We start from the raw sequence: 54,654 nt of genomic DNA, 5'->3' as shown, positions 1-54,654 counted from the left end.
CGACCACTCCGCCGTACGCCCTGATGAGCCCGCCCGCCCCGAGTTTGACCCCGCCGTAGTACCGGGTGACGACGGCCGCGACGTACCGGACCTCGCGGCGCATCAGCATCTGGAGCATCGGCACCCCCGCGGTGCCGCCCGGCTCCCCGTCGTCGCTGGCCTTCTGCACGGAGGCGTCGGCTCCGACGACGTAGGCGAAGCAGTTGTGCGAGGCGGACGGGTGCTCCCTGCGGATGCGGGCGACGAAGTCCTGGGCCTCCTGCTCGGTCGCCGCGGGGGCGAGGGAGCAGATGAAGCGGGATCGGTTGATCTCGGACTCGTGCACGCCCTCGCGGGCCACCGTCTCGTACTGGTCTGCCGTCACCCGTCCACCCTACGGGGAATCCCGCGCACCCCCCGCGCCGTTGACCTGCGGTGTACGGGCCCCGCGCGGAGCCCGTACGCGTACGCAGGACCAGCGACCCAGCACCAGAACCAGCACCCGGCCAGTGGAGGCGACGCGTGTACGGAGACCCGGCAACCATCCGCAGGATCCTGACGGAGCTCGGCGACACCTGGGCGGTGGTCGGCCTCTCCGCCAACCGCGACCGGGCCGCCTACGGCGTGGCGCAGGTGCTCCAGCGCTACGGGAAGCGGATCGTGCCCGTGCACCCGAAGGCGGAGACCGTCCACGGGGAGAAGGGGTACGCCTCGCTGGCCGACATCCCCTTCGAGGTGGACGTGGTCGACGTGTTCCTCAACAGCCGGCTGGCCGGGCCGGTGGCCGACGAGGCGGCGGCGGCCGGGGCGAAGGCGGTCTGGTTCCAGCTGGGCGTGGTGGACGAGGAGGCCTTCCACCGGACCCGCGGGGCCGGGCTGCACATGGTCATGGACCGCTGCCCCGCCATCGAGATACCGGCGCTCTGACCCCTCCGGCCGGGGGGACGGCCTCAGCCCTGGTCGGCCTCGGCCAGGGCGGCCAGCTCGGTCTCGGCCAGCTCGCCCAGGGCCACGAGCTGCTCCGGGGTGACGTGGTCGGGGATCGGCACCGGGGCGGGGGTGCGCAGCGGGGGCTGCCAGCCGTTCTCGGCGTCCCAGCGGCGGACGATCCGGGCGGGCGCCCCGGCCACCACCGCGTGGTCGGGGACCTCGCCGCGGACCACGGAGCCGGCCGCGACGACCACGTTGCGGCCCAGCCGGGCGCCGGGCAGGACCACGGCGCCGGTGCCGAGCCAGCAGCCCGGACCGATCTCCACGGGGGCGCTGCGCGGCCACTGGCGGCCGACGGGCTCGTGCGGATCGTCGTAGCTGTGGTTCGTGGAGGTGATGTAGACCCCCGGGCCGCAGAAGGTGTTCGAGCCGATCGCCACGCGCGCGTCCGCGATCACGTGGCTGCCGCGGCCGAGCACGACCCCGTCGCCGAGCACGAGGACCGGGTCGGGGCCCAGGTCGAGGTCCGGCATCATCCCGGCCGTCAGGGTGACCTGCTCGCCGATGATGCAGTGGCCGCCCAGGTGGATCCAGCGCTCGCCGAAGACGGTGCCCTGCGGGAACGCCAGCCGGGTGCCCTCGCCGATCGCGCCGAACCGCAGCCGTCCGGGGGTCTGCGCGGTCACGGCCCCGGCGCGCTGGAGCCACTGCCAGGCGGCGTGGGCGGCGCGGGAGGCGACGCGGCTCCGCCAGGGGGCCCGGGGCTCCGCCCGGCCCGAGGATGAGAACGCGTTCTTGTTTTTCGGCACCCGGCCACGGTAGTCCGCGCGGCCCGCGCCGTCCGGCCCGCCGACCTGTGATCTTCACCCCATCGGCAGGACGGCGGGGCCGCGTGGCCTACGGTGCTGGAGGCGCGGCAGGAGTACACCGGCACAGCGAAGTGGGAGAGATCATGACCAGTCAGGCCGAGCGGGCCCTCGTCTCCGGCGTGGGCGGCAAGCGCCCCCAGGTGGACCCGGGCGCCTATCTGGCCCCCACGTCCGTGGTGGTGGGCGACGTGACGCTGGCCGCCGGGGCCAGCGTCTGGTACTCGGCGGTGCTGCGGGCCGACTGCGGTCCGATCGTGCTCGGCGCCGACAGCAACGTGCAGGACAACTGCACCCTGCACGTGGACCCGGGCTTCCCCGTCACCATCGGCGAGCGGGTCTCCATCGGGCACAACGCGGTCGTGCACGGCTGCACGGTCGAGGACGACTGCCTGATCGGCATGGGCGCGACCGTGCTCAACGGGGCCGTGATCGGCGCCGGGTCCCTCGTCGCCGCGCAGGCGCTGGTACCGCAGGGGATGCAGGTGCCGCCCGGCTCGCTGGTCGCGGGCGTGCCGGCCAAGGTGCGGCGGGAGCTGACGGAGGAGGAGCGCGAGGGCATCCGCCTGAACGCCGCCATGTACGGCGAGCTGGCGAAGCAGCACCGCGCGGACGTCACCCCGGGCGCCTGACCGGCGCCCCGACCGCCGGTCGGGCCGGCACGTGTGCGCGGCCCGACCGGCGGTCGGGGGGACCGCGCCGGGGGCGTCAGTCGGTGGTGACGGGTACCGGGGCAGCGGCCGGGGTCTGGGCCGCGACGGGGTCGGCGGCCGCCGCCTTCTTGGCGCGGGAGCGCAGGACCAGCATCGACGTGATCCCGACCAGCACCGCGAGCACCAGTCCGAGCCACGAGAACCGCTTCAGCCAGGCCTCGGCCACCACGCCCACGTAGTAGATGACGGCCGTCGTGCCGCCCGCCCACAGGATCCCGCCGAAGACGTTGGCGATCAGGAACTTCCAGTACGGCATCTGGAGGACGCCCGCCAGCGGCCCCGCGAAGATCCGCAGCAGCGCCACGAACCGCCCGAAGAAGACGGCCCACATGCCCCACTTCTCGAAGGACCGCTCCGCCAGCGCGATGTTCTGCGCGCTGAAGTGCTTCGGGAAGCGCCTGCCGAGCCGCGCCAGCAGCGGCCGCCCGCCCCTGCGCCCGATCGCGTAGCCGATCGAGTCCCCGATGATCGCACCGGCGACGGCGCAGGCCCCCAGGACCACCGGGTCGATCTCCCCGTGCTGGGAGGCCAGCAGCGCGGAGCTGACGAGGATGATCTCGCCGGGCAGCGGGATGCCGAGGCTCTCCAGTCCGATGACCACGCCGACCAGGAGGTAGATGCTGACCGCCGGAACGGTCTCGAGCCATTCCTGGATGTGCACTGGTGCGTCCTTCCGGGTCCCGTGCGCCCCCTGCGGCGCACGGCGCGCAGCCTACCGCTCCGCGCCCGTGCCCAGAGCCGCCTCCCGGGCCCCGGCGGGGGCCCGTACCACCGCCCTGGCCTGCAGCAGGAGGTCCCGCGAGGAGCGGCCCACGTGCACCGTCCGCGGCCCCGTGCCCAGCACCCAGCCGTGCTGTGCGGGGTCCCAGGAGGACAGGGTCCGGGCGTCGATCCGCACCCGGACCCGCTCCGCCCGCCCGGGCTCCAGCGTCAGCCGCCGGTACCCGGCCAGGATGCGTACGGGCTGGTCGAGCCGCAGTTCGGCCGAGGGCCCGAGGTAGACCTGCGCCACCTCGGTCCCGGCCCGCCGCCCGGTGTTGCGCACGGTGAACTCGACCAGCAGCCCGTCCCCGTCGGGGCGCACGGCCACCTTCTCGTACCCGAAGGTGGTGTACGACAGCCCGTGCCCGAACGGGAAGAGCGGGGCCACGTTCTGGGCGTCGTACCAGCGGTGCCCCACGTGCACCCCCTCGGAGTACTCCTGGCGGCCCCCGACGCCCGGATAGCGCAGCGGGTCCCCGCCCACGGGGTGCAGCTTCTCGCCGGTCGGGAAGGTCTGGGTGAGCCGCCCGCCGGGGTCGGCGTCGCCGAAGAGGACCGCGGCGGTCGCGGCGGCCCCCTCCTGCCCGGGGTAGTACATCTGGAGGACCGCGCCGGTCTTCTCCAGCCACGGCATGGTGGTGCTGGACGAGGTGTTGAGGACCACGGTGGTGCGCGGGTTGGCGGCCGCGACGGCCTCGACGAGCTGCTGCTGTCCGCCCGGCAGGCCGAGGCTGGTGCGGTCGCGGCCCTCGGTGGCGTCCTCGTACGCGAAGAGGACCACGCTGTGCGCGGCGCGGGCGGCGCGGACGGCCTCGTCGAGGTCGGCCGCGCGGGTGGCGCGGCTGGTGTGCCGCAGGCGGAAGCGCTGTCCGGAGGCCCCGCCCTCGGCGCTGATCTCGACGGGGTGGGCGCCGGCGGCGAGCCTGACCCCGGCGCGGCGGACGGTCATCCCGTCGGGGGCGGTGCCGAGGAGCCCGCCGGTGAAGTACTCGGCCACGCCCGCGCGGACGGGGAAGAGCTCCTTGCCGTCCACCCGGACCACGGGCCGCTTCCCGGTGTAGTGGACGATCACCGTCCAGTCGTCCTCGGCGGCGAGGGTGAGGGTCCCCTTCCAGTTCAGCGTGGCGCCGGGGGCCACCGCGCGCTCCTCGAACTCCGCGGCGGGGGCGAGCGCGCCGGCGGGGAGCCTCCGGCCGTACAGGTCCTCGCCGGCGGCGTGGGTGACGCGGACGCCCTGCCCGCCGGCCCCGTCCGCGCCCCCGGCACCGGCGCGTTCGCGGATGGCGGTGAGCGGGCTGTCCGCGCGGTCGGGGACGACGTGCGCACTGCCGCCGCCGCTGACGAACGGCACGGCCGCGGTGGCGCCGAGGACGGCGAGGGAGCGGGCGCCGGGCCCGGCCAGCGGCAGGGTGCGGCGCTCGTTGCGCAGCAGCACGGCCCCGGCGAGGGCCACCTTGTGGGCGGTCTCGGCCCCGGCGGCGGCGTCGCGGGCCGGCCGGGGCGGGGCGTCCCCGTCGAGCAGCCCGAAGCGGTCGAGGGTGGACAGGAGGCGGCGGACCGAGCGGTCGAGCACGGCCACGGGCACCTGCCCGCCGGTGACGGCCCTGCGCAGCGACTCGCCGTAGTGCCGGCCGCCGGGCATCTCCATGTCGAGTCCGGCGGAGATGGCGGGGGCGGTGCTGTGGGTGGCGTCCCAGTCGGACATCACCCAGCCGTCGAAGCCCCAGCGGGCCCGCAGCAGGTCCTCCAGCAGGGGCTTGCTCTCGCAGGCGTACACGCCGTTGACCTTGTTGTACGCGCCCATGACCGAGCCCGCGCCCGCGGCCACGGCCGCCTCGAACCCGCGCAGCTCGGTCTCGTGCATGGTGCGCTCGTCGGCGACGGCGTCGACGGTGGTGCGGCCCTCCTCCTGGTTGTTGAGGGCGTAGTGCTTGACGGTGGCGATCAGCCCCTCCTCCTGGATCCCGAGGATGACCTCGGCGACCAGGTCGGCGGTGAGCTTGGGGTCCTCGGAGAAGGTCTCGAAGTTCCTGCCGGCGTACGGGGTGCGGATCAGGTTGACCATCGGCGACAGCAGCACGTCCTGGCCCAGGGCGCGGCCCTCGCGGCCGATGACGCGGCCGAACTCGCGGGCGAGCTCGGGATCGAAGGCCGAGGCGAGCATGACGGGCGCGGGCAGGGCGGTGGCGGGCTTGGCGACGCGCACCCCGGCGGGCCCGTCGGCCAGGCGCAGGGCGGGTACGGACAGCCGCGGCACTCCGGGGACGTAGCCGGCCTGGCCGAGCGGGGCCGGGTCGCGCTCGCCGTGCAGGAGCCGGATCTTCTCCTCGAGGGTGAGCTTCCCGATCAGGGCCTCGACGCGGGCCTCGCTGCCGGGCCGGGCGGCCCTGCGGGCGGCGCGGTCCACCGCGGCGGCCACCGTGCGGACGGCGGGCGCGGGCGCGGCGGCGGGGGCGGCGGCCGGGGCGCACCCGGCGATCCCCGCGGCGACGGAGGCCGCTCCCAGCAGGCGCATGGCGGATCGTCGGGACACGGCCTCGGTCATGGGCGGCACTCCTCGCGGCGCGGCTGCTGGTGCGGGCGGCCGCGCGGTGCGGTCCGCCCGGCCACTGTGCGCCGGTGCCCTCCGGGCGTGCGTCAGACTCCCCCGCGGACGGCCGGGATTCCCCCGGCTGCGCCAATCCCGGGCCCGCCGGGGCGCCCGTACCCGGATCCGGAATCCGGGGATGCGGGGGTGCGGACGCGGCAGGGGCCCGGTCCGGCCGGCCGTGCGGGTCCGGCCGGACCGGGCCCCTCCGGGCGCGCGCGGCGGCTCAGCCGTTGGGGCGCAGGGTCCAGACGACCGTCATCTCGCCGGTCACGGCCTCGTCCTCGCGCTGGATGCTGACGGCCACGGGGAACTCGGGGCGGCCGCCCGCGTCGAGCTCCGCGACGATCTCGGCGGCCGGGCGGCCGAGGGTGGCGGTGGCGGTGACCACGCCCTTGGCGAGCTTCTTGTACGCGATCTCGGCCCGGACGGCGAGCGGCACGGCGCGCGAGAGCTGGTCGCCGAAGGCCGCCAGGACGATGGCGCCGCTGGCGGACTCGGCGAGGGTGAACATGGCTCCGGCGTGCGGGCCGCCGACGTGGTTGTGGTAGTCGGCCTGGTCGGGCAGGCGTACGACGGCCCGCTCCGGGGTGGTCTCCAGGAACTCCAGGTTCAGGGTCCGGGCCATCGGCACGGTGGCGGCGAGCAGTTCGCCCACGTTCATCTGGTCAGCGCTCATGGGCCGGATGTTACCCGTGGGTAGCAGTTCTTGGCCAGACCTGGCCGGGGGCGGCGTAGCCCGCGCGCGGCGTCCCCCTTATCGTTACTGGCCATGTGGCCAGAACAGCAGCCGCCCGGGGGCGAGCAGAACGCGCAGAACGGGCAGCCGAACCCGTACCAGCAGCCGGGTGAGCCGAACCCGTACCAGCAGCCGCAGCAGCCGGCTCCGCAGCCCGGCGGCTACGGCTACCCCCAGCAGACCCCGCCGGCCGAGGGGGGCTACGGCTACCCGCAGCAGCCGCCCGCGCCGCCGGCGAACCCCAACCCCTACGGCGGCGGGTACGGGCCGCAGTTCGGCCAGGACGGCCAGTACGGCTACCAGCAGCCCGCGCCGGGCGGCCAGTTCGGCTACCCGCAGCCCCCGACCGTCGAGTCCTGGGGCTACCAGCAGCCCGAGCCGCCGAAGCGCCGCAACACCACCGCCATGATCGCGATCGGCGCGGCCGTGGCCGTGGTCGTGGCCGCCTCGGTCACCGCCGGCATCGTCATGAACAAGGACGACGGCAAGGACGACCGGGCCGACGCCAAGCCCAGCGCCGCCCCGAGCAGCAGCGCCCCGTCCTCCCCCGCCGCGAACCCGCGGGCCGGCGGCGACACCCCGCCGCAGGTCCCCGGCTGGAAGGTCGTGGTCAACCCCAAGTACGGGGTCGCCTTCGACGTTCCGCCGGAGTGGAAGGTGGACAGCCCGGGCACCTCCCGCGGCTTCTCCGACGCGAAGAAGAACGACGGCATGCCCGTCGTCAGCATGTCGGGGACGGCCACGTGGAAGGAGGAGTGGTGCACCATCGACTCCGACAAGAACGGCTACCCCGAGAAGACCAGCCTCGCCGACGCCGGCACCAAGGGCGGGCAGGGCGCCAAGAACACCGCCGAGGCCGCGCGCAACGAGGCCGGCAACTGGGTCTGGGCGGGCTTCGCCCAGAAGGAGCCCAAGGGCACGGTGAAGGTCTCCAAGGCCCGCCCGTACACCACCGCCTCCGGCCTCACCGGCCATGTCGCGACGGCCAACGCCAACGGCGTGAAGAAGACCGACCGCTGCGACACCGACGGCAAGGGCCTGGCGTTCAGCTTCAAGACGGCCAAGGGCGACTTCGCGAGCTTCGTGCTCTTCGGCCCGAACAACGTCAAGGACGAGATCGCACCCGCCGTCTACAAGAAGATCCTGAGCTCGGTCCGCCTCACCGCGCAGTGACCGCAGCCGCAGGCTGGCGCACGTGAACCGGGCCGGTACCCCCGCGGGGGTACCGGCCCGACCGCGTCCCTCCCGCGCTCCCTGCCTCCCCATTTGGAATCCGGCGCGCGGGCGGGGATAGTCCGTGGGTGAGCTCTCGAACCGCCCTCCGCCGCCCCGCCTGGGCGGGCCGCAACTACACGCTGCTGACCGCCGCCGCGATCGTCACCAACCTGGGCAGCCACGGCGCCCTGATCGCCGCGGCCTTCGCCGTCATGGACGCGGGCGGTTCGAGCGGGGACGTGGGACTGGTCGCCGCGGCCCGCACCCTGCCCCTGGTGCTGTTCCTGCTGGTCGGCGGGGCGCTCGCGGACCGGCTGCCGCGCCACCGCGTGATGGTCGCCGCCAATGCGCTCAACTGCGTCTCCCAGGCCGTCTTCGCCGTACTCGTCCTCGCCGGGGACCCGCAGCTGTGGCAGATGATGCTGCTCACCGCCCTCTGCGGCACCGGCCAGGCCTTCTTCAGCCCCGCCGCCGAGGGGATGCTGATGGCCAGCGTCACGAGCGAGCAGGCCAGCCGGGCCTTCGCGCTCTTCCGGATGGCGATGAGCAGCGCGGGCATCGGCGGCGCGGCCCTCGGCGGGGCCATGGTGGCCGCGATCGGACCGGGCTGGGTGCTCGCCGTGGAGGCCGTCGCCTTCGCCGTGGCCGGTGCGATGCGGGCCTTCCTCGACGTGAAGCACATACCGGAACGGGCGCCCGGCGGCGGCCTGCTCTCCGACCTGAAGGAGGGCTGGCAGGAGTTCCGCTCCCGCACCTGGCTGTGGAGCATCGTGCTCCAGTTCTCCGTGGTGGTCGCCGTCGTGGGGGCGGCGGAGTCCGTCTACGGGCCGATGGTGGCCCGCGACGAACTCGGCGGGCCCGCGCCCTGGGGACTCGCGCTCGGGTTCTTCGGGGCGGGCACCGTAATCGGGGCGCTGGTGATGGTGCGGTGGAAGCCGCAGCGGATGCTGCTGGTCGCCACCCTGTGCGTGCTCCCGCTCTCGCTGCCCTCGGCGGCCCTGGCGGTACCGCTGCCCGTCTGGGGGCTGTGCGCGGCGATGTTCGTCTGCGGCGTGGCCATCGAGGGCTTCGGGGTCTGCTGGATGACGACCATGCACCAGGAGATACCCGAGGAGAAGTTCTCCCGGGTCTCGGCCTACGACTGGTTCGGCTCGGTGTCCATGCTGCCGCTGGCGACCGCGCTCGCCGGGCCCGCCGAATCGGCCTTCGGGCGGACGGAGGCCCTGTGGGGCTGCGCGGCCCTGGTGCTCCTGCCGACGCTGGCGGTGCTGTTCGTACCGGACGTACGCCGCCTCACCCGCCGCCCCGCCGCCCCGGCAGGCCCGCCCGCCCCTCCCGCTCCTCCCGCGGCGGAGCCGGCCCCGGCTGCGGCCGCCTGCCTCACCCGAGACTGAACGCCCCCTCGGGCGGCTGCGGCGAGGGCACGGCGTCCGCGTCCCCGACCGTACGGGCCGTTCCGATGAACCGGGCCAGGGCCGGCCCGTCCTCGACCCGCGCCGGAAAGGCGTCGGCCGCGCACAGCCGGGCCAGCGGGCCGGGGTCGAACTCCCCGTGCCAGGCCAGGACCACGGCGTTCCCGAACCGCCGCCCGCGCAGTACGGAGGGCTCCGCGACCAGCGCCAGCCCGGAGAACGCGGCGGCGAGGTTGGCCAGCTGCGAGCGGAGGAAGCCGAAGGGCGCACCGTCGGCGAGGTTCGCGGCGTAGAGCCCGCCCGGCCGCACGACGCGGGCCGCCTCGCGGGCGTAGGAGAGCGTGGTCAGCTGCGCGGGCACCCGGGAGCCGCCGAACACGTCCCCGACGAGGACGTCGGCACTGGCGTCGGGCGCCTTCTCCAGCCAGGCCCGCGCATCAGCGGCGTACACCTCGACCGCGGCCCCCTCGGGCAGCGGAAGCCGCTCCCGTACGAGCTCCAGCAGGGCCCCGTCGGCGTCCACCACCTGCTGGCACGAGCCGGGCCGGGTGGCGGCCGCGTACCGGGCGAGGGTGCAGCCGCCGCCCCCGAGGTGCACCAGGTCGAGCGGCGCACCGGGCCCGGCGGCGCAGTCCAGCACGTGCCCGAGGCGGCGGACGTACTCGAACTCCAGGTGCAGGGGGTCGTCGAGGTCCACATAGGACTGGGGCGCCCCGTCGACGGTCAGCAGCCAGGCCCGCTCCCGATCCACATCGGGCATCAACTTGGCCACCCCGCCACCCACATCCCGCACCACGGGCCTCACATCATCCACCCACCCATTCTCCCGCCCCCACCCAGGCACCCGCACTCACCCCACCCACCCACACCCACCCCACCCACCGCAGCCAAATCCAGCCCCGCCGGCGCTTGAGGCGCGGGGTCTGGGGCGGAGCCCCAGTTCGGGACCACCCCCAAGGGCCCCCTCACCCGAACCAGACCCCACCCGCCGCCTCCACATACGCCCCCGCCTGCGCCAACCCCGCCCGCGCAGCCCCCGCCCGCCGCCGAGGATCCAGCGCATTGCGCCCGAACACCCTCCGCGCAGCCCGGTCCGGCGTGATGAGCAGCACCCGCGCTCCCGCGGCCCGCAACCGCTCGGCCTGCGCCCGAGCAGACGGAACGACCCCGGCCCCCGCCGCCATCGGCGCGAGGACGACCACCCGCCCGCACCCCGCGGCAAGATCCGCGTTGGTGGAGGACCGCATCCCGCCGTCGATGAACCGCCGCCCCCCGATCGTCACCGGCGGCCACACCCCCGGCACCGCGCAGCTCGCCGCAACCGCGTCGACGAGTCCGGTGCCGTCGCTCCCGTCGAACGCCCGCAGCGACCCGCTCAGCGCGTCGACCGCCGTGACGACCAGCCGCCGCCGGGGCCACTCGTGCGAGACCAGCCGCCCCGCGAGCACCTTGCGGCGGACCTCCTCGTCCCCCGCCCGCGCGGCCAGCGCGAGGGCGCCCATGCGGCGCCCGTGCTCCTCCTGGTCCCGGGAGCGGACCATGCCGAGCACGTAGCGGGCCAGCAGCCCGGGGCCGAGCACGGCCGCGGCCTCCCCGGACGGGTCGGCGAGCTGGCGCTCGTACAGTTCGCCGGGGGTGAGGAGCCCGGAGGTGAGCTGGGCACCGACCACGGAGCCGGCCGAGGTGCCCACGACCAGCCCGGCGTCCCCGAGGTCCACCCCGGCCCGCGCCAGTCCGTAGAGGATGCCGGTCTCCCAGCCGATCCCGGTGAGCCCGCCGCCACCCAGCACCAGCGCCGTACCGCCCGCGCCTCCCCCACCCCTACTGCTGCCGCTACCGCTACCGCTGCCCATGCCGGTCTCCCTCCCCGCCCGCCGCCCGGGCCCGCGCCGGCCCTGGTGACGGCAGTCTGACGCAGCCGGACCGCGCCCACCACGCCGGGGCACCGGCAACCGGAACCCCCGCGGCCGCTCAGCCCCGCGGCCCCTCACCCCGCCAGCACCACCGTCCCCACCCCCACCGTCCGCCCGCCCTCCCGCACCGCGAACCCCAGCCCCGCCTCCAGGGGGACCGCCCGGTCCAGCAGCACGGCCGCCGACACCGTCTCCCCCGGCCTCGCGAACCCGCCCACCCCCAGGTCCACCGTGCCCGGCACGTCCGCGGTACGGAGGTGGAACTGCGGCCGGTAGCCACTGCGCAGCGGGGTCCCGCGGCCCCCCTCCCGCCCGGACAGCACGTACAGCCGCGCCTCGAACCGCCGGCCCGGCGCCAGCGAGCCCGGAGCCGCGAGCACGTGCCCGCGCCGCACCGCCCGCCGCGGCACCCCGTCGAGCAGCAGCGCGACGCCGTCCCCGGCCCCGGCCCGCGCCAGCGGCCGGCCGAAGGTCTCCAGTCCGCCCACGACCGTCTCGACGGGCGGCTGCGGACCCCCGCCGTGCACGGCCACCCGGTCGCCGGGCCGTACGGCGCCCCGCTCGACGGCTCCGGTGACGACCGTGCCGCGGCCGGCGACCGTGAACACGTGCTCCACGGACAGCAGGAAGGGCCCGCCGGTGTCCCGCACGGGCACCGGCACGTACGTGTCCACGGCGTCGAGCAGCGCCTCGACCGAGGCCGTCCAGCGCGGTTCGCCCGCGAGCGCCCCGCGTGCGGAGACCCGTACGACGGGCAGCCGGTCCCCGCCGTACCCGTGGGCGGTGAGCAGCGCGCGGACCTCCCGTTCGACGAGGCCGGCGCGGTCGGAGCCGACGGTTTCGGCCTTGTTGAGGGCGACGACGACGTGGTCCACCCCGACCTGCCGGGCGAGCAGCAGGTGCTCGGCGGTCTGCGGCATGACCCCGTCGCGGGCGGAGACGACGAGGACGGCGCCGTCGAGCCGGGCCGCTGCGGCGGCCATCGCCTTCGCGCGGGCCGCGCTGCCGGGCAGGTCGACGTGCGCGTAGCGGCGGGTGTCGGTCTCGTACTCGGCGTACCCGATGGGTCCGACGCGGGCGGGCGGGGAGGGGGCGGAAGAGACGGAGGGGGCGGAGGCGCCGGTCAGGCGTGCGGCCAGGACCTGGGTGATGGCGGTGGTGAGGGAGGTCTTGCCGTGTCCGGCGTGTCCCATGGTGCCGAGGTTCAGATGGGGTTTGGTGCGCGCGAATGCCGACTCGGGCATGGCTGGGCGGGTTCCTTCCCGGAACTCGAAGCGTGGCGGGGACCCCCGGATCCGGCCGACCCTCCCCCTGCGGGGTCCGCCGGACGGTCCGGGAAGGGTCAGCTTCGTGCGCCGCCCGCGGGCAGCGCCCCTATGGCAGCCTTCGGCGCGTCCGCGACTGCGGACCGTGCGGCGGGGAAGGCGTGCGGGGTCATGCTCCGATCCTGCCCGTCCGGCCGGCCACACGTCGAATGGATTTCCGTACGTACGGGGCTTCTCGGGGTGTTCGGGACGGCCGGGACCGGGGTGCCGGAGGGGGTGCGGAGGGCCGCCGACAGGTGTCCCGGGGGCCCTGCCCTGCCTGCGGGGGGCCGGGCCTTCAGGCCGCCCCCGGCGCCCGGTCCGCCTCCCGCCGGATCCCCTTGAGCGCCTCGCGGACGGACAGCGGGGAGAGCCGGTCCCGGGCCCCCTCGACGAACTCGGCGACGGCCCCGGGATCCGTCTTCGCGTACGCGCGCAGGCTCCAGCCGATCGCCTTGCGGACGAAGAAGTCCTGGTGGCCGGCCTGGCGCAGGCAGTAGCCGAAGAGCCGCCCGGTGTCGGTGGCGTCCTTGTAGCCGAGCTGGTGCAGCAGGGCGGTGCGCACCAGCCACATGTCCGCGTCCCCGCTCCACTCGTCCATGACGGCGGCGAGCTCCGGGTCGGCGGCGACCAGCGGGCCGACGGTGTGCGCGGCGAGCAGGTCCACCGTGTCCCACCAGGGCAGGGTGACCAGCAGCCGGCGCACCACCGGCAGCAGCCCGGAGGAGCAGCGCCCGACGTGCCGGCGCAGGTAGTCGACGGCGAAGTACTGGTACTCGCGGCCGGGCAGCTCCCAGCAGCGCAGGGCGAGGGCCGCGCAGTCGGCCTCGGCGGGCGCGGGCGCCCCGGCGAGCACCCCGCGGTCCAGGGCCCTGCGGGCCGGGGTCGGGATGCCGAGGAAGGGCGCGACGTGCTTCATGTACGCGGCGGCGGCCACCGCCCGCTCCGGGTCCGCGGCCGGCCCGTACGCGGCGCACAGCCGTTCCACGAGCACGTCGGCGAGGGCGCTGGGCGGGGCCGCCGGGACGGCTCCCCGCACGGCGCCGGACGTTCCCTGCCGGTTGGACCGCATGCGGTCCAGATTACGGCGATCACACACCTGTGTCGGTTACTCTCCCCGGATGTCTCTCCTGCTCGCACCGTGGGCCCGGCTCTCGCTGCTCGCCGTACTGCTCGTCTCGGCGGGCGTGAGCGTCCTCCTCTACGAGCCCCAGCGGCTGCTGTCCGAAGGGTGGCCGCCGGAGATCCCGGCCGCCCCCGCCGTCCTGCTCTTCGCCGTCGTGTACGGCCTGTGCACGGCCGCCTTCGTGCCGCGGCCCCTGCTCAACCTGGCCGCGGGCGCGGTCTTCGCCACGCAGCTGGGCCTGCTCGCCGCGGTGGCCGGCACCGTGGCCGGCGCGGCCGTCGCCTTCGGCCTGGGCCGCGGGCTGGGCCAGGAGGCGCTGCGGCCGCTGGTGCGCGGGCGCTGGCTGGAGGCCGCGGACGGGCAGCTCAGCCGGCACGGGTTCCGGTCGATGCTGGCCGTGCGGATCTTCCCCGGCGTACCGTTCGCCGCGGCGAACTACTGTGCGGCCGTCTCACGGATGCGCTGGGCCCCGTTCCTGCTGGCCACGGCCATCGGAACGGTCCCGAACACCGCCGCCTACGTCATCGCCGGAAGTACTGCGTCCACCCCGAGTTCACCCGCATTTCTTGCCTCGTTCGGGTTCATCGCGGTGTCGGGTGTGCTCGCCGCCGTGGTGGCCTGGCGCAAGCGCCACAAGCTGACCGGTAAGCGTTCCCCACAGCAACCCCCCGTGGTCGAGGGCGTCACTTTCGGGCCCTAGCATCGGACCCGACCTGCCCGCCGATCACTAAGGACGAGCACCCCCCGACATGAGCTGGTTCGAATCCCTAATCCTCGGTCTCGTCCAAGGGCTCACGGAGTTCCTGCCGATCTCCTCCAGTGCCCACCTGCGGCTGACCGCGGCGTTCGCGGGCTGGGAGGACCCCGGAGCGGCCTTCACGGCGATCACCCAGATCGGTACCGAGACCGCCGTCCTCATCTACTTCCGCAAGGACATCGCGCGGATCCTGTCCGCCTGGTTCCGCTCGCTGACCGACAAGTCCATGCGCTCCGACCACGATGCGCAGATGGGCTGGCTGGTCATCGTCGGCTCCATCCCGATCGGCGTGCTGGGCGTGACGCTCAAGGACCACATCGAGGGCCCGTTCCGCGATCTGCGCCTGATCGCGACCACCCTCATCGTGATGGGCGTCGTGCTCGGCATCGCCGACCGGCTCGCCGCGCGCGACGAGGTCGGCGGCCGGCACCGTGCCGTCCGCGAGCGCAAGACCCTCAAGGACCTCGGCGTCCGCGACGGCCTCATCTTCGGCATCTGCCAGGCCATGGCCCTGGTGCCCGGAGTCTCCCGGTCCGGGGCGACGATCTCCGGCGGCCTCCTCATGGGGTACACCCGCGAGGCCGCGGCCCGGTACTCCTTCCTGCTGGCCATCCCCGCGGTCCTGGCCTCCGGCGCGTACGAGCTGAAGGACGCGACCGAGGGGCACGTGTCCTGGGGCCCGACGGTCTTCGCCACCTTCGTCGCCTTCTTTGTCGGTTACGCCGTAATTGCCTGGTTCATGAAGTTCATCACCACGAAGAGTTTCATGCCCTTCGTGATCTACCGGATCCTGCTGGGCATCGCCCTGTTCATCCTGGTCGCCACGGGGGTGCTGAGCCCCGACGCGGGCGACCCGGCCCACTGACGGGCCGCTGCGCACCCTTTCGTGCACCGCGGGGCCCGCCCGGGAACGTTCCCGGGCGGGCCCCGCGTCGTTGTCCCCGGAGGAGCACGACGTCCACGACGAGGGGGTGCCCGGTGGGGCGACGAGTGGTGCTGGAGCGGTTTCCGGCCGGGAGCCCGCGCGGCAGCTGGCCCGCGGAGGAGTACGCGGCGGAGCGGCTGCGCGAGGGGGTGGCGGCCGAGGTGGTGATGGACCTGGACTCGGACGCGTTCCTGGTGGTCGTACGGCAGCGGGAGCCGGGTTCCGGCCACTGACCCCGCCCTGCCGGGCCTCCTGCCGGATCGGCTGCCGCACGACCCTTGGCCTGGCGGCCCGGCTGGCCCACACTGACCCGATGACGCAGCGTGTGGACCTCGCGACGGTGATGGACCGGCTGGCCGTGGACGCGGTGGTCACCGCGTACGCCGTGGCGGTCGACGACGGGGACTGGGACGCGTACCGGCAGCTGTTCACCCGCGACGGGCGGGCCGACTACGCCTCGGCGGGCGGGATCGAGGGCCCGGCGGCGGAGGTCGCGGACTGGCTCGCGGAGACCATGCGGATGTTCCCCGTCCGCCAGCACCTGATCGTGAACCGGCGGATCGACCTGGAGGACCAGGCGGGCTCGCCGGGCGACCGGGCCGGGGTCCGCGCCGACTTCGTCAACCCGATGCGGCTCACCGATCCCGCGGACCCGGAGACGGGCCCGAACTTCGTGGCGGGCGGCCGCTACACCTTCGACCTGGCCCGCACGTACGACGGCTGGCGGCTGCGCCGGGTGACCGTCCACGAGAAGTGGCGCCGCTTCGACGCCCGGGAGGCCCCGGCCCCGCGCGGCTGAACCGCCCTCCCCGGCCCACACTGGAGGCGCAAGGCGTGTCAGGAGCAGCCGAACGGCGTGCACGGCGTGCCGGGGAACCGGAGGCGTGATGCGATACCCGGCGGGCCCGCGGGGACAGGACGGGGCGCAGGAGCGGGAGCAGGACGGGGCCCGGGACGGCACCCGCGCGGCCGCTTCCGGCGGCGGCGCGGGCCGGGCCCGGCCGCCGGGGCCCGGCGGCCCGGACCACCCGAACGGCCCCGGCGGCGCCGCCCCGGAGCAGGAGGCGCACCGGGCGCAGGATCCGGCCCGCAGCTCCGGTGCCGAGCCCCGTACCGCCCCCACGGCCGCCCGCGCCCCGCGGCCGCCCCGCTGGCGGGCCCCCGCGGCCGTGGCGGCCGGGGCGCTGCCCGTGCTCGCCTTCCCGGCGCCTTCGCTGTGGTGGCTCGCGTACGGGGCCCTGGTGCCCTGGATGCTGCTCCTGCGGAGCGCCCCGTCCTCCCGGCGCGCGGCGTTCGAGGGCTGGCTGGGCGGCCTCGGACTGATCCTGGCCCTGCACCACTGGCTGCTGCCGAGCCTGCACGTGTTCCTGCTGCCCCTGGCCGCGCTGATGGGCGCGCTCTGGATCCCCTGGGCCCTGCTGGTCCGGCGGCTGCTGGGCGGGGCGCCCCCGGCCTCCCGCGCGGCCGCCGCGCTGCTCGTGCTGCCCGCGGCCTGGCTGGTGCCCGAGCTGGTCCGGTCCTGGGAGGGGCTGGGCGGGCCCTGGGGGCTGCTGGGGGCCAGCCAGTGGCAGGTGCCCGCGGCGCTGCGGCTGGCCGCGGCGGGCGGGGTGTGGCTGGTGACGCTGGCCGTGGTGGCCGTCAACACGGCCCTGGTGACGGCCGTCGCGGTGCCCGGGGCCCGGCGGACCGCCGCGGCGGGGCTCGCGGCGCTGGCCGTCTGCACCGCCGGAGTCTGGGCCTGGGTCCCGCGGCCGGTGCCCGCGGGGGTGCTGCGGGTGGCGGTGGTCCAGCCGGGGGTGATCGGCGGGGCGGACAGCGTGGAGCGGCGGTTCGCGGCCGGGGAGCTGCTGACCCGGGAGCTGGCGGCCGCCCGGCCCGACCTGGTGGTGTGGGGCGAGAGCAGCGTGGGGGCCGATCCGGGGCAGCGGCCGGACCTCACCCGCAGGCTGGCGTCGCTGTCGGCCGCGGTCGGCGCCCCGCTGCTGGTCAACGTGGACGCCCGCAACGGCACGGGGGCCGCAGGCGGCGCGCGGCCCACCGGCATCTACAAGAGCGCCCTCCTGATCGGCCCCGGCGGCCCGACCGGGGACCGGTACGACAAGATGCGGCTGGTCCCCTTCGGCGAGTACGTGCCCGCCCGCGGCCTCCTCGGCTGGGCGACCTCCGTGGGCAAGGCCGCGGGCGAGGACCGGCGGCGCGGGACCGCCCCCGTGCTGATGCCGCTGCCCGGCCACGGCGGGCTCCGCTTCGGCCCGCTGGTCTGCTTCGAGTCGGCGTTCCCCGACATGAGCCGGCACCTGGTCCGGCAGGGCGCCGGCCTGCTCGTGGTCCAGTCGGCGACCTCCACCTTCCAGGGCAGCTGGGCGCCGGAGCAGCACGCCTCCCTGGCGGCCCTGCGCGCCGCCGAGACCGGCCGGCCGGTGGTGCACGCGACGCTGACGGGCGTCAGCGCCGTGTACGGGCCCGGGGGCGCGCGGATCGGCTCCCCCCTGGGCACCTCCCGTTCCGCGGCCGCCGTGTACGAGGTGCCGCTGGCCGGGGGCACGACCCCGTTCGTCCGCTTCGGCGCCTGGCCGGTGTACGGGTCGCTGCTGGTGCTGGCGGCCTACGGCGCGGCGGAGGCCGTACGCTCCAGGCGCGCACGCGGCCCGCGCCGCCCGGGTGCGGCGGAGCAGCCCGGCCCCGCGGCGCAGACTAGGCCGGGGCCTGTTCCAGGGCCGTGAGGACCACCCGCTCGCACAGCTCGTGGGTGAGCAGCGCGTCGCGCGCGCTCAGGGTCTTGCCCACCGTCACGGCCTCCAGGAAGGAGTCCACGACCTGCTCGATCCCGCGCTGGCGGGCGACCGGCACCCAGTCCCCGCGGCGCCGCACCGTCGGCTGCCCCTTGTGGTCGACGACCTCGGCCAGGTTGAGGACCTGGCGCTTGGTGTCCTGCCCGGACACCTCCAGGGTCTCCTCGGTGGAGCCGGAGAGCCGGTTCATGATCCCGAGGGCGGTGAAGCCGTCCCCGGACATCTGGAGGACCACCTGGTGCATGAGCCCGTCGCGGATCCGGGCGCGCACGTCGATGTGGTCGGCCTCGCCGGGCAGCAGGAAGCGCAGGGTGTCCACGACGTGGATGAAGTCGTCCAGGACGAGGGTGCGCGGGTCCTCGGGCAGTCCGACCCGGTTCTTCTGCATGAGGATCAGCTCGCGCGGGTGCTCGGCGCACTGCGCGTACGCGGGGGCGTGGCGGCGGTTGAAGCCCACCGCGAGGGAGGTCCCGCGGGCCTCGGCGAGTTCGACCAGGTCCCGCGAGTCGGCGTACGCGTAGGCCAGCGGCTTGTCGACGTACGTGGGCACGCCCGCCTCCAGCAGCCGGCGGACGATCTCGGGGTGCACGGTGGTGGGGGCGTGCACGAAGGCGGCGTCGGGGCGGGCGGCGAGCAGGGACTCGAGGTCGGCGTGACGGCGCCCGGCGGGCACGTGGTACCGGGCCGCGACGTGCTCCATGGTGGCCGGGGTGCGGGTCTGCAGGTGCAGCTCCACCCCCGGCCTGGCGGCCAGCACCGGCAGGTAGGCCTTCTGTGCGATGTCGCCGAGTCCGATGCAGCCGATCTTCACCGGTGCCCTCCCTCTGTGCTGGTGCCTGCCTGTGCCGCGGCGCGGCCCGTGCCGGGCCCGCCGACGCGGGGCGCCGGGCTCCGCGGGGCCCGTCCCGCCCCGCAGCTTAATCCCTGGTGCCGGGGCCGCCGGTTCGGTGAGGATGGCCGCATGACGATCATCGAACGCCCCGAGCCCTCGACCACCGCCGGCGAACGGGAGAGCCTGGAGGGCTGGTTGGACTACCACCGCGCGACCCTGGCCCTGAAGTGCGCCGGCCTCGGCGACGAGCAGCTGCGGCGGGCCGCCCTGCCCCCTTCGGAGCTGACCCTGATGGGCCTGGTCCGGCATATGGCGGAGGTGGAGCGCTGGTGGTTCGCCGAGGTGACCGAGGGGCTCGACCTGCCCGACCTGTACTCCACCAGCGAGGACCGCGACGGGGACTTCCACGTCACGGACGAGCACACGTTCGCCGAGGCGGAGGCCGCCTGGCAGGCGGAGATATCGCGGGCGCGGGAGATCGCGGCCCGCCGCGGGCTGGACGAGCTGTCCGCCCGCACCTCGCGCGCCGGCGAGCACTTCAACCTCCGCTGGGTGTACACCCACATGATCGAGGAGTACGCCCGCCACAACGGGCACGCGGACCTGCTGCGCGAGCAGATCGACGGCGTCACCGGCGAGTGAGCGCTCACCCGTGCGGGGTGAATATCGCGTCCTGGTTTCCGCAACCGGGGCGGTGACCGCCAGAGTTGCGCGGGTGCATCGAACCCGAACCACGACAACGCTTCTGCTCGGAGTGGCCTGCGCGGTCTCTGCCGTCTCCGGCTGTGTGAATGTGAACCCCGTCGCGGTACAGCCCGCGGCCTCGGCCGAGCCCCCGCAGCACGACCCCCGCGGGGGCGCCACGCCCGCCCCGGTGGTGGTGCAGGCTCCGGCCCTGGAGGCCCTGGAGGCCGTACCGGACGCCCGGCCGGATGCGCGGGGCGGGGCCGCGGGCGCCCGCACCGCCTCGCGCCGTGAGGAGGCGCCGGTCATCCCCGCCGCCGGGCTGCCGGACGATCCGCAGCCGCCCGCGCCGCGCCCGGAGCCGGTCTCCGCCGGGGCCCGGGAGCCGGCCGGCGGGTCCGCCGCGGACGAGGAGCGGGGCCGGGGCCGCGGGGGCGGCAAGGGCACCGGGGAGGCGCGCGGGAAGGACCGGCCCCCGCGGCTGAAGGACCTGCCGAAGGTGCCCGTGGAGCCCGCCGACGTGTGTGCGCTGGGGCGCAAGTTCGGCAAGTGGCACAAGGACAGCCCCGAGTCCCGGATCTGCTCGGGGGTGTACGGGGAGTAGCCCGCCGGTCTCAGGCGAAGCGGCCCGGGTGGGGCCCCTGCCCCGCCGGGCCCTCCTCGGCGGCCATCCGCTGCTCCAGGCGGGCGATGGCGGCCCGGACGCCGTTGCCGTACCCGTCGTCCGCGAGGACGCGGGTGGCGGCGCGGGCCCGGGCCAGGTGGACCCGGGCCGCCTCCGGGCGCTGGAGTTTGACGTAGTCCGCGGCGAGGTTCAGGTGCAGGGACGGGTAGAGCCCCCGCACCGGGCCGGCGGGCCCGCAGCGGGCCGGGGGCCAGTCCGCGAGCCCGTCGGCGGCGTTCAGGGCCCGCAGGTCCCAGGCCAGCTCGTCGGCGGGGTCGTCCTGGGCGTCGGCCATGTAGTGCGCCAGGGTGCAGCGGTGGACGGGGTCGGCATCCGCTCCGATCTCCGTCCAGATGTCGCGCAGGCGGTTGCGGGCCTCCTCGCGGTCCCCGGCGTGGAGCAGCATGACCGCCTGGCCGATCCTGGTCATGACGGCGTCCCCGCACGCCTCCTGCTGCTCCGTCAACGCCGCCTCCGGTACCGAGCACCCGATGTGATCGTCCAGACGCTAACCGGCGGGGCGGCCATTCCCGCCGAGGCGCGTGGCGGCGTCAGCCGAGGTCCGGGATCCGCCAGTCGATCGGCTCATGCCCCTGGGCGGCCACGGCCTCGTTGATCTGCGTGAACGGCTGCGATCCGAAGAACTTCTTCGCGGACAGCGGGGAGGGGTGGGCGCCCTTGACCACGACGTGCCGCTCCTCGTCGATCAGGGGCAGCTTCTTCTGCGCGTACGCGCCCCAGAGCACGAAGACGGCCGGGTCGGGCCGGGCGGCGACGGCCTTGATCACGGCGTCGGTGAACTTCTCCCAGCCCCGGCCCTTGTGCGAGTTGGGCTCGGCCTCGCGGACCGTGAGCACCGCGTTGAGCAGCAGGACGCCCTGGCGGGCCCACGGCATCAGGTAGCCGTTGTCCGGGACGGGGAGGCCGAGCTCGGCCTGCATCTCCTTGTAGATGTTGCGCAGGGAGGGCGGCGTCTTGACCCCGGGCTGGACGGAGAAGCACAGCCCGTGCCCCTGGCCCGCCCCGTGGTAGGGGTCCTGGCCGAGGACCAGGACCTTCACGCTCTCGTACGGGGTGGCCTCCAGGGCCGCGAACACCTGCTCGCGGGGCGGGTAGACCGGCCCGGCGGCCCGCTCCTTCTCGACGAACTCGGAGAGTTCCCTGAAGTAGGGCTTGTCCAGTTCCTCGCCGAGGACGGGGAGCCAGGACTCGGGCAGGATCTCGGTCACGTCAACAACCTCCGGTAGCACGTTCGCTGCGTTCACCACGCACTGCAGAACCTACCGGCGGCCACTGACAGCCGAGCCCCCGCCGTCCCTCCCGGCCCCCGCCCCGCGGGCTACCAGCTGGTCTTGCGGTACAGCTCCCACATCTGCATGACGGTCTGCGGGTCGAGGGCGCGCTCGGCGCCGCCGATGTCCTCGCCCGCGGCCACGTACAGCTTGCCCTGCCACAGGGGCAGCAGCCGGACGTCCTCGGCGAGGATCTCCTGGGCCCGGCCGAAGTGGGTGTCGACGGCCCCGCGGTCGCTCTCGCGCCGCGAGCGGGGCAGGATGTCGTCGGTGATCTCCTTGGACTCGTACGGGGTACCGACGGCGTTCTGCTTGCCGACGAACGGCGCGATGAAGTTGTCCGGGTCCGGGAAGTCGGGGAACCAGCCGCGGCCGAAGGCCGGGTACTCGCCGTTCATGTAGCCGGCCTGGAAGAGCTTCCAGGGCACTCCGCGCAGGTTGACCTTGAAGAGGCCGGTGGCCTCCAGCTGCCGCTTGATCTCGCTGAACTCGGCGGCCGTCGAGGAGCCGTAGCGGTCGGTGGTGTACGCGAAGTCCAGCGCGACCTTCTCGGTGATCCCGGCCTCGCGCAGGATGCCCTTGGCCTTCTTCGCGTCCGGGTGCCCGAAGCGGTCGTAGAAGGGCGTCTTGTGGCCTGCCACGCCCTTGGGGACCATCGAGTACAGCGGCTCGGCGGTGCCCGGGTAGACCTTGGAGACCAGCGTGCCGCGGTCGATGACCTGGGCCACGGCCTCGCGGACCGGGCGCTTGGCGACGGTGGCGTCGGCCGGGTTGAAGACGATGTAGCGGATCTCCGCCCCGACGTTGTCGACGAGCTGCACCCCGGCGCGGCGGGACTCGCTGCTCTTGAGGTCCTTGATCTGCTCGGCGGTCAGACCGCGGTAGGTGGCGTCGATCTCCTTGTCCTTGAGGGCCTTGACCATCGGGACGGAGCTCTTGTAATAGCGGATGGTCACGGACTCGTTCCGGATGTCCGCGAATCCCTTGTAGTCGGGGTTCCGCTTGAGTTCTGCCTGCTGCCCGGCCGCGTAGGACTCGAGCAGGTACGGGCCGGAACCGGTGACCTTCTTGTCGGTTCGGAGCTTGTCGATCGGGTAGTCCTTGGGGGCGACCAGCGAGGCGGCCGGGGAACCGAGGACGAAGGGGAAGGTGGCGTCCGGCGTCTTGAGGTGGAAGACCACGGTGAGATCGCCGTTGGTCTCGACCTTGTCGAGGCTTCCGAACAGGTCCTTCGGGCCGAACTTGTCGGAGATCGCGAAGATCCGGTCGAAGGAGTGCTTGACGGCCTTGGCGTCCAGCGCCTCGCCGTTCGAGAACCGCAGTCCCTTGCGCAGGGTGCAGCGGTACGACTCGTTCCCGGAGTCCGTGAACTCGCAGCTCTCGGCCGCGTCCGGGGCGGGCTTGGCGGCCCCGGTCGGGTAGCTCAGCAGGGTCTGGTAGACGTTCCGGTACAGCTCCCAGGAGCCGTCCCAGGCCGCAGCGGGATCGAGGGTGGTGGGCTGGCTCGTCGTACCGACGACGAGCTTCTGGTCTCCCTCTTGGCCATCGTCCGAAAGCAGGCCGCACCCGGCGAGCAGGGATATGGACGCAAGGGCCGCAGCGGTCTGCAGACATCTGGTCCGGTTGAACACGTGCACGCTCCTCGATCAGCCATGGGATCGGCGAACGATACCGCAGTGCCCCACGAATCCAAGGGGCGGGACCCGTGGGGCACTTGACCGGTTCCGCACCCTTTAGGGATGCAATCGCCACCGGTCACCGAGGCCATTCGTCCGAATACCGGTCACCCAACTCCGGCATTCAGAAAAATTCCCCCGTCAACAATCAGAGTCTGTCCTGTGATCCATTCCGCTTGTCCGGAGGTGAGGAATGCGGCAGCACCTCCGATATCGGCCGGAACGCCCAGGCGGCCCAGCGGATAGGCCGCCGCGGCCTCCGCTTCGCGGCCCTCGTACAGGCTCTGCGCGAACCGCGTCTTGACCACGGCCGGGGCGATGGCGTTGACCCGGACCCCCGGGGACATCTCGTGGGCGAGCTGGAGGGTCAGGTTCACCATGGCCGCCTTGCTCATCCCGTACGCCCCGATGAAGGGCGAGGCGGAGACCCCGGCGATGGAGGCGATGTTCACGATCGCGCCGCCGTTGTCCTTCTGCCAGGCGTGCCAGGTCCGCTGGGCGAAACCCAGGGCGGAGATCACGTTGGTCTCGAAGACCTTGCGCGCCACCCCGAGGTCGAGGTCGGCGAGGGGGCCGAAGACGGGGTTGGTCCCGGCGTTGTTCACCAGGAAGTCGACCCGCCCGAAGGCCTCCATGACGCGGTCCACGGCCACGGCCTGGTGGGCCTCGTCGTGGGCCTTGCCGGCCACGGCGATCACCCGGTCCGCGCCCAGCCGCTCCGCGGCCTCCTTGAGCGCGTCCTCGTTGCGCCCGGTGATGCACACGCGGTCTCCGCGGGCGACCAGCGCCTCGGCGATCCCGTACCCGATCCCCCGGCTCGCGCCGGTGACCAGGGCGACCTTTCCGCTGTCCGCCACGGTGTTCTCGGTCATGAGGGTGCCTTCCGTCAGTTGAGGGGGCCGCCGGCCACGTACAGGACCTGTCCGGAGACGAAGCCCGCCGCCTCGCCCGTGAAGAAGGCGACGGCGTTGGCCACGTCCTCGGGGCGGCCCACGCGCTGGACCGGGATCTGGGTGGCCGCGGCCGCCTGGAAGTCCTCGAAGCCCATGCCGACGCGGGCCGCGGTCTGGGCGGTCATCTCGGTGGCGATGAAGCCGGGGGCCACGGCGTTCGCGGTGACGCCGAACTTGCCCAGCTCGAAGGCGAGGGTCTTGGTGAACCCCTGCAGACCGGCCTTGGCCGCCGCGTAGTTGGCCTGGCCGCGGTTGCCGAGCGCCGAGCTGCTCGACAGGTTGACGATCCGGCCGAAGCCGGCCTCCACCATGTACTTCTGGCAGGCCCGCGACATCAGGAACGCGCCGCGCAGGTGCACGTTCATGACGGTGTCCCAGTCGGCGTCGCTCATCTTGAAGAGCAGGTTGTCCCGCAGCACGCCGGCGTTGTTGACCAGGACGGTGGGGGCGCCGAGCTCGGCGGCGATCCGCTCCACGGCGGCCCCCACCTGCGCGCTGTCGGAGACGTCGCAGCCGACCGCGAGGGCCCGCCCGCCCGCCGCCGTGACGGCCTCCACGGTGTCCTTGCAGGCCGCCTCGTCGAGGTCGAGCACGGCGACGGCCCGGCCCTCGGCTGCCAGTCGTACGGCGGTGGCGGCGCCGATGCCCCGGGCCGCCCCGGTGACCACGGCGACGCGCTGCTCGGTGGTGGACATGCTGGTTCTCCTCGCCCTTGAAGACTGAACTCCACGTACGCCGGGCCCCGGGCGGACCCGCCCACCGGCACGATGGGTGAGCAACCGCTTAGTAGCCTCGGCGCTGGAGACGCTAGAAGCCCCGGCACCCGGTGTCAACGGCACCGGGCGGCCAGGGCTTCGCGGCGGGCGGGACCGCGGCCGGACCGGCGTACGCGTCCGGCCGGATCAGTGCACGAGCAGGCCGAGCAACCGCTCCACCTCGGCCTCGGGGTCGGCGGTCAGGCCGGTGTGCACCGGTCCGGGCTGGACGACCGTACTGCGCGGGGCGATCAGCCAGCGGAAGCGGCGCCCGGCGTCGTCCCCCGCGGCCGCGCCGGCGGCCTCGCCGCCCGCGCAGACCCCCTGGACGGCGCGCAGCGCCGCCCGGACCCCGGCCACGTCGGCCCCGGGGTCGAGGGCGTGGAGGCGGGCCTCGTCGAGGTGGATGCGGGCGGCCACGAAGGACCGGGCCCGGCAGTAGACGATCACTCCGGCGTTCATGCACTCGCCGCGTTCGACCCGGGGCACGACACGCACCAGTGCGTACTCGAAGACGTCCCGCTTGCTCACTGGCTGTCGCTCTTCTTCTTGTGGGGCCATTCGGTCAGGTGGTCGGACAGCCACCCGGGCGGCCCGGAGGGGGCCTTGGCCCTGACCTCCGTGGTGATCCGCTCGTGGATGACGGCCGCGCGCGGAAGAAGGGTATCGACGTAGGCCCGGCGGACCGCATCGGCGGAGTCGAATCCGGGCTCGTCCACGAGCCACTCGTCGGGGACCTCGGCCGTGACGGCCGTCAGCAGCTCCCGCGTGACCTGCGGGGCCAGCTCGGCGGCGGCCGCGGCGGTGTCGGGGGCGAAGGAGGCCAGCACGTGGTCGGAGGCGTTGTAGGGCTTGGCGGCGGCCGCCCGGGCCCCGGGCCAGTTGTGGTGCCAGATCATCGTGGCGCCGTGGTCGATCAGCCACAGCTCGCCGTGCCAGACCAGCAGGTTCGGATTGCGCCAGGACCGGTCGACGTTGTTGATCAGGGCATCGAACCAGACGATCCGCCCGGCCTCGACGGGGTCGACCTGGTAGGCCAGCGGATCGAAGCCGATGGAACCGGGGAGGTAGTCCATCCCCAGGTTGAGGCCGCCGCTGGCCTTCAGCAGCTCCTGGACCTCCTGGTCCGGCTCCCCGAGCCCGATGACGGGGTCGAGCTGCATCAGCGCCAGCTCGGGCACCCGCAGGCCCAGGTGCCGGGCCAGCTGCCCGCAGATGATCTCGGCGACGAGGGTCTTGCGCCCCTGGCCGGCTCCGGTGAACTTCATGACGTAGGTCCCGAGGTCGTCGGCCTCGACGATCCCGGGGAGCGAGCCGCCCTCGCGCAGGGGCGTGACGTAGCGGGTCGCGGTGACTTCGGACAGCATCCGACCAGGCTACGACCCGGACGCGCGGGGCTGCCAGTGACTTCCGACCTCTTCGGCCGTGGTGATGTCCGCGACCAGTGCCAGCGAGTTGCGGAGCACCTGCGCGGTGTAGTCCGCGGGCACCCCGGCGATCGCGTCGGCGGGGACGACCACGGAGTACCCGCGGTTGACCGCGTCGAAGACGGTGTTCGGAACGGCGATGTTCGAGGAGACCCCGGTGACGACCAGGGTGCGGCAGCCGAGGTTGCGCAGCAGGGGGTCGAGGTCGGTGCCGGCCATCGGGGAGAGCCCGTGGAGCCTGCTGACCACGATGTCCTCCCCGGCCACCTCGATCGGGGCGGCGACCCGTACGGCCGCGGTCCCGGAGAGCTGCTGTACGGGCAGCCGGCCGGCCGCGCGGAAGAGGCGGGCGTTGCGGTTGGCGCCCCGGCCGTCGGGGCGCCGCTCCGCGACCGCGTGGACCACCTGCACCCCGGCGAGGTGCGCCGCCCGCACCAGCCCGGCCACCCGGCGCAGCATCCCGGAGGCCTCGGCCTCCTCGGCCAGCTGGGGCAGGGCGCTGTCGGGGCCGACGACGCCGTTCTGGCATTCGATGGTGAGCAGCACGGTGGTGGCGGGATCGAGCTCGGGCATGGCTCCCCCTGGCGTGTGGGCGGAAGAGCCCCCATGATTCCTGACACACAGTCAGATGTGAAGGGGAGCAGGGGACATGGATGACACGCAGCGGCGCAGCCGCCGGATCATGATGACGCCCGGCGAGGTGGACGGCTTCCTGCGCGAGCAGCGCACCTGCCGGGTGGCCACGGTCTCCCCGGACGGCCGCCCGCACGTCGGCGCCCTGTGGTTCGTCTGGGACGGGACCTCGCTGTGGCTCTACTCGATCACGCGCAGCCGCCGCTGGGCCGATCTGCGCAAGGACCCCCGGATCTCGGTGCTGGTGGACGCCGGGGAGTCGTACGACGAGCTGCGCGGGGTGGAGCTGTCCGGTACCGCGGAGTTCGTGGGCGAGGCCCCCCGCACGGGCGAGCCCTGCCCCGAACTCGCCGAGCCGGAGAGGCTGTTCCCGGTGAAGAACTTCGGCATCGAGGAGATGCCCCACGACGGGCGGCACGCGTGGATCCGGCTGACCCCGGACTCGGTGGTGTCCTGGGACTTCCGCAAGCGCTGAGCTCAGGCCGCGCCCGCGCCGCCCAGGTCCCGCCCCGCCGCCCGCAGCGCGTCCAGCGCGGCGCGGACCGAGGGCCTGCGGTCGGCGTCGGCGCGCCACACCGCGTGGATGTGCCGCAGCACCGGGTCGCGCACCGGCAGCAGCCGTACGCCCGGGGGCACCGGACCGCGCCCCAGCCGGGGCGCCACGCACACGCCCAGCCCCGCCGCGACGAAGGCCAGCTGGGTGTGGTGCTCCTCGGCGATGTGCTCGATCCGCGGCTCGACGCCCTCGCCGCGCAGGGTGAACACGAGCCACTCGTGGCAGAACTGGCCCTCGTTCCAGGAGATCCAGTCGTCGTGCGCGAACTCGGCGAGGGAGACCTCGGCCCGCCCGGCGAGCGGGTGCCCCTCGGGTACGGCCACGTCGGCGGCGTCGTCGAGCAGGTGCGCCCGTACGAGCTCGCCCGGGACCGGCATCCGCTTGTTGTACCAGTCGATCGCCATGGCGACGTCGGCGTCCCCGCGGACCACGGCCGCCATGCCCTCCTCCGGCTCGGTCTCCCAGGTGCGCACGCGCAGCTCCGGGTGGTCCCGGCGCAGGGCGCACAGGGCGGCGGGCAGGAGTCCGCGCAGGGCGGTGGGGAAGGCGGCGATCCGCAGCTCCCCGACCGCCCGGCCGCGCTGGGCCTCCACATCGGCCTGGGCCCGCTCCACCTGGGAGATGATCTGCGCGGCATGCCCGGCGAGCAGCCGGCCCGCGTCGGTGAGGCGGACCCCTCGGCCGCTGCGGGCCAGCAGCGGCTGGCCGACCTCGCGCTCCAGCTTGGCCATCTGCTGCGAGACGGCGGAGGTGGTCACGTGCAGGCCCTCGGCCGCGCCGCTGACCGAGCCGTGGCGGGCGAGGGCGTCGAGGGTGCGCAGCCGCTCCAGGTTCAACATGTAAGCAACACTACGCTTTCTGGTCCATCAATTCTCGCTTGTGCTAAGAGGTGCAGGCCAGCAGGGTGGTGCCATGCCTCCCCGCCCCGCTCCCGCCGCCCCGCCCGCACCCGCCGCCCCGCCCCAGAGCCCACAGAGCCCCCAGAGCCCTCCGGCCGCCGCCCGCCGCCGCGTCCTCGACTGGCGCCTGCGGTTCGCGGTCCTCTCGGTGATCTGGGGCTTCAGCTTCCTGTTCATGAAGGTGGGCACGGAGGCCTACGCGCCCCTCCAGGTCTCCCTGGGCCGGGTGTTCTTCGGCACGGCGGTGCTGGGCGCCGCCCTGCTGGTGCGGCGCGAGCGGCTGCCCCGCGGGCTGCGCACCTGGGGCCACCTCGCCGTCTCGGCGCTGCTGCTCAACTCCCTGCCGTTCACGCTCTTCGCGTACTCGGAGCTGACCATCCCCTCCAGCCTGGCCGGGATCTGCAACGCCACCTCCCCGCTGTGGGGCATGGCCCTGTCCCTCGTCGCCCTCAGCGAGGACCGGCCCACCCGCCGCCGGGTCGCCGGGCTCGGCCTCGGCTTCCTCGGGGTGCTGACCGTCCTGGGCGCCTGGCAGGGCTTCGCCGGGGTGGACCCCACGGGTACGGCCATGGCCCTGCTGGCCTCGTTCTGCTACCCGGTGGGCTGGATCTACGTACGGCGCACCCTGGCGGGGGCGGACGGCTCGCCGATCGCGCTGACCGGCGGGCAGCTGGCCCTGGCCACGGTCCAGCTCGGCCTGGTCACCCCCCTGTTCACCAGCGCACCGGCCGGCTTCCCGCTGTGGCCCACCCTGTCCGTGCTGGCCCTCGGGGCCCTCGGCACCGGGCTGGCCCTGCAGATGCAGTACGGGCTCGTCGCCGAGATCGGGCCCACGACGGCGCAGATGGTCACGTACTTCACGCCCGTGATCGCGACGGCCGCCGGCTTCCTCGTACTCGGCGAGGCCCTGCACTGGAACACCCTCGTGGGCGCGGCGGTGGTCCTGGCGGGCGCGGCCCTGACGCAGAGCCGCCCGAAGGCCCGTACGAGCTGACGGCCCGTACGGCCTGAAGTCCCTGACGGGCTGAAGGCGCGCAGGACCTGACGGCCCGTACGCCCGCTCAGTACATCCGCGCCCCCGGCCCCGGCCGGGCCGCCGCGGCCAGGGTGTCGGCGAGCGGCTCGATCTCATCCGCGGTCAGGGTGGAGACCGTCAGCCGCACCCCCGGCCCGCTCGCGACGCGGAAGCGGGCCCCCGGCGCCACCGCCCACCCGGCCTGCACCAGCCGGGTCACCGCGGCGGTCTCGTCGGCCACCGGCACCCACACGTTGATCCCGCTGCGCCCCCAGGCCGCGATCCCCCGCCGGGCCAGGGCCCCGGTCAGCGCGTCGCGCCGGTCCCCGTACGAACGGGCCGCGGCGGCGTGGTCCACCGCCCCCTCGGACCACAGGTGCACCACGGCGTACTGGAGCAGCCGGCTCACCCAGCCCGGCCCCAGCCGGTAGCGGCCGCGGACCCGGTCCAGGGTGGTCGCGTCGCCGGTGAGCACGGCGAGGCGCAGGTCGGGGCCGTACCCCTTGGCCGTGGAGCGGACCAGCGCCCAGCGGGTCGTGGCCCCGGCGAGGGCGTGCAGGGGCTGGTCCACGATGGCGTGGGCGTGGTCGTCCTCGACGACCAGCAGCGAGGGGTGCTCCGCGAGCAGTGCGCGCAGGGCGGCGGCCCGCGCCCCGGTGACGGCGGCGCCGGTGGGGTTCTGGGCCCGGTCGGTGACGACGAGGGCCCGCGCGCCCGCGTTCAGGGCCGCCGCCACCGCCTCCGGCCGCGGCCCCTCCTCGTCCACCGCGACCGGCAGCATCCGCAGGCCCATGGCGGGGACCAGGTCGAGCAGGCTGTTCCAGCCCGGGTCCTCGACGGCGACGGCGTCGCCCGGCTTGAGGTGGGCCGCGAGGACGCGCTCGATCGCGTCGAGCGAGCCGCTGGTGACCGCCACGGGGCCGGGCGGGACCCCGTCGGCGTCGAAGCCCGCACGGGCGAGGGCGGCGAGCTCCGGGAGGACGACGTCGTGCCCGTAGAGCCCGGGGGCCTCCTCGTGCCGCCGGGCCGCCGCCGCGAGCGCGCCGGTGAGCGGGGGCAGCAGGGCCACGTCCGGGTTCCCGGCCGCCAGGTCCCGTACGCCGGGCAGCACCTCCACCCGCACCAGATCGCGCGGCGCGGTGGCCGGCCGGGCCCTGACCCGGCTGCCGCGGCGGCCGTCCGTCTCGATGACCCCGCGCTCGCGCAGGCTGCGGTAGGCCGCGGCGACCGTGTTGGGGTTCACCCCCAGGGCTGCGGCCAGCTCGCGCATCGGCGGCAGCGCCGCTCCGGGCGCGAGCGCGCCCGAGCCCACGCCGCGCTCCACGCCCTCGGCAATCTCCGATGCGCGCCGTCCCGTGAACCTGTACTCTCCTAGCACAAACGCGAGTATGCACTAGTGCAATCGAAGGGGCAAGTCATGACCACCACCGCATCCACCCCCGCCGGACCCCCGTCCGCCCCCGCGGCCGGCTCCTACGAACCCACCGGCCGCACGGTGCCCACCCGCAACCGGGGCCGCGCCTCGTACGACAGGGAGACGGTGCACGCGATACTCGACGGGGCCTACGTCTGCCACCTCGGCTTCGTCCGCGACGGCGCCCCGGTGGTCCTCCCCACGATCTACGGGCGGGTGGGCGAGACGCTCTACGTGCACGGGTCGACGGGCTCGCGGCCGCTGCACGCGGCTGGCGGGGACCGGGGCCTCCCGGTCTGCCTCACCGTCACGCACGTGGACGCGCTGGTGCTGGCGCGCAGCGCCTTCCACCACTCCATGAACTACCGCTCGGTGGTCGTGCACGGCACCGCCGTCCAGGTCACCGACCCGCAGGAGAAGGCCGCCGCCCTCGACGCGATCGTCGACCACATGGTCGCGGGCCGCTCCGCCGACTCCCGGCCCGCGAACGCCAAGGAGCTCGCGGCGACCGCCGTGGTCAGGGTCGACCTCCGCGAGGTCTCCGCGAAGATCCGCGCGGCGGGGGTCAACGACGACGAGGAGGACATGGGCCTCCCCCACTGGGCGGGCGTGGTCCCGGTGCGCCGGGCGTACGGGACCCCGGAGCCGGCCGAGGGCCTGGCGCCGGACACCGGGGTCCCGGACTACCTCAGGGCGCTGTGAGGGCGGCGGACGGGAGCGCGGGCCGGCGCGCCTCGGCCAGCGTGAGCGCGGCCACCGCCGCGAGCAGCAGCAGGGTCCCGCCGACCGTCGCCCCCGTCAGCTCCTCCCCCAGCACCAGCACCGCGATCACGGCGGCGCTGACCGGCTCGATCAGCATGATCACGGACACCGTCGCGGCGCGCACCGCGGCCGCACCCGTGAAGTAGAGCGCGTACGCCAGCGCGGTCGGCACGGCCGCGACGTAGACGAGCAGGCCCACCACCCGGGCCGGCTCGGCCGTGTGCGGCAGCAGCCCCTCCAGCAGCGCGAGCGGCAGCAGGGAGAGAGTGCCCACGGCCAGCGACCAGGCGGTGGTGACCAGCGGGTCCCCCGCGGCCCCGCGCCGCCCGAGGGCCCGGGTCCGCAGGGTCATCCCCGCGTACCCGGCCGCGGAGAGCAGTGCGTACGCCACCCCCAGCGGCCGTACGGAACCCCCGCCGCCGCCCAGCACCAGGACGCACAGCCCGGCCAGCGCCCCGCCCACGGCGAGGATCCCGCCGAGCCCGAGCCGCTCGCCCATGCCGAACCGCGCCCCGAGGGCGATGAGCACGGGGCCGGCGCCGAGGCAGACCACGGTGCCGACGGCCAGCCCGGTCTCCAGCACCGCGGCGAAGTAGGCGGCCTGGAAGAGGGTGAAGAGCAGCCCGGTCACGACCATCTGCCGGGCGCCGGGCGCCACCGCCGCGCGCGCACCGCGGCCGGCTGCGGGCCGCGCCCTGCGGGCCCGCAGGGCCAGGGCTCCCAGCAGCAGGGCCAGCCCGCCGGCGCACCGCCAGAAGGTCAGCGCGAGGGGGCCGAGGTCGGTGACGAGGTAGAGCAGGGAGGCCGCGGCTCCGGCGGTCCCCCAGGCGGCCCCGGCCACGACGAGCGCGAGCAGGCTGCGCCCGAGCGGGGACAGCACGGGAAGGGCCGCCCCGGACGGCCCGGAGGAGTGCGGGGACGCGGGGGAATCAGGGGAAACGGGGCCAACGGAACGGGCTGGTGCAGCCGGGGAAGCTGAGGCAGCGGACGGGGCATGGGGGTGCTTGGACACGTACTTCTCCGCGGTGGGAAGGCAGGGACAGGAGGTCTCTGGGTTCCGTGCGCGGGCAGCCCGGTCACCGCCCGGGGCTTCCCGGGCGGTTCCGTGTGGCGGCAGGCCTGCCGCCCGCGCTAGGCGGCGGGCGGCGGAAGTACGGTGAGGTGCACGGGATTCATCCTATGGGCAGCTGATCGCGGGACCCCGCCGGGGGCCGCCCGTCCCCGGGCTCGCCGGCCGTGGCCGCGGCCGCAGCCGCACCCGGGCCGCCCGCGGCCACCGGCCCCTCCGGCGCGGCGGCGGGCCGCGCGGTCTGCGCGATGAACGCACCGCAGAGCACCAGGGCGCCGCCGAGCATCTGCGGGGTGGACAGGGCCTCGCCGAGCAGGATCCAGCCGAAGACCACCGCCGTGATCGCCTCCAGGAAGGCCACGACCCCCGCCACCTGCGGGGACAGCCTGCGCACCGAGACCACGCCGGTGACGTACGCGAAGACGGTCGCGACCAGTACCACCCAGCCGAGCAGGGCCAGGGCGGGCACGTCGGCGCCGTTCATGACGGCGTCCCCGCCCAGCACGTCCCAGTCCATGTTCCACGGGCGCGCGATGACGGTCAGGACCAGCATCCCGAAGAGCATCCCGTACGCGATCACACCGAGCGGATCGGGCGCGTCCGCGCCGGAGGAGCCCTGGTCGGCCAGGACGAAGTAGCAGGCCTGGCAGCAGGCCGCGGCGAGGCCGAGGAGGACGCCGAGCGGGTCCAGGCTCAGCCCGGACCAGATCTGCACCACGCAGGCCAGTCCGGCCACGGCCAGGGCGGCCCCGCCGGCGGCGGCCCGGCTCACGGGCTTGCGCTGGACGAAGCGGATGTAGCCGAGCAGCAGCGCGGGGCCGAGGTACTCCAGCAGCAGGGCGACGCCCACCGGGATCCGGGATATGGAGGCGAAGTAGAACGCCTGCACGCCCGCGACGGCGAAGAAGCCGAAGCCCGCGAGCAGCGCCGGGCGCCGCTTCACCAGGTCCCGGTGCCTCCAGGCCAGCGGGGACAGCACCAGGGCCGCCCCGGCGACCCTGAGCCAGACCACGTGCAGCGGGTCCAGACCCGCTTCGATCAGCGGCTTCGCCGCGACACCCGAACCACCGAAGGCGAGGGCCGAGACCACGGCGAGTCCCAGGCCTTTGTTTCTCCCTGACGCTTGCATCGGGCCATCATGACAGCCGCCCGTCAGGAGCGTCACCCCCGTCACACCTGTTGAGACGGCCGCCCGGGAGCCGGTCCCGGAATCCTGCATTTCTGACAGGCCGTCAGTATTGAATGTTCCGCCGGTGCGCACTACCTTCCGCGGCACGAACCGTCGAGAAGGGGTGGTCCCATGGCCGAAGTCACCGCGGAATCGCGTATCGCGGCACCGTCCGCGAAGGTCTGGTCGCAGCTGACCGACTGGGACGCGTACGGCCGGTGGAGCCAGACCCACACCGCCTTCCCCAAGGGCGGCCCGGCGGAGCTGGCCGTCGGCGCCACCTTCGACGAGAACATGAAGATGATGGGCTTCCCCGCCGAGGTGACCTGGACGGTCGAGGAGCTGGAGGACGGCCGCGTGCTCGCCATCCGCGGCAAGGGCCCCATGGGCGTGATCGTCGGCACCCGCTACACGCTGCTCCCCGAGGGGGAGGCCACGACCGTGCGCATCGACGGCGAGTTCACGGGGGCCGCGGTCTCCCTCATGGCCGGCAAGCTGAAGGACTCGGCGACCGCCGCCCTCAACGAGTCCCTGCGCAAGCTCGCCGAACTGGTCGTCTGACCCGCCCGGCGGAGGACGGCGCCCGGGCCGCGGGGAAGAGGCCCCGGGCGCCGCCACCCCCGTACCGGCCGCCGTCAGTGCTCATCGGCCAGGATCAGGTACAGCTTCCTGCGGCTCTCGTTGACCACGGCCAGGGCCTTGGCCCGCTGCTCGGGCGTACCGGTCTTCCAGACCTGCCCGAAGGCCTCCATCAGCCCGAACCCGGCCTGCCGGATCTCGTCCAGCTGCTCCCGGTCGACCCCGCGGCCGGCCTCCTCCCAGGGCGCGTCAGGACCCGACCCGGCCTCCTCCCGCCCGGCCCCGGTGAGCGTGAACAGCTTCTTGCCGCCCTCGCTCTCGCTGCTGATCAGCCCCTCGTCCTCCATCATCTGGAGGGTCGGGTAGACCGATCCGGGGCTGGGCTTCCAGACACCGCCGCTGCGCTCGGCGATCTCCTGGATCATCTCGTACCCGTGCATCGGCCGGTCGGCCAGCAGCGCCAGGATCGAGGCGCGCACCTCTCCGCGCCGCGCCCGCCGGTGCGGTCCGCCGCGCCCGCCGCGGCCACCCCAGGGCGGCCCGCCGAACCCGGGTCCGAACGGCCCGAACGCGGCCCGCCGCCCCTCGAACTCACCCGACCGCGGCCCACCGCCGCCGGGCCCACAGGGCCCGTGCCCGTGCCCCCGCCCGAACGGACCCCGGCCACTCCCACTCCCAAAACCCTCAGAACCTTGCGAACGCATGACAGCGCCCCTTCCTTCGATTGGTCACGACCCTTCTCATATCAGTCGCGATGACTCAACGATATATCGGAACACAGTCGACGACAACCCCAGCCTTCCTCGCCCGCCCGGGGGGCAGGCCAGTACACCCGGATTGGCCTTGGCACGCCCGCCCCCGGCCGCCCTAGGTTCGAGGACATGCGCATCCGAATCGTCGACGCCTTCACCGACCGCCCCTTCGGCGGCAACCCCGCAGCCGTCCTGGTCCTCGACGGCGGGGGCTTCCCCGCCGACGGCTGGCTCCAGCAGGTGGCCGCCGAGATGAACCTCTCCGAGACGGCCTTCGCCCACCGCCTGCCCGCCGACGGCCCCGCCGACTGGGCGCTGCGCTGGTTCACCCCGGTGGCCGAGGTGGACATGTGCGGCCACGCCACCCTCGCCACCGCGCACGTGCTGGCCGCGTCCGGCCTGGCGCAGGGGCCGATCCGGTTCTCGGCCCGCTGCGGGATCCTCACCGCCGAGGCGGCCGCGGACGGCACGGTCACGCTCGACTTCCCGACCTCCGAGCTCATCCCGACCGAGGCCCCGGAGGCGGTACGGGCGGCCCTGGGCGGACCCGGGATCCGCTCCGTGCACGACACCTCGGCGCACATCGGCGACCTGCTCGTGGAACTGGCCGACGAGGCGGCCGTACGGGACCTGCGCCCCGACCACGCGGGGCTGCGCGGCTACGCGAAGCGGGGTGTGATCGTCACCGCCCCCGCCGAAGACCCCGCCCGGGGGTACGACTTCGTCTCGCGCGGCTTCTTCCCGGCGTACGGCATCGACGAGGACCCGGTCACCGGCAGCGCCCACACCGCCCTGGCCCCGTTCTGGTCGGCCCGCCTGGGCCGCACCCGCCTCACCGGCCTCCAGGGCGGCTCCCGCACCGGCCTGGTCGAGGTCACCCTGAACGGCCCCCGCACCCTCCTCACCGGCAAAGCCGTAACCACCCTGGAAGGCACCCTCCTCCCCACCCCTTGACCCCGCCCGAACCCCCGCACCCGGGCACCAGAACCCACCTTCACCCGGTCACCCGAACACCCGGGCACCCATCCCACCCACCCCGGCCAAATCCAGCCCCGCCGGCGCTTGAGGCGCGGGGCCCGGGGCGGAGCCCCGAAACCCCCCACCCACCCGCACCCCACCCACCCCAGCCACATCCAGCCCCGCCGGCGCTTGAGGCGCGGGGTCTGGGGCGGAGCCCCAGTTCGGGAAGGAGGGGGTCCCCCCGGACGGAGTCTGGGGGAGGGTCGGGGAACAGGCCCCGCGCAGCGGCAGCCCACCCCCCTACCTCAGACCGGCACCGCCCCCGCACCCGCGGACCCGCACCCGCACCCGCACGGCAATCACCGCCCCCCGCCCCCCTCACCCGGTCGGCAACCACCCCACCCGCCCCGCCAACAACCCGTACCCCACAAACGCCACCACATCCAGCAACGCATGCGCCACCACCAACGGCCCCACCCGCCCCCACCGCCGGTACAGCAGCACGAACACCACCCCCATCACCACGTTCCCGATGAACCCCCCGATCCCCTGGTACAGGTGGTACGACCCCCGCAGCACCGAACTCGCCACCAGCGCCCCCATCGGCGACCACCCCAACTGCCCCAGCCGCCGCAGCACGTACCCGAGGACGATCACCTCCTCCACCACGGAGTTCTGCACCGCGGACAGCACCAGCACCGGGTACTTCCACCACACGTCCGGCAGCGCCTCCGGCACCACCGTCAGGTTGAACCCCGAGGCCCGCGCCGCCAGGTAGAACGCCAGCCCGGCGCTCCCGATCCCGGCCGCGACCAGCGTCCCCCGCCCCAGGTCCCACCACGGCCGCGTCCGGTCGAAGCCCATGGCCCGCAGCCCCGGCGCCCCCTCCCTCGTCAGCAGGTGCGCCACCAGCAGCACCGGCACCAGCGCGCTCGCGATCCCGAACAGCTGCCAGGCCAGGTCCAGCCACGGCCGCCCCGGCGCGTACGAGCCGTTGAGCGTGGCCGCCTGCTCCTTCAGTCCGCCCGGCCGGGTCAGCGACCCGATGAAGCTGATCAGCGCGGAGACCCCGCTGGCCCCCAGCGACAGGGCCAGCACGAGCAGCATCTCCGACCTGAGGACCCTCCGTTCCACACCCTCCGCACGCAAGGATCCGACGCCATGTCCCGCCTCAGCCCGCACAACCGACTCCAGTTCAGCAATCCCGTTCCAGCGGCCGCACCTCCCCGCCGAGCTCCCGCAGGCACGTACGAAGATCACCCAGGGGGATCACGTACGGGCCCGCGTACCGGATCGCCTACCGGATCCCGTACGGACCGCAGTCCGCGTACGACCGGCCGGGGCGGCGCGCCTCCCCATACTGCCCGGCCGCCCGCCCCTCGAGGTTCACGGAGGCCCGCGGCCACCGTGAAACCCCGCTACCGCCCCGCGGCCGAGCCCCCGCCTCCCCAGCCGGCCAGCTCCTCCTCGGGCAGGCCCACCGGCCACGTGTGCACCGGCTCGCCCCGGTGCATCAGCTCCGCATACCGGCGGGTGACCGCCGCCAGCGCCTCCTCCCGGCGCAGCCCGGCGGCCCGCGCCCGGTGGAAGGTGTCCACCTGCCAGGTGGCCCCGTTGACCCGCCGCCGGCAGCGCTCCTCGATGATCCCGAGGTAGTGGTCCCGGTCGGCCGGTTCGACCCCCCAGGCGTCCAGCCCGGCGGCGGCCATCGGCAGCAGCTCGTCGAGCACCAGCCGCGCCGCCGGTACGGTCGCCAGCCCGCCCCCGCGCCCGCGGCGCGGCCAGCGCAGCCCGGCCTCGATCCCGTGCCGGCAGGCCGCGTCGAAGTTCGCCTCGGCCTGCTCGAACGGCATCCGCGTCCACACCGGCCTGGCCTCCTCGGCGAGGGTGCGCACGAGCCCGTAGTAGAAGGCCGCGTTGGCGATCACGTCGACGACCGTGGGGCCGGCCGGCAGCACGCGGTTCTCGACCCTCAGGTGCGGGACCCCGTCGGCCACCCCGTACACGGGCCGGTTCCAGCGGTAGACCGTGCCGTTGTGCAGGACGAGCTCCTGCAGCCGGGGCACCCCGCCCTCCGCGAGCACGCGCAGCGGCTCCTCCTCGTCGCAGATCGGCAGCAGCGCCGGGAAGTAGCGCACGTTCTCCTCGAAGAGCTCGTACGCGGACTCCACCCACCGCTCCCCGAACCAGGTCCGCGGCCGCACACCCTGCGCCTGGAGCTCGGGCGGTCGGGTGTCGGTGGCCTGCTGGAACAGCGGGGGCCGCGATTCGCGCCACAGCTCCCGGCCGAACAGGAAGGGCGAGTTGGCCCCGACCGCGATCTGCACGGCCGTGACCGCCTGCGCGGCGTTCCACAGCGCGGGGAACTTCGCCGGGGTGACCTGGAGGTGCAACTGCACCGAGGTACAGGCGGCTTCGGGCACGATCGAGCTCGTCGTGCACGTCAGCCTCTCCACCCCCTCGATATCGAGGGTGAAGTCCTCCCCGCGGGCCGTCACGATCTGGTTGTTGAGCAGGGTGTAGCGGTCCACGTCGGAGAGGTTGGCGGGAACCAGGTCGGCGTGCGAGATCGTCGGCAGGATCCCGATCATCACCACACCGGCGTCCACCTCCGCGGCCATCCGGTGCGCGTAGCCGAGCCCGGTCCGCAACTCCTCGGTGAGCTGGTCGAATACCCGCCCGCCGAGCCGGTGCGGAACAATGTTGACCTCCAGGTTGAACATGCCGAGTTCCGTTTGGAAATCGGTGCTCGCAATCCTGTCCAGCACCTGTGCATTCATCATTCTCGGCAGTCCGTCGGAACCCGCGAGATTCAGTTCGATCTCCAGGCCCAGGAGATTCCTCGGCCGATCGAACCTCTTCTCCGCCAGAAGCCGCCCCAGTCCCTCCAGGCACTCGTGAAGCTTCCTCCGATACCGTTGCCGATCGGACAGGTCGAATTCGCCTGCCACGATCTTCTCCCCCATCGAAGCGTCCCTCCTCGACCGGGCTGCCACCGGGTGCCCGGCGACAGCATTACGGTCGATGATGCCCCGCCGGGGTGATCGATAACGCAGCCGGGAGGGGCCCGTGCGCGGAGCGCGCGCCGGTTTGGCTGAAGCAGCGCTTCGGCATATTCACTTCGCATGGTCCGGTACGCACATTCCGGCCGGTCGTGCCGCCCCGGGATTACGGGCGCTTTCCAGCCGAGCACCCTTCCGGTAACCTCCGAGGTCAGCGCGGCAATCCCGCGCACCCTCGGCATGCAATCCACGGAAGCGGGACCGGTATCCGCCTTGTCCGCAATAGGCGGGACGGCTAGCCGAAACACTCCGTGAACACGTGTCGTATAAACTCCGCAATCGAGGCAGAGAGTTGGCGCGCGGCCATTGCACCCCCGCCCCCCTCCGGCCCCAGAATGCGACAGCGCCGTCCGCACTCCCCCCTGTTCCCCCAGGTCTCCCAAGTGAGAGGCGACCCATCATGCCGCTGCTTGTTCCCACGGCCCCCGCGCCCGCCCTGCGCAGCGTTCTCGCGGCACTCGGTTCCCCCACGGCCGTCCACGAGGCCCACACCCCGGCGCTGCGCGCCCACCGGGGTCCCCTCACCGCCGAACTGCCCCTGCCCGTACACGTCCTGGAGCGGCTCGACGTGCCCCGGGGCGCGGCCGGCCGGCCCCCGCGCACCCGGCTCGCGGGCTGGCGCTTCCTGATCCGCGGCGGGGACGAGCACTTCGTCGCGGCGGCCGACACCAGGCTCACGGCCGACGGGTGGGTGTTCTCCCACTTCTTCGAGGGGCCGTACGTCGCCGCCACCGAACGGGCCCTGCGGCAGGCGGAGTCGCTGGGCAGCCGGTTCCAGCCCCGGCTGCTCTCGGTGCCAGAGCTGTACATGCTCACCCTGTGGCTGCACCGCGGGGCAGGCGCCGACCCCGCCTCGGGCCGGCCGGCCGCAGCCGACCTCCTGGTCCCCCTGGCCCCGGCGCCGCCCGGGATCGCCGCGTACCGGCCGCACCCGGTCTCCGAACTGCTCCCCGTACTGACCCACCGGCTCGCCCCGCCCGCCCTCGCCACCCCGGCCTGAAGCAGCCCCGGCCCGAAGCGGCCCCGGAAGCCCGTCGACCCGGCCACCCCGTCAACCCGGCAGGTCAACAGGCCGGGTCAAGGTGTCGACCGATCGGACTAGTCCACTTGGACCCCCTCGAACCACCCGGAAAGGCGGGGCAGTTGGAATGAACCGCCCGCGCGGGTGATGCGTCATCAATCGGTGAGGACAGCTACCGGGAAATCCCTGCGGATCGACCGCCGCGGGGGAACACTGGTCTCGGACCGACCGATTGACGATACGGGGGGCGGCCATGAACGCCGCATCGAGCCGCAGCACTCTCACCACACCGCAGCGAAAGAACGCATCCATGTGCCAGCACCAGCCACCTTGCCCGTCAGCCGACTCCGCCGACCGCGAGGCCGCCCATCCCGTGGCCACGCACCCGGAACAGGGGTGGAGCCTGCTGTGCAACGGGGTCCTGCTCTTCGAGGACACCGGTGAGCTGCTGCCGGACGGCCAGATCATCGCCCCGCACCGCCCGCTGGCGGCCTCGCAGGTGATGAAGGCGGCCTGACAGACCCGCCCGCGACCGCCCGCAGCGCGAAACGGCCGAGGGGCCGGTACGGAATCGATCCCGTACCGGCCCCTCGGGCGTGTTCAGTGCGCCGCCTGCTCAGCGCACCGCTCAGGCGTCGTACTCGTCCAGGGGCGGGCAGGAGCAGACGAGGTTGCGGTCGCCGTAGGCACCGTCGATGCGGCGCACCGGCGGCCAGTACTTCTCGGCGGCGACGACGCCCGCCGGGAAGACCGCCTCGTCGCGGGTGTACGGGTGCGTCCACTCGCCGCCCAGCGCGGCCGCGGTGTGCGGGGCGTTGTGCAGCGGGTTGTCGTCCGCCGGCCACTCGCCCCCGGCCACGCGCTCGACCTCGGCGCGGATCGAGATCATCGCGTCGCAGAAGCGGTCGATCTCGGCGAGGTCCTCGGACTCGGTGGGCTCGATCATGAGCGTGCCGGCGACCGGGAAGGACATGGTCGGGGCGTGGAAGCCGTAGTCGATCAGGCGCTTGGCGATGTCGTCGACGCTGACGCCGGTCTCCTTCGAGAGCGGGCGCAGGTCGATGATGCACTCGTGCGCGACCAGGTCGCCGGGGCCGGTGTAGAGCACCGGGTAGTGCGGCTCCAGGCGCTTGGCGATGTAGTTGGCGCCGAGCACGGCCACCTGCGTGGCGCGCTTGAGGCCCTCGCCGCCCATCAGGCGCACGTAAGACCAGGAGATCGGCAGGATGCCGGCCGAGCCCCACGGGGCGGCCGAGATCGGGCCGACACCGGTCTCCGGGCCCGCGGTGGGCTGCAGCGGGTGGTTCGGCAGGTACGGGGCGAGGTGCGAGCGCACCGCGACCGGGCCGACGCCGGGGCCGCCGCCGCCGTGCGGGATGCAGAAGGTCTTGTGCAGGTTCAGGTGCGAGACGTCGCCGCCGAAGTGACCGGGCTTGGCCAGGCCGACCAGGGCGTTGAGGTTGGCGCCGTCCACGTACACCTGGCCGCCGGCCTCGTGGACCTGGGCGCAGATGTCCGCGACGTGCTCCTCGAAGACGCCGTGGGTGGACGGGTAGGTGATCATCAGCACGGCGAGCTCGTCGCGGTACTGCTCGATCTTGGCGCGCAGGTCGTCCGCGTCCACCTCGCCGTCGTCGGCGGTCTTGACGACGACGACCTTCATGCCCGCCATGACGGCGCTGGCGGCGTTGGTGCCGTGCGCGGAGGAGGGGATGAGGCAGATGGTGCGCTGGAGGTCGCCGTTGGCGCGGTGGTAGGCGCGTACGGCGAGGAGGCCGGCGAGCTCGCCCTGGGAGCCGGCGTTCGGCTGGATCGAGACCTTGTCGTAGCCGGTGACCTCGCAGAGACGTTCCTCCAGCTCGCTGATCAGCTGGACGTAGCCCTTGGCCTGGTCGACCGGGGCGAAGGGGTGCAGCTGGCCGAACTCGGGCCAGGTCACCGCCTCCATCTCGGTGGTCGCGTTGAGCTTCATGGTGCAGGAGCCCAGCGGGATCATGCCGCGGTCCAGCGCGTAGTCCTTGTCCGAGAGCTTGCGCAGGTAGCGCAGCATCGCGGTCTCGGAGCGGTGCTGGTGGAAGACCGGGTGGGTGAGGACCTCGTCGGTGCGCAGCAGCGCCTCGGGCAGGGCCTCCGCCACGGAGGCGTCGAGGGCATCGATGTCGGTGAGGTCGGCGCTGACACCGAAGGCGGCCCAGACGGCCTCGATGTCGGCGCGCAGGGTGGTCTCGTCGCAGGAGGCCGAGACGTGGTCGGCGTCGACCAGGTGCAGGTTGACCCCGCCCTCGCGGGCGGCGGCGACGACCTCGGCGGCCCGGCCCGGGACGCGCGCGGTGAGGGTGTCGAAGAAGGAGCCGTGGAGGATCTCCACGCCGCCGGCCTTCAGGCCCTCGGCCAGGATAACGGCGTAGCGGTGGGTGCGCCGCGCGATGGTCCGCAGGCCGTCGGGGCCGTGGTAGACGGCGTACATGCCGGCCATGACGGCGAGCAGCACCTGCGCGGTACAGATGTTGCTGGTGGCCTTCTCGCGGCGGATGTGCTGCTCGCGGGTCTGGAGGGCCAGGCGGTAGGCCTTGTTGCCGTCCACGTCGACGGAGACGCCGACGAGGCGGCCGGGCAGGGAGCGGGCGTGCTTGTCCTGGACGGCCATGTAGCCGGCGTGCGGGCCGCCGAAGCCCATCGGGACGCCGAAGCGCTGGGTGGTGCCGACGGCGATGTCGGCGCCGAGCTCGCCCGGGGAGGTGAGCAGGGTCAGCGCGAGCAGGTCGGCGGCGACGGTGACGATCGCGCCGAGCCCGTGGGCCTCGTCGATCAGCGGCTTGATGTCGCGGACCGCGCCGGAGGCGCCCGGGTACTGGATCAGGACGCCGTACACACCGCGCTCGGCGACCTCGGCCGGGATGCCCGCGGACAGGTCGGCGACGACGACCTCGATGCCGATGGGCTCGGCGCGGGTCTCGATGACGGCGATGGTCTGCGGCAGGGCGTCGGCGTCGACGAGGAAGACCCCGCCCTTGACCTTGCCGACGCGGCGGGCCAGCGTCATGGCCTCGGCGGCGGCGGTGCCCTCGTCCAGCAGCGAGGCGCCGGAGGTGGGCAGGCCGGTCAGCTCGGCGACCACGGTCTGGAAGTTGAGGAGGGCCTCGAGGCGGCCCTGGGAGATCTCGGGCTGGTACGGGGTGTAGGCCGTGTACCAGGCCGGGTTCTCCATGACGTTGCGCAGGATCACCGGCGGCGTGAAGGTGCCGTAGTAGCCCAGGCCGATCATGGAGGTCAGGACCTGGTTGCCGGCGGCGAGGGTGCGCAGCTCGGCGAGGACCTCGGCCTCGGTACGGGCGCCGGGGAGGTTCAGGGCCTCCGCGGTCTTGATCACGTCCGGTACCGCGGCGGCGGTGAGCTCGTCCAGCGAGCCGTATCCGACCTGGGCGAGCATCTTCGCCTGCGCCTCGGCGTCGGGGCCGATGTGTCGCTGCTCGAAGGGGATGCCGCTCTCGAGCTGGGAGAGCGGAATACGGTGGGCGGTCATGGCGAAGGCCTCCTGGTCTCACGACCTGCGAGGGGTGCCACGGCGCGGGCACCCAGACGGCCTCCCCCTCTGTCATCTCAACCTGAGAGCTTCACCGGTCCTCCCGGGGGTCGCCCGTGGAGTCCCGGCTTTCACCGTCGGTGAGGAGGGGTTCCGGCACACCGGTCCGACGCCCGCCCCTGCTTTCCAGAGTGGCCTCGTCCGTGCGGTACGTCTGCCTGAGAGATTCCGGGGAGGATTTGCTCCTTCGGCGCCACCGGCCGACTCATGACGAGCTCGGTCGGAGGACTCTCCCGCACAGGGTCAGCAGCCGTTCACCAGCCTACCAGCGAGGTTCCTGGGGCTCCCTCGAGTGGCCCCCTCCACGAATATGCACTTTCGTAGTCATACCGGAGGAGCCGCGACCAAATGGAGGGACCGTGCAGACCGATATCGATCCGCGCAGCCTGATCGGCCGCAAGGCGTTCGACCGCAACGGCACCAAGATCGGCACGGTCGACGAGGTGTACCTCGACGATGCGACCGGCGAGCCCGAGTGGGCGGCCGTCCGCACCGGGCTGTTCGGCAGGGACGCCTTCGTGCCCCTGGAACCCAGCGAGCTGGTGGGCGACACCCTCCGGGTGCCCTACGAACGCTCCCTGATCAAGGACGCCCCCGACTTCGGGGTCGGCCGCCACCTCTCCCCCGAACAGGAACTGCAGCTCTACCACCACTACGGCCTCGACGTGGCGCTCCCCGGCGATATCGCCCCGGCCGCCCCGCCGCCCCCCGACCGCGACTTCGGCCGCCTGGGCTCCGATGAGGCCCGCGGGGAGGGCTGATCCGGCGCCGCCCCCACCAGCGGGAGCGGATCCGCGGGCGCCAGACCGGGGTCGTCCACCGCGAAGGTGCGCACCCGGCCGGGCGCCGAACCCGGCTGCTCGAAGCGCACCGTGACCCGCCCCAGCCCGCTGCCCTGCACCCAGCCGGGCCCGTACTCCTCGTGCCGGACGTCCCCGCCCGCCGCCCAGCGCCGCTCCGGCGCGGCGGCGGGCTCCTGCTCCCCGGCACCGTCCCGGCCGCCCGGGGCCCCGGCGAGCCCTGACGGCCCCGCCCCGGGCGCCGGGGCGGCCGTGTCGGGCTTCCCTCCCGTCCCGGACCCCCCGGAGGCCTCCTGCGCCCCGGAGTCCGCCCCGCCCCCCGCCGCCGCCTGCGCGAAGAGGTCCTCCTGCGTGTAGTCCGCCAGCCCCGAGACCCCGACGCCCAGCAGCCGCACCCCGCCGGTGGTGTCCACCGAGTCCAGCAGCCGCGCGGCCGCCTCCCGGACCACCGCGGGATCGTCGGTCGGCCCCCGCAGGGTCTCGGAGCGGGTCAGGGTCGAGAAGTCGTACCGCCGCACCTTGAGCACGATGGTCCGCCCGGAGTGCCCCGAGCCCCGCAGCCGGCCCGTGCACCGGTCCGCCAGCCGCTGCACCTCCGACCGGATCCGGACCCGGTCGTGCAGGTCCACGTCGAAGGTGTCCTCGACCGAGACGGACTTCACATCCCGCTCGGCCACCACGGCCCGGTCGTCCAGCCCCAGCGCCATCCGGTACAGCCCCACCCCGTGCGAGCGCCCCACCATCCGCACGAGCTCGTCCTCGCCGGCCTCGGCCAGCTCGCCGACCGTCGTGATCCCGGCCCGCCGCAGGTGCTCCCCCGTGGCCGGGCCGACCCCGGGCAGGGTCCGCACCGGCATCGGCGCGAGCAGCCCGCGCTCCGTACCGGGGGCGATGAGCACCAGACCGTCCGGTTTGGCCTCCTCCGAGGCGATCTTCGCGAGCATCTTGGACCCGGCCAGCCCCACCGAGCCGCTGAGGCCCGTCGCCGCCCGGATGTCCGCCCGCAGCCGCACCCCCGCCGCCCGCGCGCCCTCGGCGTCGTACGCCGTCCCGCCCGCCTCCAGGTCCACGAAGGCCTCGTCCAGGCTCAGCGGCTCCACGAGCGGGGACAGCTGCCGCAGCAGCTCCATGACCTGCTCGCTGACGGCGCGGTAGAGGGAGAAGCGGGGCACGAGGTAGGCCCCGTTGGGACACAGTCGGCGGGCCTGTCCCATCGGCATCGCGGAGTGCACCCCGAACCGCCGCGCCTCGTACGAGGCGGTCGCGACCACCCCGCGGGGTCCGAGGCCGCCGACGATCACGGGCTTGCCGCGCAGGCTGGGTTTCGCCGCCTGCTCGGCGGCGGCGAAGAAGGCATCCATGTCGAGATGCAGGATCGTCGGCGCGGCTCTCACACCTCGATGCTGCACCACACCACTGACAATTCCCCTGCCACGGCCGGCCGCGGCGCCGGGAAGCCCCTCAGCCCGCCCGGTTGCGCCGCCGGGCCAGCTCGTCGGCCGGATTGGGCCGCAGCAGGGTCTCGCCGGTGTCCACCCGCTCGCCGTGCAGCTGCGACAGGGCGTGCTCCACATCGCGCCGGACCACGCCGACGGCGATCCCGAAGACCCCCTGGCCCCCCTGGAGCAGGCCCACGACCTCGTCCGGGGAACTGCACTCGTACACCGAGGCGCCGTCGCTCATGAGCGTCATGCGCTCCAGGTCGGCGAAGCCCCGGTCCCGCAGGTGGGTGACCGCCGTCCTGATGTTCTGGAGCGCCACCCCGGTGTCCAGGAAGCGCTTGACGATCTTCAGCACGACCACGTCGTGGAAGCTGTACAGCCGCTGGGTGCCCGAGCCGTAGGCCGGGCGCACGCTGGGCTCCACGAGCCCCGTACGGGCCCAGTAGTCGAGCTGCCGGTACGTGATCCCGGCCGCGGCGCACGCCGTCGGCCCCCGGTATCCGATCTCGGCCGAGGCGGGGTCGCTGTTGACCACCGCCGGCTCCGGCTGACGCCGCACGGGACCGACCGTGCTGCCGTGCAGCGGATACGGACCGCTCTCCCCCGGACTGCGTGCGGGGATTCCCCCGGTCGTTCCGTCGCCGCTCGTTCTCACGCCGACCCTCCGTCCTTGACCTGCCATCTCGACGGTAGGCAGTCACCCGGGGTGCGTCAACGATCGCCACACTCGGCACGCCGAGTGATAATCACCCTGAGAGTGGTTTCCCGTGTCCCGTCACGGGGAAAGGCTCCTCGAATGGGCCTGAATCGCCCTCGAGGACGGCTCACTGATTGCCGGTGCCGAAGTCCTCGGGCGAGATCTGGTCGAGGAACTCGCGGAACTTCTCCACCTCGTCCTCCTGCTCGTCCGGGATCGCGATCCCGGCGTCGTTCAGCACCCCGTCGCTGCCGTAGATCGGCGTACCGGTGCGCAGTGCCAGCGCTATGGCGTCCGACGGCCGGGCGCTGACCTCCACCCCGCTGGCGAAGACCAGCTCGGCGTAGAAGACGCCCTCCCGCAGGTCCGTGATCCGGACCTCGGTGAGCTCCTGGCCCACCGCCTCCAGCACGTCCTTGAAGAGGTCGTGCGTCAGCGGCCTGGCAGGGGCCATCCCCTGCTGGGCGAAGGCAATGGCAGTGGCCTCCCCGGGACCGATCCAGATGGGGAGGTACCGATCGCCTCCCACTTCACGCAGGAGCACGATCGGCTGGTTGGAGGGCATTTCCACTCGGACACCCACGACGTCGAGCTCGTTCACACAGCAACCCTAGGACCTGCCGGGGAGGTTTGGGTAGTCGGGAGGCTCCCGGTCAGTGGAGACGCACCCCCAGCGCGGTCTGCACCAGCGCCCCGTGGAGCCGTACGGTGAGCCCCGCGAGCTCCTTCATCGTGGCCTCGGCATGGGCCCTGGTCTGCGGGTTGCGGTGCCGTCTCAGCGGGGCCACGACCTGCTCCACCAGGCCCGCCTCCCGGTCCGCCGCGGCCTTCATGGCCCGCAGGTGGCGCGGCTCCAGCCCGAAACGGCCCAGCTCGGCGACGAGCCGGGCGACCGTCACTGCCTCGGAGTCGAAACCGCCCCCGGGCAGCTCGGCGAGGAGCCCGTACGACTCCCACTCCGCGAGCTGCTCCTGCGCCACCCCGGCGGCGGCCAGCAGCTCGGCACGGCCCACACGGGCCGCGGTGGGGGCCTCGGGCTCCCCGGACACGGCACAGGAACCGCCGTCGCCCTGCGGCGAAGGGGCGGGGATGCGCACCTGCTCGCCCCGCTCCAGGGCCTCCAGCTGCTCCCGGATCACCTTCAGCGGCAGGTAGTGGTCCCGCTGCAGCCGCAGGATCCGGGCCAGCCGGTCCACGTCGCCGGACGTGAACTTGCGGTACCCGGACGGGGTGCGCTGGGGCTCGACCAGGCCCTCCGCCTCCAGGAAGCGGATCTTGGAGATGGTGACTTCGGGAAACTCGTCACGCAGCTGGTTGAGCACCGCTCCGATGCTCAACAGCCGCCCGGACGGGCCGGCGGTGCCGTGTCCGGCACCGCCCGTCGGTGTAAGCAGCATGGGCCTTCCCTGGTGGTCCCCCGGACCGGTCCGGGGGAGGGTCAGATGCCTCGCTGGCTCGGGTAGAAGACCAGTCGGTACTTGCCGATCTGCACCTCGTCGCCGTTGGTGAGCACGACCGTGTCGATCGGCTCCCGGTTGACGTACGTGCCGTTCAGGCTGCCGACGTCGGCGACCGTGAACCGGCCGTCCTGGCCCCGGCGGAACTCGACATGCCGCCGGGAGACCGTGACGTCGTCCAGGAAGATGTCGCTCTGCGGGTGCCGTCCGGCCGTCGTCAGCTCGCCGTCCAGCAGGAAGCGGCTGCCCGAGTTGGGGCCGCGCCGCACGACCAGCAGGGCCGAACCCGGCGGCAGGGCGTCCACCGCTGCCTGCGCCTCGGGAGAGAGCGAGGGAGCGGCGTGCTGCCCGGTCACCTCGGCCTCGTAGGCCTCCAGCCCCGAGATCGAGATCGTCGACGTGGTCTCCGAGGCGCGCTCCGGCGTCAGACCCGGCCGCAGCGGCGCCCCGCAGTGGGAGCAGAAGCGTCCGTCGGCACCGTTGTGGTGCCCGCACCTGCTGCACACCTGGACGGCCGACATGGACGGCTCCTCGCGCCGCGGCTGCCCCGCGGAGGCATTGGTGGCGTACGGGTCGGAGGGAAACTCTCCACCCGCACTTGAGGTTGATGGTTGACCGAAACCTATGCGGCCGGACGCAGCAGGGTCAACAGACGACGCGCCGTGAACGCCCGAATTGTCAGCGCCCGCGACCTCGTCGCGGAACAGCGGGCGGTCGCCCTGCGCTTCCTCGTCTCCGTGCCGCGGGGCACGGTGCTTCGCACCGCCGTCCTCGCGGGCCTTCTTGCCGAACAACTTCTCAAACAACTTCACGGGCGATTCCCCTTGACCGAAACAGACCCGCCCGTGGGGCAGGACGAACCCTGAATGCACACACCTGCCGACCCGGACATTCTCACAACGTCCGTAACCACCAGACAGTTTCCACCACGCACCGCTCGTTCGGTGCGCCGACCCCCCGCAAGCGACTGCGCACGTGGGGGCCTCCCGCCAGCGCTCCGCGTCATGACGATGACGACCGAGCGTAGTCAGGCTGCTTCGCCACCCGCAAGGCGTCCACGACGATCTTCGTCGAGCGCTGCACCTGCGCGGTGGCCTGCTCCTTCTCCAGTGTCTGGATCACGCCGCCCGGGATGTTCAGGGCGGGCTCCAGATCCTGCGGTCTTCCGATGACCTTGAACTCGTACGGCTGTGTGATCTTCTTACCGTCCACGCTCACCCCTCCGTCCTCGTCGGCGAAGTACGTGCTCGCCACCACCCGCACCCCGTTGACCTGGATGGCCTCGGCGCCCGCGGCGCGCAGCTCCTGGATGGCGTCGAGCAGCATGTCCGACTCCACGAGCCCCTTGGGGTCGGAGACCGTCATCGTGATCCCGGGCCCCTCCGCGGCCACCGTACCGGCCAGGATGCCGAGTTGCCGCTCCTTCTCGACGGTCTGCTTGCGGGCCTCCTCGGCCTGGTCGGAGCTGGTCTCCAGCTCCCTGCGCTGGTCCTCCAGCCGCTGCTTCTCGTCCTCCAGCCGCGTGGTGCGGCCGTCCAGCTCGTCGAGGATGCGCACCAGGTCCTCCTGGCGGGCCCCCCGCAGCGCGTTGTTGTCGTCGCTGTTGGAGCGCACCTGGATGGCCAGCCCCAGCCCGAGGACGAACAGCAGCAGGGCGACGATCAGTTGGGCCCGGCTCACCCGCGGCGGCCACAGGCCCGCGGCGAGCCGCTGCCGCCCGGTCATCGCGGCCGGCTCCGGCTGCTGCGGCCCGGTCCCGCCCGCCGGCGCTTCCGGCTGCTCGCCGGGCTGCCCGCCCGGCTGGTCGTCCGTACTCATCGGCCTCACGCCCGGAACACGTGCCGGCGGATGGCCGCGGCGTTGGAGAAGATGCGGATGCCGAGGACGACGACCACACCGGTGGACAGCTGGGCACCGACGCCGAGCTTGTCGCCGAGGAAGACGATCAGCGCCGCCACGACCACGTTGGACAGGAAGGACACCACGAAGACCTTGTCGACGAAGATCCCGTCGAGCATGGCACGCAGGCCTCCGAACACCGCGTCGAGCGCCGCGACGACGGCGATCGGGAGATAGGGCTCCACCACGGCCGGCACCTCGGGCCGGACCAGTAGCCCCACCACCACTCCGACCACGAGGCCCAGTACCGCGATCACGATGCACCCTTCTTCGGTTCTGCTGTACGGACGATCAGGCTCGACGCGGCCGGCAGCCGTACGTCCTCCTCAGGAGAGACGCTGTAACGGATGCCGTAGTTCTCCTTCAGCACATGCAGGTACTGTCCGTCTGCACTGTCCTGGAAATCGGTGCCGAGCCTGGCCTTGTCCCCCACCGCCAGCACCTCGTACGGCGGTACCAGCGGCTTGTTGTCGACCAGTATGGCGTCACCGGCGGCCCTGATCGCCGACAGCGAGGTCAGCCGCTGCCCGTTGATCGAGACGGCCTCCGCCCCGGCCAGCCACAGGCCGTTGACGATCCGCTGCATGTCCCGGTCCCGCACCCGCCCGGTGTCGGAGAACCCGGAGCTCTCCCGGGGCCCGCCCCCGCCCGCCTCCGCCTCCTTGGCGTCGTCGACGGTCAGCTTGATCCCGGGACCGCGCACCCCGGTGGCACCGGACAGCAGGGAGACGAGTTCGCCCTGGTCCCCGCCGTGCTGCCGCAGCGCGGCGCGCTGGCGCTCGGCCACATCGGCCCGCAGCCGCTCGATGTCCTTCTCCAGGCCGTCCGCGTCCGCCCCGGCCCGCTCGACCCGGTCGATCAGCTCCTGGCGCTCCTTGGCCAGCACGGGGGCCGCTATCCGGGCCTGCGCGGCCCCCAGGGTGACCACCATCGCGGCGAGGACCAGTCCGGCGGCCAGGGCGAGTTTGGCCTTCAGGGTCCGGGGCAGCCCGGTGGTCCCCTCTGCCGCCCGGCGGGCCGATGCCTCGGCATATCCCTCGTCGAGGCTGTGGTCCATCACGTGCGTCAGCAGCGACATGGAGGCGTCCGGGCGCGCCGGCGGGGAGGCCGGGCCCTGGTTGTGGGACGGCTGCGACATGCGGCACATCGTCGCACGTCGGGCGGGCCGACACCGAATGCGCCCCGGGGCGGCCCGTGGTGGCGGGCCGCCCCGGGGCGGGTCTCAGCGCCCGGCGCCCTCCACGACCTCGGACCACTCCTCCAGCAGCGCCTGCGCCGAGGAGTCGTCGGGGCCCTCGGCCCACAGGTGCGTGACGGCCTCCGCCGGATCGGGCAGGACCAAGGCCCACCGCCCGTCGGCCTCGACCACCCGCACCCCGTCGGTGGTGTCCACCTGCCGCTGCCCGGCGGCCTCGACCACCCGCCGCATGACCAACCCCTTCACCGCCCACGGGGTGGCCAGATCGCGCTTGAGCACATGGGCTCGCGGTATCCGCGCATCGATCTGGCTCAGGGTGAGCTGGGTCCGGGCGACCAGGCCGATCAGCCGGACGAAGGCCGCGGCCCCGTCGAACACGCTGCTGAACTCGGGGACGATCAGCCCGCCCCTGCCGTCACCGCCGAAGATCGTCGTCTCGGCCCGCCCGACCCGCGTGAGGTCGTCGGGCGAGGTGGTCGTCCACTCGACCTGGGTACCGTGGTACGCCGCGACCTGCTCGGCGATCCGGGTGGTGGTCACGGGCAGGGCCACCTTCCCGCTGCGCCGCTCGGCCGCTACCAGGTCGAGCATGACGAGCAGCGCCCGGTCGTCCTCGATGATCCGCCCGCGCTCGTCGACGAGCGAGATCCGCTCCCCCACGGGGTCGAACCGCACGCCGAAGGCCGCCCGCGCGGAGGCCACGATCTCCCCGAGCCGCACCAGCCCCGCCCGCCGGGACTCGGCGGTCTCGGTGGGCCGGGACTCGTCGAGGCCGGGATTGATGGTGAGGGCGTCCACGCCCAGCCGTCCCAGCAGGCTCGGCAGGACCAGCCCGGCACTGCCGTTGGAGGCGTCCACGACCACCTTGAGCCCGGAGTCCGCGATCCCGCTGGTGTTCACCCGCCGCAGCAGGGAGCCGGTGTACGAGTCGAAGACGCTGGACGGGAACTGCAGGTCGCCGATCTCCCCGGGGAACGCCCTGCGGTACTCCTGCCGCGCGTACACCCGGTCCAGCTTGCGCTGTCCGGCCTGCGAGAGGTCGGCCCCGTCGGCGTCGAGGAACATGATGTCCACGGAGTCGGGCACACCGGGCGAGGTCCGCAGCATGATCCCGCCGGCGCTGCCCCGCGCGGTCTGCTGCCGCGCCACGGGCAGCGGTACGTTCTCCAGGTCGCGCACGTCGATGGCGCTGGCCTGCAGGGCCGAGATCACGGCCCGCTTGAGCGCCCGCGCGCCCCGGGAGTGGTCGCGGGCCGTGGTGACGGTCGCGCCCTTCTTCAGGGTGGTCGCGTACGCGCCGGCGAGCCGGACGCACAGTTCGGGGGTGATCTCCACGTTCAGGATCCCGGACACCCCGCGGGCACCGAAGAGGTGCGCCTGCCCGCGGGACTCCCAGATCACCGAGGTGTTGACGAAGGCGCCGGCCTCGACGGTCTTGAAGGGGTACACCCGGACGTTGCCCTGGACGATGGACTCCTCGCCCACCAGGCACTCGTCCCCGATGACGGCGCCGTCCTCGATGCGGGCGGCCCGCATGATGTCGGTGTTCTTGCCGATGACGCAGCCGCGCAGGTTGCTGTGCGGCCCGATGTACACGTTGTCGTGGACGACGGCCCGGTGCAGGAAGGCACCGTCCTTGACGACCACGTTGGACCCGACCACGGTGTGCTCGCGGATCTCGGCCCCGGCCTCGACCTTCGCATAGTCCCCGATGTACAGGGGCCCGCGCAGTACGGCGTCGGGGTGGACCTCCGCGCCTTCGGCGACCCAGACGCCCGGCGAGATCTCGAAGCCGTCCATGTCGACCTGGACCTTGCCCTCGAGTACGTCGGCCTGCGCCTTCACGTAGCTCTCGTGGGTGCCCACGTCCTCCCAGTAGCCCTCGGCGACGTACCCGTAGATGGGCTTGCCTTCCTTCATGAGCTGCGGGAAGACGTCTCCGGACCAGTCCACGGACGCGTCCGCCTGGACGTAGTCGAAGACCTCGGGCTCCATCACGTAGATCCCGGTGTTCACGGTGTCCGAGAACACCTGCCCCCAGGTCGGCTTCTCGAGGAAGCGCTCGACCCTGCCCTCCTCGTCCACGATCGTGATGCCGAATTCCAGCGGGTTGGGCACCCGGGTCAGGCAGACGGTGACGAGCGCGCCCTTCGCTTTGTGGAAGGCGATGAGCTCGGTGAGGTCGAAATCGGTCAGGGCATCACCGGAGATCACCAGGAAGGCATCGTCCTTGAGCGCCTCCTCGGCGTTCTTGACGCTGCCGGCGGTGCCGAGGGGCTTCTCTTCGAGGGCGTACGTGAGCTCCATTCCGAGCTCTTCGCCGTCACCGAAGTAGTTCCTGACCAGTGAGGCGAGGAACTGGACGGTCACGACGGTTTCACTGAGCCCATGGCGCTTGAGCAGCCTGAGCACGTGCTCCATGATCGGACGGTTTGCCACCGGCAGGAGCGGCTTCGGCATACTCGAGGTCATGGGGCGAAGGCGGGTGCCTTCACCTCCGGCCATCACGACGGCCTTCATGTCGGAAGGGTCCTCCTTGGAGAGACGACGGTCCAGCCGACCTAGCCCGCTGGGACAGACAGCCCTCCGACTCTCCGCGACACTGCGGGCGAGCTCAGTCGGCCGCGGCGTCCGCCTTGACGAGCCGGCGGACCTGAACCACGTACAGGATCCCTGCCCACCAATAGAGGGTTGTACCCCATCCAGCGAACGCCCATCCGAAAACAGACGCAAGCCAGCCGAGCCATCCGGCTTGATCACTCAGGAGGAGCAACGGGAAGGCGTACATGAGATTGAAGGTCGCGGCCTTGCCCAGGAAGTTCACCTGCGGCGGCGGATATCCGTGCCGGCGCAGGATCCAGACCATCACGAGGAGCATCAGCTCGCGCGCGAAGAGTGCTGCGGTGAGCCAGATCGGCAGGATCTCGCGCCAGGTCAGTCCGACGATGGTGGAGACGATGTACAGCCGGTCCGCGGCGGGGTCGAGGAGCCGCCCGAGGCTGCTGATCTGGTTCCAGCGGCGGGCGAGTTTCCCGTCGAGGTAGTCGCTGATACCGCTGAGCATCAGGACGAGAAGGGCCCAGCCGTCGCTGTTGGGGCCGCCGAACACCGGCCGGAGGAGCAGCCAGAGGAACAGGGGTACGCCGACGAGGCGAGCCATGCTCAGGATGTTCGGGATGGTGAGGATTCGGTCCGTCTGGACCCGAGTCTCCTGGACCTCCACCCGGGGGCCTCCACTGTTGAAACGTGCGAACGACTCCCTGACCCTACAGGACACACCCCGCCCCCAGAACGCAGAAAAGCCCCGCACCAGAAGGTGCGGGGCTTTCCCACAATGATTGTTCGGCGGCGTCCTACTCTCCCACAGGGTCCCCCCTGCAGTACC

Annotated in this window: 55 protein-coding genes and 1 riboswitch (1 of these 56 only partly in view); of the genes, 19 read left to right on the top strand and 36 right to left on the bottom strand. The window is 73.6% G+C overall.

The features are described 5' to 3' along the window. Positions 1-364: the 5' portion of a YigZ family protein gene (locus ACZ7JZ_RS20405; protein WP_470941092.1), read on the bottom strand. 266 nt of this gene lie to the left of the window's left edge; 364 of the gene's 630 nt are visible here — the first part of the coding sequence; the start codon lies at positions 362-364; its stop codon lies off the left edge, out of view. Between the two features lie 137 nt (positions 365-501). On the opposite strand from ACZ7JZ_RS20405, the gene ACZ7JZ_RS20400 reads away from it, so the two are divergent. Next, complete coding sequence (locus ACZ7JZ_RS20400) at positions 502-906, top strand: CoA-binding protein (protein WP_470941090.1); 405 nt, start codon at positions 502-504, stop codon at positions 904-906. Between the two features lie 23 nt (positions 907-929). On the opposite strand, the gene ACZ7JZ_RS20395 is transcribed toward ACZ7JZ_RS20400, so the two are convergent. Then, positions 930-1,718, bottom strand: a complete 789-nt coding sequence (locus tag ACZ7JZ_RS20395) for an acyltransferase (RefSeq protein ID WP_470941088.1) — start codon at positions 1,716-1,718, stop codon at positions 930-932. Between the two features lie 143 nt (positions 1,719-1,861). Here ACZ7JZ_RS20395 and ACZ7JZ_RS20390 point away from each other — a divergent pair, with 143 nt between their 5' ends. After that, positions 1,862-2,407: a gamma carbonic anhydrase family protein gene (locus ACZ7JZ_RS20390; protein ID WP_470941087.1), complete on the top strand. Its 546-nt coding sequence runs from the start codon at positions 1,862-1,864 to the stop codon at positions 2,405-2,407. A gap of 76 nt (positions 2,408-2,483) precedes the next feature. Here the strand turns inward: ACZ7JZ_RS20390 and ACZ7JZ_RS20385 are convergent, their stop codons facing one another. From ACZ7JZ_RS20385 to ACZ7JZ_RS20375, 3 genes are all read right to left on the bottom strand, one after another. Beyond that, entirely contained in the window at positions 2,484-3,149 is a 666-nt protein-coding gene (locus ACZ7JZ_RS20385; RefSeq protein ID WP_470941085.1) for a DedA family protein, read from the bottom strand. Positions 3,150-3,200: 51 nt separating this feature from the next. Then, complete coding sequence (locus tag ACZ7JZ_RS20380) at positions 3,201-5,795, bottom strand: glycoside hydrolase family 3 protein (protein WP_470941083.1); 2,595 nt, start codon at positions 5,793-5,795, stop codon at positions 3,201-3,203. A 268-nt stretch (positions 5,796-6,063) separates the two neighbouring features. Then, positions 6,064-6,516 (bottom strand): DUF4442 domain-containing protein, encoded by a 453-nt coding sequence (locus ACZ7JZ_RS20375; RefSeq protein ID WP_470941081.1) that lies wholly within the window; start codon positions 6,514-6,516, stop codon positions 6,064-6,066. Between the two features lie 93 nt (positions 6,517-6,609). On the opposite strand from ACZ7JZ_RS20375, the gene ACZ7JZ_RS20370 reads away from it, so the two are divergent. Both ACZ7JZ_RS20370 and ACZ7JZ_RS20365 read left to right on the top strand, forming a co-directional pair. After that, positions 6,610-7,749 carry a DUF8017 domain-containing protein gene (locus ACZ7JZ_RS20370; protein WP_470941079.1) on the top strand — a complete coding sequence of 380 codons (1,140 nt, stop codon included), beginning with the start codon at positions 6,610-6,612 and terminating at the stop codon, positions 7,747-7,749. 128 nt (positions 7,750-7,877) lie between these two features. Beyond that, complete coding sequence (locus ACZ7JZ_RS20365; protein ID WP_470941077.1) at positions 7,878-9,185, top strand: MFS transporter; 1,308 nt, start codon at positions 7,878-7,880, stop codon at positions 9,183-9,185. Here ACZ7JZ_RS20365 and ACZ7JZ_RS20360 read toward each other — a convergent pair. The 4 genes from ACZ7JZ_RS20360 to ACZ7JZ_RS20345 form a co-directional block, all read right to left on the bottom strand. After that, a complete protein-coding gene (locus ACZ7JZ_RS20360) occupies positions 9,172-9,963 on the bottom strand; it encodes a spermidine synthase (RefSeq protein ID WP_470941075.1) in 792 nt (263 codons plus the stop codon). The two genes, ACZ7JZ_RS20365 and ACZ7JZ_RS20360, sit on opposite strands and share 14 nt — an antisense overlap. Positions 9,964-10,168: 205 nt before the next feature. Then, entirely contained in the window at positions 10,169-11,056 is an 888-nt protein-coding gene (locus ACZ7JZ_RS20355) for a patatin-like phospholipase family protein (protein ID WP_470941073.1), read from the bottom strand. A gap of 134 nt (positions 11,057-11,190) precedes the next feature. Continuing rightward, the gene (locus ACZ7JZ_RS20350; RefSeq protein ID WP_470941071.1) at positions 11,191-12,360 is read right to left on the bottom strand and encodes a GTP-binding protein; all 1,170 of its coding nucleotides are present in this window, start codon (positions 12,358-12,360) and stop codon (positions 11,191-11,193) included. A 358-nt stretch (positions 12,361-12,718) separates the two neighbouring features. Next, positions 12,719-13,492, bottom strand: a complete 774-nt coding sequence (locus ACZ7JZ_RS20345) for a DNA alkylation repair protein (RefSeq protein ID WP_470941069.1) — start codon at positions 13,490-13,492, stop codon at positions 12,719-12,721. Here ACZ7JZ_RS20345 and ACZ7JZ_RS20340 point away from each other — a divergent pair. The 5 genes from ACZ7JZ_RS20340 (at position 13,491) to lnt (ending at position 17,951) form a co-directional block, all read left to right on the top strand. Next, positions 13,491-14,246, top strand: a complete 756-nt coding sequence (locus ACZ7JZ_RS20340; protein ID WP_470941067.1) for a TVP38/TMEM64 family protein — start codon at positions 13,491-13,493, stop codon at positions 14,244-14,246. The genes ACZ7JZ_RS20345 and ACZ7JZ_RS20340 overlap by 2 nt on opposite strands. 49 nt (positions 14,247-14,295) lie before the next feature. Then, entirely contained in the window at positions 14,296-15,168 is an 873-nt protein-coding gene (locus tag ACZ7JZ_RS20335) for an undecaprenyl-diphosphate phosphatase (protein ID WP_470941065.1), read from the top strand. Positions 15,169-15,281: 113 nt separating this feature from the next. Then, positions 15,282-15,461, top strand: a complete 180-nt coding sequence (locus ACZ7JZ_RS20330; protein ID WP_470941063.1) for a hypothetical protein — start codon at positions 15,282-15,284, stop codon at positions 15,459-15,461. Positions 15,462-15,541: 80 nt separating this feature from the next. After that, positions 15,542-16,027 carry a nuclear transport factor 2 family protein gene (locus ACZ7JZ_RS20325; RefSeq protein WP_470941061.1) on the top strand — a complete coding sequence of 162 codons (486 nt, stop codon included), beginning with the start codon at positions 15,542-15,544 and terminating at the stop codon, positions 16,025-16,027. Between the two features lie 88 nt (positions 16,028-16,115). Further along, a complete protein-coding gene (lnt, locus tag ACZ7JZ_RS20320) occupies positions 16,116-17,951 on the top strand; it encodes an apolipoprotein N-acyltransferase (protein WP_470941296.1) in 1,836 nt (611 codons plus the stop codon). Here the strand turns inward: lnt and ACZ7JZ_RS20315 are convergent. Then, complete coding sequence (locus ACZ7JZ_RS20315) at positions 17,923-18,831, bottom strand: Gfo/Idh/MocA family protein (RefSeq protein WP_470941059.1); 909 nt, start codon at positions 18,829-18,831, stop codon at positions 17,923-17,925. The two genes, lnt and ACZ7JZ_RS20315, sit on opposite strands and share 29 nt — an antisense overlap. 150 nt (positions 18,832-18,981) lie before the next feature. Between ACZ7JZ_RS20315 and ACZ7JZ_RS20310 the strand changes: the two genes are divergently transcribed. Both ACZ7JZ_RS20310 and ACZ7JZ_RS20305 read left to right on the top strand, forming a co-directional pair. Next, positions 18,982-19,494 (top strand): DinB family protein, encoded by a 513-nt coding sequence (locus tag ACZ7JZ_RS20310; protein ID WP_470941057.1) that lies wholly within the window; start codon positions 18,982-18,984, stop codon positions 19,492-19,494. A 151-nt stretch (positions 19,495-19,645) separates the two neighbouring features. Next, entirely contained in the window at positions 19,646-20,140 is a 495-nt protein-coding gene (locus tag ACZ7JZ_RS20305) for a hypothetical protein (protein ID WP_470941055.1), read from the top strand. Positions 20,141-20,150: 10 nt separating this feature from the next. On the opposite strand, the gene ACZ7JZ_RS20300 is transcribed toward ACZ7JZ_RS20305, so the two are convergent. From ACZ7JZ_RS20300 to ACZ7JZ_RS20265, 8 genes are all read right to left on the bottom strand, one after another. Continuing rightward, entirely contained in the window at positions 20,151-20,666 is a 516-nt protein-coding gene (locus ACZ7JZ_RS20300; RefSeq protein WP_470941053.1) for a hypothetical protein, read from the bottom strand. Between the two features lie 85 nt (positions 20,667-20,751). Further along, the gene (locus tag ACZ7JZ_RS20295; protein WP_470941051.1) at positions 20,752-21,429 is read right to left on the bottom strand and encodes a uracil-DNA glycosylase; all 678 of its coding nucleotides are present in this window, start codon (positions 21,427-21,429) and stop codon (positions 20,752-20,754) included. A gap of 110 nt (positions 21,430-21,539) precedes the next feature. Next, positions 21,540-23,123, bottom strand: a complete 1,584-nt coding sequence (locus ACZ7JZ_RS20290) for an ABC transporter substrate-binding protein (RefSeq protein ID WP_470941049.1) — start codon at positions 23,121-23,123, stop codon at positions 21,540-21,542. Between the two features lie 152 nt (positions 23,124-23,275). After that, positions 23,276-24,040 (bottom strand): SDR family oxidoreductase, encoded by a 765-nt coding sequence (locus ACZ7JZ_RS20285; protein ID WP_470941047.1) that lies wholly within the window; start codon positions 24,038-24,040, stop codon positions 23,276-23,278. Positions 24,041-24,054: 14 nt separating this feature from the next. Continuing rightward, on the bottom strand, positions 24,055-24,816 hold the full coding sequence (gene fabG, locus ACZ7JZ_RS20280; protein WP_470941045.1) for a 3-oxoacyl-ACP reductase FabG: 762 nt from the start codon (positions 24,814-24,816) through the stop codon (positions 24,055-24,057). A 207-nt stretch (positions 24,817-25,023) separates the two neighbouring features. Beyond that, positions 25,024-25,407, bottom strand: coding sequence for a DUF3037 domain-containing protein (locus ACZ7JZ_RS20275; protein WP_470941043.1), 384 nt, complete (start codon positions 25,405-25,407; stop codon positions 25,024-25,026). After that, positions 25,404-26,243 carry a HipA family kinase gene (locus ACZ7JZ_RS20270; RefSeq protein WP_470941041.1) on the bottom strand — a complete coding sequence of 280 codons (840 nt, stop codon included), beginning with the start codon at positions 26,241-26,243 and terminating at the stop codon, positions 25,404-25,406. The genes ACZ7JZ_RS20275 and ACZ7JZ_RS20270 overlap by 4 nt, the downstream gene beginning before the upstream one ends. 9 nt (positions 26,244-26,252) lie before the next feature. After that, positions 26,253-26,876, bottom strand: a complete 624-nt coding sequence (locus ACZ7JZ_RS20265) for a cysteine hydrolase family protein (protein WP_470941039.1) — start codon at positions 26,874-26,876, stop codon at positions 26,253-26,255. 76 nt (positions 26,877-26,952) lie between these two features. Here ACZ7JZ_RS20265 and ACZ7JZ_RS20260 point away from each other — a divergent pair, with 76 nt between their 5' ends. After that, complete coding sequence (locus tag ACZ7JZ_RS20260; RefSeq protein ID WP_470941038.1) at positions 26,953-27,411, top strand: pyridoxamine 5'-phosphate oxidase family protein; 459 nt, start codon at positions 26,953-26,955, stop codon at positions 27,409-27,411. A gap of 2 nt (positions 27,412-27,413) precedes the next feature. Here ACZ7JZ_RS20260 and ACZ7JZ_RS20255 read toward each other — a convergent pair whose 3' ends face one another. Then, the gene (locus ACZ7JZ_RS20255) at positions 27,414-28,331 is read right to left on the bottom strand and encodes a LysR family transcriptional regulator (RefSeq protein WP_470941036.1); all 918 of its coding nucleotides are present in this window, start codon (positions 28,329-28,331) and stop codon (positions 27,414-27,416) included. Between the two features lie 73 nt (positions 28,332-28,404). Between ACZ7JZ_RS20255 and ACZ7JZ_RS20250 the strand changes: the two genes are divergently transcribed. Then, the gene (locus ACZ7JZ_RS20250) at positions 28,405-29,385 is read left to right on the top strand and encodes a DMT family transporter (protein ID WP_470941034.1); all 981 of its coding nucleotides are present in this window, start codon (positions 28,405-28,407) and stop codon (positions 29,383-29,385) included. Positions 29,386-29,452: 67 nt separating this feature from the next. On the opposite strand, the gene ACZ7JZ_RS20245 is transcribed toward ACZ7JZ_RS20250, so the two are convergent. After that, positions 29,453-30,784 (bottom strand): aminotransferase class I/II-fold pyridoxal phosphate-dependent enzyme, encoded by a 1,332-nt coding sequence (locus ACZ7JZ_RS20245; protein WP_470941032.1) that lies wholly within the window; start codon positions 30,782-30,784, stop codon positions 29,453-29,455. Between the two features lie 39 nt (positions 30,785-30,823). On the opposite strand from ACZ7JZ_RS20245, the gene ACZ7JZ_RS20240 reads away from it, so the two are divergent. Next, entirely contained in the window at positions 30,824-31,522 is a 699-nt protein-coding gene (locus tag ACZ7JZ_RS20240; protein ID WP_470941030.1) for a pyridoxamine 5'-phosphate oxidase family protein, read from the top strand. Here ACZ7JZ_RS20240 and ACZ7JZ_RS20235 read toward each other — a convergent pair. Together ACZ7JZ_RS20235 and ACZ7JZ_RS20230 are read right to left on the bottom strand one after the other, a co-directional pair. Then, positions 31,509-32,462, bottom strand: a complete 954-nt coding sequence (locus tag ACZ7JZ_RS20235; RefSeq protein ID WP_470941028.1) for a DMT family transporter — start codon at positions 32,460-32,462, stop codon at positions 31,509-31,511. The two genes, ACZ7JZ_RS20240 and ACZ7JZ_RS20235, sit on opposite strands and share 14 nt — an antisense overlap. 292 nt (positions 32,463-32,754) lie before the next feature. After that, complete coding sequence (locus ACZ7JZ_RS20230) at positions 32,755-33,780, bottom strand: EamA family transporter (protein ID WP_470941026.1); 1,026 nt, start codon at positions 33,778-33,780, stop codon at positions 32,755-32,757. A 171-nt stretch (positions 33,781-33,951) separates the two neighbouring features. Here ACZ7JZ_RS20230 and ACZ7JZ_RS20225 point away from each other — a divergent pair, with 171 nt between their 5' ends. Beyond that, complete coding sequence (locus ACZ7JZ_RS20225; protein ID WP_470941024.1) at positions 33,952-34,380, top strand: type II toxin-antitoxin system Rv0910 family toxin; 429 nt, start codon at positions 33,952-33,954, stop codon at positions 34,378-34,380. Between the two features lie 74 nt (positions 34,381-34,454). Here ACZ7JZ_RS20225 and ACZ7JZ_RS20220 read toward each other — a convergent pair whose 3' ends face one another. After that, a complete protein-coding gene (locus ACZ7JZ_RS20220; protein WP_470941022.1) occupies positions 34,455-35,102 on the bottom strand; it encodes a PadR family transcriptional regulator in 648 nt (215 codons plus the stop codon). A gap of 177 nt (positions 35,103-35,279) precedes the next feature. Between ACZ7JZ_RS20220 and ACZ7JZ_RS20215 the strand changes: the two genes are divergently transcribed. Then, positions 35,280-36,104 carry a PhzF family phenazine biosynthesis protein gene (locus ACZ7JZ_RS20215; protein WP_470941020.1) on the top strand — a complete coding sequence of 275 codons (825 nt, stop codon included), beginning with the start codon at positions 35,280-35,282 and terminating at the stop codon, positions 36,102-36,104. Between the two features lie 384 nt (positions 36,105-36,488). On the opposite strand, the gene ACZ7JZ_RS20210 is transcribed toward ACZ7JZ_RS20215, so the two are convergent. Both ACZ7JZ_RS20210 and ACZ7JZ_RS20205 read right to left on the bottom strand, forming a co-directional pair. Beyond that, positions 36,489-37,292 carry a CPBP family intramembrane glutamic endopeptidase gene (locus ACZ7JZ_RS20210; protein WP_470941018.1) on the bottom strand — a complete coding sequence of 268 codons (804 nt, stop codon included), beginning with the start codon at positions 37,290-37,292 and terminating at the stop codon, positions 36,489-36,491. Positions 37,293-37,528: 236 nt separating this feature from the next. Next, the gene (locus ACZ7JZ_RS20205) at positions 37,529-39,076 is read right to left on the bottom strand and encodes a glutamate-cysteine ligase family protein (RefSeq protein ID WP_470941016.1); all 1,548 of its coding nucleotides are present in this window, start codon (positions 39,074-39,076) and stop codon (positions 37,529-37,531) included. Between the two features lie 496 nt (positions 39,077-39,572). Here ACZ7JZ_RS20205 and ACZ7JZ_RS20200 point away from each other — a divergent pair, with 496 nt between their 5' ends. After that, a complete protein-coding gene (locus ACZ7JZ_RS20200; RefSeq protein ID WP_470941015.1) occupies positions 39,573-40,172 on the top strand; it encodes a hypothetical protein in 600 nt (199 codons plus the stop codon). A gap of 331 nt (positions 40,173-40,503) precedes the next feature. Beyond that, positions 40,504-40,710, top strand: coding sequence for a DUF5999 family protein (locus ACZ7JZ_RS20195; protein ID WP_470941013.1), 207 nt, complete (start codon positions 40,504-40,506; stop codon positions 40,708-40,710). A 111-nt stretch (positions 40,711-40,821) separates the two neighbouring features. Here ACZ7JZ_RS20195 and gcvP read toward each other — a convergent pair whose 3' ends face one another. Further along, a complete protein-coding gene (gcvP, locus tag ACZ7JZ_RS20190; RefSeq protein WP_470941011.1) occupies positions 40,822-43,716 on the bottom strand; it encodes an aminomethyl-transferring glycine dehydrogenase in 2,895 nt (964 codons plus the stop codon). Positions 43,717-43,912: 196 nt separating this feature from the next. Then, positions 43,913-44,022, bottom strand: a riboswitch (glycine riboswitch). Between the two features lie 113 nt (positions 44,023-44,135). Here gcvP and ACZ7JZ_RS20185 point away from each other — a divergent pair. Further along, a complete protein-coding gene (locus tag ACZ7JZ_RS20185) occupies positions 44,136-44,537 on the top strand; it encodes a PRC-barrel domain-containing protein (protein ID WP_470941009.1) in 402 nt (133 codons plus the stop codon). Here ACZ7JZ_RS20185 and ACZ7JZ_RS20180 read toward each other — a convergent pair. The 10 genes from ACZ7JZ_RS20180 to ACZ7JZ_RS20135 all read right to left on the bottom strand — a co-directional run bounded on the left by ACZ7JZ_RS20180 (position 44,429) and on the right by ACZ7JZ_RS20135 (position 54,492). Next, on the bottom strand, positions 44,429-45,970 hold the full coding sequence (locus tag ACZ7JZ_RS20180; protein WP_470941007.1) for a DNA polymerase IV: 1,542 nt from the start codon (positions 45,968-45,970) through the stop codon (positions 44,429-44,431). The genes ACZ7JZ_RS20185 and ACZ7JZ_RS20180 overlap by 109 nt on opposite strands. Positions 45,971-46,037: 67 nt before the next feature. After that, the gene (locus tag ACZ7JZ_RS20175) at positions 46,038-46,673 is read right to left on the bottom strand and encodes a MerR family transcriptional regulator (protein WP_470941005.1); all 636 of its coding nucleotides are present in this window, start codon (positions 46,671-46,673) and stop codon (positions 46,038-46,040) included. A 169-nt stretch (positions 46,674-46,842) separates the two neighbouring features. Beyond that, complete coding sequence (locus ACZ7JZ_RS20170; protein WP_470941003.1) at positions 46,843-47,316, bottom strand: bifunctional nuclease family protein; 474 nt, start codon at positions 47,314-47,316, stop codon at positions 46,843-46,845. Positions 47,317-47,368: 52 nt separating this feature from the next. Beyond that, positions 47,369-48,112, bottom strand: coding sequence for a transcriptional regulator FtsR (gene ftsR, locus ACZ7JZ_RS20165; RefSeq protein ID WP_470941001.1), 744 nt, complete (start codon positions 48,110-48,112; stop codon positions 47,369-47,371). Positions 48,113-48,153: 41 nt separating this feature from the next. Continuing rightward, positions 48,154-49,092, bottom strand: coding sequence for an FHA domain-containing protein (locus ACZ7JZ_RS20160; protein ID WP_470941294.1), 939 nt, complete (start codon positions 49,090-49,092; stop codon positions 48,154-48,156). Positions 49,093-49,174: 82 nt separating this feature from the next. Beyond that, positions 49,175-49,990, bottom strand: coding sequence for a DUF881 domain-containing protein (locus ACZ7JZ_RS20155; protein ID WP_470940999.1), 816 nt, complete (start codon positions 49,988-49,990; stop codon positions 49,175-49,177). 5 nt (positions 49,991-49,995) lie between these two features. Further along, entirely contained in the window at positions 49,996-50,328 is a 333-nt protein-coding gene (locus tag ACZ7JZ_RS20150; RefSeq protein ID WP_003970459.1) for a small basic family protein, read from the bottom strand. After that, positions 50,325-51,218 (bottom strand): DUF881 domain-containing protein, encoded by an 894-nt coding sequence (locus ACZ7JZ_RS20145; RefSeq protein WP_470940997.1) that lies wholly within the window; start codon positions 51,216-51,218, stop codon positions 50,325-50,327. Before ACZ7JZ_RS20145 ends, ACZ7JZ_RS20150 begins: the two co-directional genes overlap by 4 nt. 75 nt (positions 51,219-51,293) lie before the next feature. Next, positions 51,294-53,789 carry a sugar phosphate nucleotidyltransferase gene (locus tag ACZ7JZ_RS20140; RefSeq protein ID WP_470940995.1) on the bottom strand — a complete coding sequence of 832 codons (2,496 nt, stop codon included), beginning with the start codon at positions 53,787-53,789 and terminating at the stop codon, positions 51,294-51,296. 94 nt (positions 53,790-53,883) lie between these two features. Further along, entirely contained in the window at positions 53,884-54,492 is a 609-nt protein-coding gene (locus ACZ7JZ_RS20135) for a CDP-alcohol phosphatidyltransferase family protein (RefSeq protein WP_470940993.1), read from the bottom strand. Positions 54,493-54,654: the final 162 nt, after the last annotated feature.

The organism is Streptomyces sp. NPDC038213 (assembly GCF_055600495.1).
Note: the sequence above shows the minus strand (reverse complement) of the source record. Positions and strands in the feature narration are given on the sequence as shown.

What these genes read in the sequence shown, in the direction of transcription:
- ACZ7JZ_RS20390 (WP_470941087.1), top strand. Translation starts at nt 1,862, where the DNA reads ATGACCAGTCAGGCCGAGCGGGCCCTCGTCTCCGGCGTGGGCGGCAAG.
- ACZ7JZ_RS20380 (WP_470941083.1), bottom strand. Translation starts at nt 5,795, where the DNA reads ATGACCGAGGCCGTGTCCCGACGATCCGCCATGCGCCTGCTGGGAGCG.
- ACZ7JZ_RS20375 (WP_470941081.1), bottom strand. Translation starts at nt 6,516, where the DNA reads ATGAGCGCTGACCAGATGAACGTGGGCGAACTGCTCGCCGCCACCGTG.
- ACZ7JZ_RS20370 (WP_470941079.1), top strand. Translation starts at nt 6,610, where the DNA reads ATGTGGCCAGAACAGCAGCCGCCCGGGGGCGAGCAGAACGCGCAGAAC.
- ACZ7JZ_RS20360 (WP_470941075.1), bottom strand. Translation starts at nt 9,963, where the DNA reads ATGCCCGATGTGGATCGGGAGCGGGCCTGGCTGCTGACCGTCGACGGG.
- ACZ7JZ_RS20355 (WP_470941073.1), bottom strand. Translation starts at nt 11,056, where the DNA reads ATGGGCAGCGGTAGCGGTAGCGGCAGCAGTAGGGGTGGGGGAGGCGCG.
- ACZ7JZ_RS20350 (WP_470941071.1), bottom strand. Translation starts at nt 12,360, where the DNA reads ATGCCCGAGTCGGCATTCGCGCGCACCAAACCCCATCTGAACCTCGGC.
- ACZ7JZ_RS20340 (WP_470941067.1), top strand. Translation starts at nt 13,491, where the DNA reads ATGCGGTCCAGATTACGGCGATCACACACCTGTGTCGGTTACTCTCCC.
- ACZ7JZ_RS20345 (WP_470941069.1), bottom strand. Translation starts at nt 13,492, where the DNA reads ATGCGGTCCAACCGGCAGGGAACGTCCGGCGCCGTGCGGGGAGCCGTC.
- ACZ7JZ_RS20335 (WP_470941065.1), top strand. Translation starts at nt 14,296, where the DNA reads ATGAGCTGGTTCGAATCCCTAATCCTCGGTCTCGTCCAAGGGCTCACG.
- ACZ7JZ_RS20325 (WP_470941061.1), top strand. Translation starts at nt 15,542, where the DNA reads ATGACGCAGCGTGTGGACCTCGCGACGGTGATGGACCGGCTGGCCGTG.
- lnt (WP_470941296.1), top strand. Translation starts at nt 16,116, where the DNA reads ATGCGATACCCGGCGGGCCCGCGGGGACAGGACGGGGCGCAGGAGCGG.
- ACZ7JZ_RS20310 (WP_470941057.1), top strand. Translation starts at nt 18,982, where the DNA reads ATGACGATCATCGAACGCCCCGAGCCCTCGACCACCGCCGGCGAACGG.
- ACZ7JZ_RS20285 (WP_470941047.1), bottom strand. Translation starts at nt 24,040, where the DNA reads ATGACCGAGAACACCGTGGCGGACAGCGGAAAGGTCGCCCTGGTCACC.
- fabG (WP_470941045.1), bottom strand. Translation starts at nt 24,816, where the DNA reads ATGTCCACCACCGAGCAGCGCGTCGCCGTGGTCACCGGGGCGGCCCGG.
- ACZ7JZ_RS20270 (WP_470941041.1), bottom strand. Translation starts at nt 26,243, where the DNA reads ATGCTGTCCGAAGTCACCGCGACCCGCTACGTCACGCCCCTGCGCGAG.
- ACZ7JZ_RS20265 (WP_470941039.1), bottom strand. Translation starts at nt 26,876, where the DNA reads ATGCCCGAGCTCGATCCCGCCACCACCGTGCTGCTCACCATCGAATGC.
- ACZ7JZ_RS20260 (WP_470941038.1), top strand. Translation starts at nt 26,953, where the DNA reads ATGGATGACACGCAGCGGCGCAGCCGCCGGATCATGATGACGCCCGGC.
- ACZ7JZ_RS20255 (WP_470941036.1), bottom strand. Translation starts at nt 28,331, where the DNA reads ATGTTGAACCTGGAGCGGCTGCGCACCCTCGACGCCCTCGCCCGCCAC.
- ACZ7JZ_RS20250 (WP_470941034.1), top strand. Translation starts at nt 28,405, where the DNA reads ATGCCTCCCCGCCCCGCTCCCGCCGCCCCGCCCGCACCCGCCGCCCCG.
- ACZ7JZ_RS20240 (WP_470941030.1), top strand. Translation starts at nt 30,824, where the DNA reads ATGACCACCACCGCATCCACCCCCGCCGGACCCCCGTCCGCCCCCGCG.
- ACZ7JZ_RS20230 (WP_470941026.1), bottom strand. Translation starts at nt 33,780, where the DNA reads ATGCAAGCGTCAGGGAGAAACAAAGGCCTGGGACTCGCCGTGGTCTCG.
- ACZ7JZ_RS20225 (WP_470941024.1), top strand. Translation starts at nt 33,952, where the DNA reads ATGGCCGAAGTCACCGCGGAATCGCGTATCGCGGCACCGTCCGCGAAG.
- ACZ7JZ_RS20220 (WP_470941022.1), bottom strand. Translation starts at nt 35,102, where the DNA reads ATGCGTTCGCAAGGTTCTGAGGGTTTTGGGAGTGGGAGTGGCCGGGGT.
- ACZ7JZ_RS20215 (WP_470941020.1), top strand. Translation starts at nt 35,280, where the DNA reads ATGCGCATCCGAATCGTCGACGCCTTCACCGACCGCCCCTTCGGCGGC.
- ACZ7JZ_RS20205 (WP_470941016.1), bottom strand. Translation starts at nt 39,076, where the DNA reads ATGGGGGAGAAGATCGTGGCAGGCGAATTCGACCTGTCCGATCGGCAA.
- ACZ7JZ_RS20200 (WP_470941015.1), top strand. Translation starts at nt 39,573, where the DNA reads ATGCCGCTGCTTGTTCCCACGGCCCCCGCGCCCGCCCTGCGCAGCGTT.
- ACZ7JZ_RS20195 (WP_470941013.1), top strand. Translation starts at nt 40,504, where the DNA reads ATGTGCCAGCACCAGCCACCTTGCCCGTCAGCCGACTCCGCCGACCGC.
- gcvP (WP_470941011.1), bottom strand. Translation starts at nt 43,716, where the DNA reads ATGACCGCCCACCGTATTCCGCTCTCCCAGCTCGAGAGCGGCATCCCC.
- ftsR (WP_470941001.1), bottom strand. Translation starts at nt 48,112, where the DNA reads ATGCTGCTTACACCGACGGGCGGTGCCGGACACGGCACCGCCGGCCCG.
- ACZ7JZ_RS20155 (WP_470940999.1), bottom strand. Translation starts at nt 49,990, where the DNA reads ATGAGTACGGACGACCAGCCGGGCGGGCAGCCCGGCGAGCAGCCGGAA.
- ACZ7JZ_RS20145 (WP_470940997.1), bottom strand. Translation starts at nt 51,218, where the DNA reads ATGTGCCGCATGTCGCAGCCGTCCCACAACCAGGGCCCGGCCTCCCCG.
- ACZ7JZ_RS20140 (WP_470940995.1), bottom strand. Translation starts at nt 53,789, where the DNA reads ATGAAGGCCGTCGTGATGGCCGGAGGTGAAGGCACCCGCCTTCGCCCC.